The 57,148-nt window shown below is 72.8% G+C and carries 48 protein-coding genes and 1 pseudogene (1 of these 49 running past the window's edge); 25 read left to right on the top strand and 24 right to left on the bottom strand.

What is annotated here, in order from left to right; translation table 11 throughout:
* The 4 genes from BJ971_RS03965 to BJ971_RS03950 form a co-directional block, all read right to left on the bottom strand.
* Positions 1-1,466, bottom strand: partial view of an acetolactate synthase gene (locus tag BJ971_RS03965; RefSeq protein ID WP_184989912.1) — the 5' portion only. It extends 157 nt beyond the left edge of the window; only the first 1,466 of its 1,623 coding nucleotides appear in the window; the start codon lies at positions 1,464-1,466; its stop codon lies beyond the left edge, outside the window.
* Positions 1,467-1,532: 66 nt separating this feature from the next.
* Entirely contained in the window at positions 1,533-3,293 is a 1,761-nt protein-coding gene (locus BJ971_RS03960) for an Hsp70 family protein (protein ID WP_184989909.1), read from the bottom strand.
* 40 nt (positions 3,294-3,333) lie between these two features.
* A complete protein-coding gene (locus tag BJ971_RS03955; protein WP_184989907.1) occupies positions 3,334-3,894 on the bottom strand; it encodes a hypothetical protein in 561 nt (186 codons plus the stop codon).
* A gap of 72 nt (positions 3,895-3,966) precedes the next feature.
* A complete protein-coding gene (locus tag BJ971_RS03950; RefSeq protein WP_184989905.1) occupies positions 3,967-4,740 on the bottom strand; it encodes an enoyl-CoA hydratase/isomerase family protein in 774 nt (257 codons plus the stop codon).
* A gap of 73 nt (positions 4,741-4,813) precedes the next feature.
* Between BJ971_RS03950 and BJ971_RS03945 the strand changes: the two genes are divergently transcribed.
* Genes BJ971_RS03945 through BJ971_RS03930 form a run of 4 tightly spaced genes read left to right on the top strand, consistent with a single transcriptional unit; the run spans position 4,814 to position 7,139 of the window.
* The gene (locus BJ971_RS03945; RefSeq protein WP_184989902.1) at positions 4,814-5,296 is read left to right on the top strand and encodes a DUF6232 family protein; all 483 of its coding nucleotides are present in this window, start codon (positions 4,814-4,816) and stop codon (positions 5,294-5,296) included.
* Positions 5,293-5,658, top strand: a complete 366-nt coding sequence (locus BJ971_RS03940) for a DoxX family protein (RefSeq protein WP_184989900.1) — start codon at positions 5,293-5,295, stop codon at positions 5,656-5,658. Before BJ971_RS03945 ends, BJ971_RS03940 begins: the two co-directional genes overlap by 4 nt.
* A 54-nt stretch (positions 5,659-5,712) precedes the next feature.
* The gene (locus BJ971_RS03935; protein ID WP_184989898.1) at positions 5,713-6,255 is read left to right on the top strand and encodes a PAS domain-containing protein; all 543 of its coding nucleotides are present in this window, start codon (positions 5,713-5,715) and stop codon (positions 6,253-6,255) included.
* Complete coding sequence (locus tag BJ971_RS03930) at positions 6,252-7,139, top strand: methyl-accepting chemotaxis protein (RefSeq protein WP_184989896.1); 888 nt, start codon at positions 6,252-6,254, stop codon at positions 7,137-7,139. The genes BJ971_RS03935 and BJ971_RS03930 overlap by 4 nt, the downstream gene beginning before the upstream one ends.
* A 1-nt stretch (position 7,140) precedes the next feature.
* Here BJ971_RS03930 and BJ971_RS03925 read toward each other — a convergent pair whose 3' ends face one another.
* The 3 genes from BJ971_RS03925 to BJ971_RS03915 are packed head-to-tail and all read right to left on the bottom strand — an operon-like array spanning position 7,141 to position 10,081.
* Positions 7,141-8,046, bottom strand: a complete 906-nt coding sequence (locus BJ971_RS03925) for a ribokinase (protein WP_184989894.1) — start codon at positions 8,044-8,046, stop codon at positions 7,141-7,143.
* Positions 8,047-8,055: 9 nt separating this feature from the next.
* Positions 8,056-8,871, bottom strand: a complete 816-nt coding sequence (locus BJ971_RS03920; RefSeq protein WP_184989892.1) for an ABC transporter ATP-binding protein — start codon at positions 8,869-8,871, stop codon at positions 8,056-8,058.
* Positions 8,872-8,902: 31 nt separating this feature from the next.
* Entirely contained in the window at positions 8,903-10,081 is a 1,179-nt protein-coding gene (locus BJ971_RS03915; RefSeq protein WP_184989890.1) for an ROK family transcriptional regulator, read from the bottom strand.
* Positions 10,082-10,254: 173 nt separating this feature from the next.
* Here BJ971_RS03915 and BJ971_RS03910 point away from each other — a divergent pair, with 173 nt between their 5' ends.
* The 4 genes from BJ971_RS03910 to BJ971_RS03895 all read left to right on the top strand — a co-directional run bounded on the left by BJ971_RS03910 (position 10,255) and on the right by BJ971_RS03895 (position 13,465).
* Positions 10,255-11,712, top strand: a complete 1,458-nt coding sequence (locus BJ971_RS03910) for a glycoside hydrolase family 3 protein (protein WP_184989888.1) — start codon at positions 10,255-10,257, stop codon at positions 11,710-11,712.
* 97 nt (positions 11,713-11,809) lie between these two features.
* Positions 11,810-12,322, top strand: a complete 513-nt coding sequence (locus tag BJ971_RS03905; protein WP_184989886.1) for a hypothetical protein — start codon at positions 11,810-11,812, stop codon at positions 12,320-12,322.
* Positions 12,319-12,744, top strand: a complete 426-nt coding sequence (locus BJ971_RS03900; RefSeq protein WP_184989884.1) for a thiol-disulfide oxidoreductase DCC family protein — start codon at positions 12,319-12,321, stop codon at positions 12,742-12,744. Before BJ971_RS03905 ends, BJ971_RS03900 begins: the two co-directional genes overlap by 4 nt.
* Positions 12,725-13,465, top strand: a complete 741-nt coding sequence (locus BJ971_RS03895; RefSeq protein ID WP_184989882.1) for a TetR/AcrR family transcriptional regulator — start codon at positions 12,725-12,727, stop codon at positions 13,463-13,465. Before BJ971_RS03900 ends, BJ971_RS03895 begins: the two co-directional genes overlap by 20 nt.
* A 316-nt stretch (positions 13,466-13,781) precedes the next feature.
* Here BJ971_RS03895 and BJ971_RS03890 read toward each other — a convergent pair whose 3' ends face one another.
* Positions 13,782-15,932 carry a heavy metal translocating P-type ATPase gene (locus BJ971_RS03890; protein ID WP_184989880.1) on the bottom strand — a complete coding sequence of 717 codons (2,151 nt, stop codon included), beginning with the start codon at positions 15,930-15,932 and terminating at the stop codon, positions 13,782-13,784.
* Positions 15,933-16,020: 88 nt separating this feature from the next.
* Entirely contained in the window at positions 16,021-20,985 is a 4,965-nt protein-coding gene (locus BJ971_RS03885; RefSeq protein WP_184989878.1) for an NAD-glutamate dehydrogenase, read from the bottom strand.
* 213 nt (positions 20,986-21,198) lie between these two features.
* On the opposite strand from BJ971_RS03885, the gene BJ971_RS03880 reads away from it, so the two are divergent.
* Positions 21,199-23,127 carry a penicillin-binding transpeptidase domain-containing protein gene (locus tag BJ971_RS03880; RefSeq protein ID WP_184989876.1) on the top strand — a complete coding sequence of 643 codons (1,929 nt, stop codon included), beginning with the start codon at positions 21,199-21,201 and terminating at the stop codon, positions 23,125-23,127.
* Between the two features lie 610 nt (positions 23,128-23,737).
* On the opposite strand, the pseudogene BJ971_RS41950 reads toward BJ971_RS03880, so the two are convergent.
* From BJ971_RS41950 to icmA, 3 genes and pseudogenes are all read right to left on the bottom strand, one after another.
* Positions 23,738-24,635 (bottom strand): annotated as a pseudogene (locus tag BJ971_RS41950) (arginase family protein); the annotation flags it as partial.
* 17 nt (positions 24,636-24,652) lie between these two features.
* Positions 24,653-25,567, bottom strand: a complete 915-nt coding sequence (locus tag BJ971_RS03870; protein WP_184989872.1) for a tetratricopeptide repeat protein — start codon at positions 25,565-25,567, stop codon at positions 24,653-24,655.
* A 126-nt stretch (positions 25,568-25,693) separates the two neighbouring features.
* On the bottom strand, positions 25,694-27,367 hold the full coding sequence (gene icmA / locus BJ971_RS03865; RefSeq protein WP_184989870.1) for a coenzyme B12-dependent isobutyryl-CoA mutase large subunit: 1,674 nt from the start codon (positions 27,365-27,367) through the stop codon (positions 25,694-25,696).
* A gap of 157 nt (positions 27,368-27,524) precedes the next feature.
* On the opposite strand from icmA, the gene BJ971_RS03860 reads away from it, so the two are divergent.
* Together BJ971_RS03860 and BJ971_RS03855 are read left to right on the top strand one after the other, a co-directional pair.
* A complete protein-coding gene (locus BJ971_RS03860) occupies positions 27,525-29,069 on the top strand; it encodes a M4 family metallopeptidase (protein ID WP_184989868.1) in 1,545 nt (514 codons plus the stop codon).
* A 163-nt stretch (positions 29,070-29,232) separates the two neighbouring features.
* Positions 29,233-29,823 (top strand): hypothetical protein, encoded by a 591-nt coding sequence (locus tag BJ971_RS03855; protein ID WP_184989866.1) that lies wholly within the window; start codon positions 29,233-29,235, stop codon positions 29,821-29,823.
* A gap of 27 nt (positions 29,824-29,850) precedes the next feature.
* Here the strand turns inward: BJ971_RS03855 and BJ971_RS03850 are convergent, their stop codons facing one another.
* Together BJ971_RS03850 and BJ971_RS03845 are read right to left on the bottom strand one after the other, a co-directional pair.
* Complete coding sequence (locus BJ971_RS03850; protein WP_184989864.1) at positions 29,851-30,966, bottom strand: sugar ABC transporter substrate-binding protein; 1,116 nt, start codon at positions 30,964-30,966, stop codon at positions 29,851-29,853.
* Between the two features lie 198 nt (positions 30,967-31,164).
* Positions 31,165-32,346: an FAD-dependent oxidoreductase gene (locus BJ971_RS03845; protein WP_184989862.1), complete on the bottom strand. Its 1,182-nt coding sequence runs from the start codon at positions 32,344-32,346 to the stop codon at positions 31,165-31,167.
* A gap of 64 nt (positions 32,347-32,410) precedes the next feature.
* Between BJ971_RS03845 and BJ971_RS03840 the strand changes: the two genes are divergently transcribed.
* The gene (locus BJ971_RS03840; protein ID WP_203709364.1) at positions 32,411-33,007 is read left to right on the top strand and encodes a PadR family transcriptional regulator; all 597 of its coding nucleotides are present in this window, start codon (positions 32,411-32,413) and stop codon (positions 33,005-33,007) included.
* Here BJ971_RS03840 and BJ971_RS03835 read toward each other — a convergent pair.
* The 3 genes from BJ971_RS03835 to BJ971_RS03825 form a co-directional block, all read right to left on the bottom strand.
* Positions 33,004-34,596, bottom strand: coding sequence for a GGDEF domain-containing protein (locus BJ971_RS03835; protein WP_239087504.1), 1,593 nt, complete (start codon positions 34,594-34,596; stop codon positions 33,004-33,006). The two genes, BJ971_RS03840 and BJ971_RS03835, sit on opposite strands and share 4 nt — an antisense overlap.
* An 86-nt stretch (positions 34,597-34,682) precedes the next feature.
* Positions 34,683-35,666, bottom strand: a complete 984-nt coding sequence (meaB, locus tag BJ971_RS03830; protein WP_184989860.1) for a methylmalonyl Co-A mutase-associated GTPase MeaB — start codon at positions 35,664-35,666, stop codon at positions 34,683-34,685.
* A 2-nt stretch (positions 35,667-35,668) separates the two neighbouring features.
* On the bottom strand, positions 35,669-36,853 hold the full coding sequence (locus BJ971_RS03825; protein WP_184989858.1) for an acetyl-CoA C-acetyltransferase: 1,185 nt from the start codon (positions 36,851-36,853) through the stop codon (positions 35,669-35,671).
* Between the two features lie 140 nt (positions 36,854-36,993).
* Here BJ971_RS03825 and mce point away from each other — a divergent pair, with 140 nt between their 5' ends.
* The 4 genes from mce (at position 36,994) to BJ971_RS03805 (ending at position 41,965) form a co-directional block, all read left to right on the top strand.
* The gene (gene mce / locus BJ971_RS03820) at positions 36,994-37,446 is read left to right on the top strand and encodes a methylmalonyl-CoA epimerase (protein ID WP_184989856.1); all 453 of its coding nucleotides are present in this window, start codon (positions 36,994-36,996) and stop codon (positions 37,444-37,446) included.
* Positions 37,447-37,726: 280 nt separating this feature from the next.
* On the top strand, positions 37,727-39,016 hold the full coding sequence (locus BJ971_RS03815; protein ID WP_184989854.1) for a DivIVA domain-containing protein: 1,290 nt from the start codon (positions 37,727-37,729) through the stop codon (positions 39,014-39,016).
* A 239-nt stretch (positions 39,017-39,255) separates the two neighbouring features.
* Positions 39,256-40,695: a Laminin subunit beta-1 gene (locus tag BJ971_RS03810; RefSeq protein ID WP_184989852.1), complete on the top strand. Its 1,440-nt coding sequence runs from the start codon at positions 39,256-39,258 to the stop codon at positions 40,693-40,695.
* Between the two features lie 103 nt (positions 40,696-40,798).
* A complete protein-coding gene (locus BJ971_RS03805; RefSeq protein WP_184989850.1) occupies positions 40,799-41,965 on the top strand; it encodes an AI-2E family transporter in 1,167 nt (388 codons plus the stop codon).
* 3 nt (positions 41,966-41,968) lie between these two features.
* Here BJ971_RS03805 and BJ971_RS03800 read toward each other — a convergent pair whose 3' ends face one another.
* The gene (locus BJ971_RS03800; protein WP_239087506.1) at positions 41,969-42,766 is read right to left on the bottom strand and encodes an alpha/beta hydrolase; all 798 of its coding nucleotides are present in this window, start codon (positions 42,764-42,766) and stop codon (positions 41,969-41,971) included.
* A gap of 10 nt (positions 42,767-42,776) precedes the next feature.
* Positions 42,777-43,106 carry an Rv1322 family protein gene (locus BJ971_RS03795; RefSeq protein ID WP_184989846.1) on the bottom strand — a complete coding sequence of 110 codons (330 nt, stop codon included), beginning with the start codon at positions 43,104-43,106 and terminating at the stop codon, positions 42,777-42,779.
* 56 nt (positions 43,107-43,162) lie between these two features.
* Between BJ971_RS03795 and BJ971_RS03790 the strand changes: the two genes are divergently transcribed.
* The 3 genes from BJ971_RS03790 to BJ971_RS03780 are packed head-to-tail and all read left to right on the top strand — an operon-like array spanning position 43,163 to position 46,822.
* Positions 43,163-44,656: an aldehyde dehydrogenase family protein gene (locus BJ971_RS03790; protein ID WP_184989844.1), complete on the top strand. Its 1,494-nt coding sequence runs from the start codon at positions 43,163-43,165 to the stop codon at positions 44,654-44,656.
* Positions 44,657-44,678: 22 nt separating this feature from the next.
* Positions 44,679-45,326: an ABC transporter ATP-binding protein gene (locus tag BJ971_RS03785; RefSeq protein ID WP_184989842.1), complete on the top strand. Its 648-nt coding sequence runs from the start codon at positions 44,679-44,681 to the stop codon at positions 45,324-45,326.
* The gene (locus BJ971_RS03780) at positions 45,323-46,822 is read left to right on the top strand and encodes a DUF6297 family protein (protein WP_184989840.1); all 1,500 of its coding nucleotides are present in this window, start codon (positions 45,323-45,325) and stop codon (positions 46,820-46,822) included. Before BJ971_RS03785 ends, BJ971_RS03780 begins: the two co-directional genes overlap by 4 nt.
* 3 nt (positions 46,823-46,825) lie before the next feature.
* On the opposite strand, the gene nucS is transcribed toward BJ971_RS03780, so the two are convergent.
* A complete protein-coding gene (gene nucS / locus BJ971_RS03775; RefSeq protein ID WP_184989838.1) occupies positions 46,826-47,485 on the bottom strand; it encodes an endonuclease NucS in 660 nt (219 codons plus the stop codon).
* Between the two features lie 57 nt (positions 47,486-47,542).
* Between nucS and BJ971_RS03770 the strand changes: the two genes are divergently transcribed.
* The 4 genes from BJ971_RS03770 to BJ971_RS03755 all read left to right on the top strand — a co-directional run bounded on the left by BJ971_RS03770 (position 47,543) and on the right by BJ971_RS03755 (position 52,972).
* Entirely contained in the window at positions 47,543-48,169 is a 627-nt protein-coding gene (locus BJ971_RS03770; RefSeq protein WP_184989836.1) for a DUF4126 domain-containing protein, read from the top strand.
* Positions 48,166-49,530, top strand: coding sequence for a hypothetical protein (locus BJ971_RS03765; RefSeq protein WP_221478726.1), 1,365 nt, complete (start codon positions 48,166-48,168; stop codon positions 49,528-49,530). Before BJ971_RS03770 ends, BJ971_RS03765 begins: the two co-directional genes overlap by 4 nt.
* Before the next feature lie 84 nt (positions 49,531-49,614).
* Entirely contained in the window at positions 49,615-52,248 is a 2,634-nt protein-coding gene (locus tag BJ971_RS03760) for an FtsK/SpoIIIE domain-containing protein (protein WP_184989833.1), read from the top strand.
* Positions 52,235-52,972: an OmpH family outer membrane protein gene (locus BJ971_RS03755; protein WP_184989831.1), complete on the top strand. Its 738-nt coding sequence runs from the start codon at positions 52,235-52,237 to the stop codon at positions 52,970-52,972. Before BJ971_RS03760 ends, BJ971_RS03755 begins: the two co-directional genes overlap by 14 nt.
* A gap of 23 nt (positions 52,973-52,995) precedes the next feature.
* Here the strand turns inward: BJ971_RS03755 and BJ971_RS03750 are convergent, their stop codons facing one another.
* Positions 52,996-53,844, bottom strand: a complete 849-nt coding sequence (locus BJ971_RS03750) for a 3-hydroxyacyl-CoA dehydrogenase family protein (protein ID WP_184989829.1) — start codon at positions 53,842-53,844, stop codon at positions 52,996-52,998.
* A gap of 124 nt (positions 53,845-53,968) precedes the next feature.
* Between BJ971_RS03750 and BJ971_RS03745 the strand changes: the two genes are divergently transcribed.
* Positions 53,969-54,343, top strand: a complete 375-nt coding sequence (locus BJ971_RS03745) for a Clp protease/crotonase-like domain-containing protein (RefSeq protein WP_184989827.1) — start codon at positions 53,969-53,971, stop codon at positions 54,341-54,343.
* Between the two features lie 17 nt (positions 54,344-54,360).
* On the opposite strand, the gene murA is transcribed toward BJ971_RS03745, so the two are convergent.
* Complete coding sequence (gene murA / locus BJ971_RS03740; RefSeq protein ID WP_184998629.1) at positions 54,361-55,647, bottom strand: UDP-N-acetylglucosamine 1-carboxyvinyltransferase; 1,287 nt, start codon at positions 55,645-55,647, stop codon at positions 54,361-54,363.
* Between the two features lie 41 nt (positions 55,648-55,688).
* Here murA and BJ971_RS03735 point away from each other — a divergent pair, with 41 nt between their 5' ends.
* On the top strand, positions 55,689-56,261 hold the full coding sequence (locus tag BJ971_RS03735; RefSeq protein ID WP_184989825.1) for a cob(I)yrinic acid a,c-diamide adenosyltransferase: 573 nt from the start codon (positions 55,689-55,691) through the stop codon (positions 56,259-56,261).
* A 78-nt stretch (positions 56,262-56,339) separates the two neighbouring features.
* Here the strand turns inward: BJ971_RS03735 and BJ971_RS03730 are convergent, their stop codons facing one another.
* Both BJ971_RS03730 and BJ971_RS03725 read right to left on the bottom strand, forming a co-directional pair.
* Entirely contained in the window at positions 56,340-56,807 is a 468-nt protein-coding gene (locus tag BJ971_RS03730; RefSeq protein ID WP_184989823.1) for a DUF2550 domain-containing protein, read from the bottom strand.
* An 8-nt stretch (positions 56,808-56,815) separates the two neighbouring features.
* Complete coding sequence (locus BJ971_RS03725) at positions 56,816-57,097, bottom strand: F0F1 ATP synthase subunit epsilon (protein WP_184989821.1); 282 nt, start codon at positions 57,095-57,097, stop codon at positions 56,816-56,818.
* Positions 57,098-57,148 lie beyond the last annotated feature (51 nt).

The following is a 57,148-nucleotide window of genomic DNA, read 5'->3' as shown; positions in this document are numbered from 1 at the left end:
TGGTCGTAGCGCAGCCCGGGCTGTAGGTCGGCGGCGACGTCGTAGCCGTACATGGCCTGCATCGGGTGCTTCTCGAGACCCCAGATGCCGTTGTTGCCGACCACGATCACCACGGGCAGCTTCTGCCGGGCCAGTGACTCCGCGTCCATCAGCGAGAAGCCGGCCGCGCCGTCGCCCATGAGGACGCAGATCTGCCGGTCGGGGTAGGTGACCCGGGCTCCCATCGCGTAGCCCATGCCGGTGCCGAGGCAGCCGTACGGGCCGGGGTCGAGCCAGGTGCCGGGCTGGGCGGGCTCGAGGAAGCGCCCGGCGTACGAGACGAAGTCGCCGCCGTCGCCGATGGTGACCGCGTCCGGTGCCAGCACCTTGCGCAGCTCGCCGTAGACGCGGGCCGGCTTGATCGGGTCGCTCTCCGCGGCCATCGCCTCGGCGTCGCGGGCCTTGCCGGCGTCCTCGGCCACGCGCAGGCCGTCGATCCATCCGCTGTGGTCGGCGCGCGGGCCGGCGTGGTCGGCCAGCGCCGCGAGGATCAGCCGCAGGTCGCCGGCCGGCGAGACGGCGGTCTCGACGTGGCCCGCGCGCTGGGTGGGCGCGTCGACGATGTGCACGACCCGCGCGGCGCCGAACTCGCCGAAGCCGAGCCGGAAGTCGAGCGGGGTGCCGATGACGGCGACGACGTCGGCCTGGTCGAGCGCGGGGCGCCGGGCCCGGGCGAAGGCGAGCGGGTGGCCGGGCGGCAGCGCGCCGCGGCCCATGCCGTTGGCGAAGACCGGGACCTGCAACGCCTCGGCGGCGGCACGCAGTTCGGCGATCGCGTTGCCGCCCCACACGTCGGAGCCGGCGATGATGACCGGGCGCTCGGCCGTGGCCAGCAGCTCGGCGGCCCGGGCGACGTCCTCGGGGTCGGGCTCGATGACCGGGATCTCGGGAGCGCCGGGCGCGGCGACGTCCTCGCTGGAGAAGAGGACCTCGAGCGGCAGGTCGAGGAAGGCCGGGCCGCGGTGCGCGGTCAGGGCCGCGGTCAGCGCCCGCGCCACCTCGGCGGGGATCTGGTCGGTGCCGGCGACCGTGGCGGCGTACTTGGTGACGGGCGCGACGAGCGGGACGTGGTCGATCTCCTGGAGGCTGCCGGAGCCCCAGCGGAAGGCCGGCGCCCGGCCACCCATCACCAGCACCGGCGAGGCGTTGAAGAAGGCGCTGGTCAGGCCCGATACGCCGTTGGTCACGCCGGGACCGGCGGTGAGGACGGCCAGGCCCGGGCGGCGCTGTAGCTTGGCGACGGCCTCAGCGGCGAAGACGGCCGACTGCTCGTGCCGCACGTCGTAGATCGGGAATCCGGCCTTGTGCGCGGCGTCGTAGAGCGGGAAGACGTGCCCGCCGGACAGGGTGAACATCTCGGTCACCCCGTACGCCCGCAGGGCCGCCAGCGCCAGTTCCCCGCCGTGGCCCTCGATCATCTCCGACATGCCAGCTCCCGCCGCTTGATCCTCGTCAGCACGCTACCGGGGACGCCGGGAAAAGATGAGCCGGACTCACCCTCTAAGTCGGGCGAACTCCTCCAGCAGGCGGTCCACCGCCGCGTCGATGGGCACCCCGGCGCTGACGCTGTACGCCGCCACCAGCGCGACCAGCGGCACCGTGACCAGGAATACGACGCTCAGGAAGACCTGGAAGAAGCGCAGCGCCCCGCCGGATCGCCGGCGGCGCGGCGCCGCCTTGCGGGCGGCGGGCGCGGGACGAACGGCCGCGCCGGGCCGGGCCGGCGGCGAGACCGGCCGCGAGGAGACCGCGGAGGGCGAGACGGGCCGCGCGGCGGCGGTGGGTGGCGCCGGCCGGGCGGCGGCCCGCTTGGCGCGCTTCGTCGTACCCGGTGCCGGGGCCGCCGGCAGGGGCCGGGTCGCCGCGGGCGCGGGCAGGGGCCGGGTGGCGGCGGGCGCCGAGACCGCGGCGGCGCCGGTCGGGGTGTTCTGGAGGGCGTGCACGTCCCAGGACGGCTCGGAGGCGACCGTCTGGTCCGGGTCCGGCACCCAGTGCTGCTGCGCGTCCGGCCACGGGTCGACGGCCGGCGGCGGCAGGCCCGGCGAGGGCTTCGCCGAGGGCACCGTGTCCATGTCGTCGACCGCGGCCCGCGGCGACGGCACGACCGGGTTGTCGCGGGAGACCAGGCGCATCTCGGCCGTCGGGCCGGGCGCGGCCGGCTCCGTGGCCAGCAGCGCGGCGTCCGCCAGGATGCTGCCCTCCGCGACCACCAGCTCGGGCTGCTCGATGGCGACCGGCGCCTCGCCCAGCTCCCGGTGCAGCAGCGTCGCCACCAGCGGGATCCGGCTCGCGCCGCCGACCAGGAAGACCCCGGCCAGGCGCCCGTCCGGCAGGTCGGCCCAGTTCAGCACGTCCTTGGTCACCCGAACGGTCTGTTCGAGCAGCGGCCGGGCCAGCTCCTCGAGCTCCTCGCGGGTGACGTGCAGCTCGAGATCGATCAGCGGCACCACCACGTCGGCGGACTGGATGCGCGACAGCCGCTCCTTGGCGATCCGCACGTCCTCCCAGAGCTGCTGCTTGGCGCGCCGGTCCTCCAGCGTCTCCGGCTCGGACAGGCGCTGCCAGACGGCCGCGTCCCGCTCGGCGACCAGCTTGCCGATGTGCTCGACGATCGCCGCGTCCACGTCAAGGCCGCCGATGTCGTCGCGGCCGTCGACGGCGAGCACCTCGAAGCCCTCCGCGGTGCGCGCCACCACGCTCGCGTCGAAGGTGCCGGCGCCGAAGTCGTGCACCACGACGACGGACCCGATCGGCACGTCGCGGCCGAGCACCTCGGCGAAGTAGGTGGCCGCGGCGACCGGCTCGGCCACCAGCCGGACCCGCTCGAGGCCCGCGATGGCGGCGGCCTCGGCGAGCAGGCCCCGGCGGGTCGCTCCCCAGGTCGCCGGGCAGGTCAGGGTCGTCTCGGGGCGCACCGGGCCGACCGCGCGGTGCCACTCGTCGGCCACCCGGACCAGCACGGCCGCGATCAGGTCGACGACCGGCAGCTCCTGGTCGCCGAGCAGCACGAGGCCGTCGTCTATGCGGCGCTTCGGGTTCGGCTCGAAACGGGCCGGGTCGCGCCGGGCGCTGTGCACCGCGTCGCGGCCCACGGCGAGGCTGCCGCTCGGCTCGGCGTACACGGCCGACGGCAGCAGCGGTGAGCCGTCGACGAGGATCGGCCGCGCCCGCCCGTCGGGCCAGCGGGCCACCGCGACGGTGTTCGAGGTGCCGAAGTCGATGCCGAGGGAGTGCCGACCCGCTTCGATGGACATGCGCGCCAGTGTAGGCCCCGCCGAGAAGTAGATGATCTGCCTACACGAGCCGCCAGCGCAGGTCACCGTGGCGGCCGCGCAGGCAGCGCACGGCCCGGCCGTCGGCGGTCAGGCCGGCCGCGCCCTCCTCGTCGCACCGGTCCCAGACCCGGACCGGCGCCTGCGTCTCCTCGCCGTCGGCCGGCGGCGCGGGCGGCGGCGCGGGTGGCGGCACGAGCGCCGACGAGGGCGTGCCGGTGTCCGGCGGCGCCGGCGGGAGCGCGATGGCCGTCTGCGGCAGGGCCGGCCGCGCGGGCGGCCCCGGCGTCTCCGCGGGCGGTGGCGGGCGCGAGGCGGTCCGCGTCGGCGCGGCCTCGGGTCTACGCGTCGAGTGCTTCGCCGAGGGTCCTGCGACCGCGGGCGGGACGCTCGCGGTCGGCGCCACGGCTGGCGGCCCGCGGAACTCCGGCCCGGCGGCGCGGGCACCGGTCTTCGTGTCGCCCGGTTCGCCGAACGTGACGACGCCGATGACCCCGCACAGCAGCGCCTGACCGGTCACCAGCGCCACGGCGATCGCGACGGTGCGCCGGACCGGGGTCACGCGCAAGCCGGACGTCGTCACAGAGAGGCACTTTATGGCAACAGATCGATATCCGCGAGATCCCCGCGCCCGTTTCTCGGTTGAGCCGCCCGCTCAGCGCCCGGTGAACTTCGGCTTGCGCTTCTCGACGAAAGCCGTGGTGCCCTCGACCCGGTCGTCGGTGGCGAAGAGGCCGGCGAACAGCTGGCTCTCCCACGCGAGCCCGGAGGCGAGGTCGGTGTTCAGGCCGCCGTCGATCGCCAGCTTCGCGGCGCGCAGGGCCAGGGCCGGACCGTTCAGGTACGGCTTGACCAGCTCGGCCGCGCTCGCGTACACGTCGGCGGCCGGCACGACGCGGTCGGCGAGCCCGATCCGCAGTGCCTCCTCGGCGTCGACCATGCGGCCGGAGAAGATCAGGTCCTTGGCCTTCGCCGGTCCGATCAGCCGGGCCAGCCGCTGGGTGCCGCCGGCGCCCGGGATGATGCCCAGCCGGATCTCCGGCTGGCCGAGCTTGGCGTCGTCCGCGACGACCCGCCAGTCGCAGGCCAGGGCGAGCTCGCAGCCGCCGCCGAGCGCGTAGCCGGTGATCGCGGCGACGACCGGCTTCGGGATCCTGGCGACCTCGTCGAACGCGCCGGAGAGCGCCGTCGCGCGGACGGTCATCTCCTGGAACGTGGTCGTGGTGAACTCGGTGATGTCGGCGCCCGCGGCGAAGACCTTCTCCCCGCCGTACACGATCACGGCCCGGACCTCGGCGTCGGCGGTCGCGGCCCGCGCGGCCTCCCGGAGCTCCTCCTGTACCTGGGTGTTCAGCGCGTTCATCGGTGGCCGCTCGAGCCGGATCGTGCCGATGCCGCCGCTCGTCTCCAGTCGCACGAACTCACCCACGCGTTTGCCTCCCTAGCGATCGTTCAGACAGCTGACAGCGTAAGGGTAAGTACGATTGCCCCGAGGAGGGGTGATGACCACCTACTACCGTGGCCCGGACGTTCTGGTCACCTCGACCGGAGTCCGGATGGGCGGGCGCGACTACCGGCTGGGTGACCTGGCGCAGGTCTGGCACCGGCGCGGCCGCCGGGCGTGGGGCAATGTCGCGGGTCGTGGCGCCCTTGTCCTCGCGATCATCACACCGGTCGTCATCGGCGCCATCGGCGTCCTCATCGCCCTGGTCATCGACGCGTCGACCACGACGACGATCGTGCTGGCCGGGGGCGGCGTGCTCATCGGCCTGGCCGCCCTGCCCCTGGCCGACGTGCTCCTCGAGTTCGTCGACCGCTCCTACGACCGGGGCAGCCACCGCCTGGAGATCTGGGCCCGGGTCGACGGCGCGGACGTCCTGCTGCTCGCGACGACCGACAAGCGGCGTTTCGGCCAGATCTACCGGGCCCTGCAACGGGCCGTCGACGACGACCCCACGCCGAGCCGGGCACCGGAGGCGCGATGAACGACGGACGCTCCGGCGCGCCGGCGCTGGCCTGGCTGCTCGCCACCACCGGCGTGCTGCATTTCGCCGCGCCCCGGCCCTTCGACGCCATCGTGCCCCGCTCGCTGCCCGGCGGCCCGCGGACCTGGACCTACCTCAGCGGCGCCGCCGAGCTGGCCGTCGCCGCCGCGATCGCCAACCCCGGCACCCGGCGCCTCGGCGGCCTCGCCGCCGCCGGCCTCTTCGCCGCGGTGTTCCCCGCCAACATCAAGATGGCGGTCGACTGGCGGCACGCGTCACCCGCGCGCCGGGCCATCGCGTACGCCCGGCTGCCGCTACAGGTGCCGCTGGTCCTCTGGGGACTGCGCGTCGCCCGTCGGTGAATTCCGGCCAATCCGCCCCGCTGCCGGTCCGTGACCGGCGACGATACGGGAACCATGAAGGCCACCCATGTGCCGCCGACCGGCGTAGAACGCAAACTCGGCGAGGACGAGCTGATCGTCACCAAGACCGATCCCCGGGGCCTGCTTACCTACACCAACGACGTCTTCCTGCGGATCTCGGCGCTGCGCGAGGACGAGGCGATCGGGCAGCCGCACAACATCATCCGCCACCCCGAGATGCCCCGCGCGGTCTTCAAGCTGCTCTGGGAGACCATCGGCGATCGGCGCGAGGTCTTCGCGTACGTGCAGAACCTCGCCCTCGACGGCGCGCACTACTGGGTGCTTGCGCACGTCACGCCCTCGGTGGACGAGCACGGCCGGCTGGTCGGCTACCACTCCAGCCGGCGCCGCCCCGACGACGCCGCGGTCGCCGAGATCAGCCGGATCTACGCCGACCTGCGGGCCGAGGAGCTGCGCCACGCCGCCTCGCCCGCCGGCCTCGACGCGTCCTGGGCGATGCTGCAACGGCTGCTCGACGACCGGGGGCAGACCTACGACGCGTTCGTCTGGTCGCTGACGAACGGGGCCCTGCGGTGAACGCCGACACCCTGCGCCTGATCACCGAGGTCTGCGAGCGGGCCGCGGCGGGCGACTTCGAGGCCCGGGTGCCGCCGCTCGAGGAGTCCGCCGAGGCGCAGGCCGCCCGGACGGCGCTCAACCGCCTGCTCGACAACACGGACACCTTCGTCCGCGAGGCCGGTGCGTCGCTGACCGCGGCGGCCGAGGGCCGTTTCCACCGGCGCTTCCTCACCCGCGGCATGCGGGGCGCGTTCCGCGAGGCGGCCGCGCGGATCTCCGAGTCCATCGAGCAGATGAGCCGGTCCTCGGACCGGCTCGACGAGGCCGGCCGTTCCCGGGCGGCGCTCGCCGATGAGCTCGAGAACGCCGTGCTCACCGTCTCCGAGCAGGTGGCGACCGCCGCGACGGAGATGGGCGCCTCGGCGAACGGCCTTGCGGACTTCGCCCGCGACGCGGTCACCGAGGCCGAGCGGGGCGTCGAGACCGTCAGCTCGCTGCGCAGCGCCTCCGACCAGATTCGGACGGCCGTCGATCTGATCAACTCGGTCGCGTCGCAGACCCGGCTGCTGGCCCTGAACGCGACGATCGAGGCGGCCCGCGCGGGCGAGGCGGGCCGCGGCTTCAGCGTGGTGGCCGACGAGGTCAAGAACCTGGCCAACGAGACAAGCAGCTCCAGCGAGGAGATCCTCGGCCAGGTCAACACCGTCCAGCAGGCGGCGGCGGACTCGATCGGCGTGCTGGAGACGGTGACCGCCAGCCTGCGGGAGATGAGCGGCCTGGTGAACGGCATCGCGACCGCCGTCGACGGCGGGCAGGATTCCGGCACGGCCGGGCTGAGCCAGCTGGCCGAGGTGCTCCGCAGCGAGGTGCACCGCTTCGTGACGATGGCCCGGCAGAGCTGAGCTAATTGCTCCGGGCGTAGAGCTCGTCGATCTCGGCACGGGTCGGCAGTGCGTTGCTGGCGCCGACCTTGCGGACGCAGGCGGCGCCCGCCGCGTTCGCCCAGCGGACCGCGTCCACCAGGTCACGGCCCTCGCCCCAGGCCACCGCGAGCGCTCCGGTGAACGCGTCGCCGGCCGCGGTCGTGTCCGCCACCTCGACCGCGCAGGCCGGTATCCGCTCGTCGGCGCCGTCGCGGTCGGCGTACCAGGAGCCGGCGCCGCCGAGGGTCAGCACCACCCGCGGCACGAGCGCCAGCAGCCCCGCGACGTCCGGCTCGGGCGAACCGGTGATCGCCCGCGCCTCGCCCTCGTTGACGACCAGCAGGTCCACCGCCGCGAGCAGCTCCGGCGGCAACTCGCGGGCGGGCGCGGCGTTCAGGATCACCCGGGTGCCGCCCGCCCGCGCCGCCTGCGCGGCGGCCAGCACCGTCTCCACGGGAATCTCCAGCTGGCAGACCAGCACGTCGCTCTCCGCGATGGCGGAGGTCTCGGCCGCGCTCAGGCCCGCGAACGAGCTGTTCGCACCCGGGCTCACGATGATCGAGTTCTCACCCGCGCGGTCCACCATGATCACCGCGACGCCGGACGCGCCGTAGCTGGTGCGCAGGTTCGCGGTGTCCACGCCGGACGCGTTCAGCCGGGCCTTGATCGTCACGCCGAACGCGTCCGAGCCGATCGCGCCCAGCATCACGCAGACCGCGCCGGCACGGACCGCGGCGATGGCCTGGTTGGCGCCCTTGCCGCCGGGCGTCATCACGAATTCGTCGCCCAGCACGGTCTCGCCGGGCAGCGGCAGGCGGGCGGCGAGTCCGACAAGGTCCATGTTGGCGCTGCCGGCGACCACGACCCGGGGCGGTGAGACGGCCATCGTGGCGCCTCAGGCCGCCCGCGCCATGTAACGGTCGCCGTTGCGCTGGACCACCAGCGGCAGCCCGAACGTCTTGGACAGATTATCGGCCGTCAGCGTCTCGCCCAGCAGGCCCGCCGCGACGACCGTGCCCTCGCGCAGCAGCATCGCGTGGGTGAAGCCCGGCGGGATCTCCTCGACGTGGTGGGTGACCAGCACCAGGGCCGGGGCGTCCGGGTCCTCGGCCAGCTCGGTGAGGCGCCCGATCAGGTCCTCGCGGCCGCCCAGGTCCAGCCCAGCGGCGGGCTCGTCCAGCAGCATCAGCTCGGGGTCGGTCATCAGCGCGCGGGCGATCTGGGTGCGCTTGCGCTCCCCCTCGGAGAGGATGCCGAACTCGCGGTCGATCAGCGTGCCCATCCCCATCTGGTGCAGCAGCGCCCGGGCCCGCGCCTCGTCCTGCGGGTCATAGCTCTCCCGCCAGCGGCCGACGACCGACCAGGCCGCCGTGACCACGACGTCGAGGACCCGCTCGGTCGGCGGCACCCGGTCGGCGAACTGCCCGGTGCTGAGCCCGATCCGGGTACGCAGCTCGTTGATGTCGGTGCGCCCCAGCCGCTCGCCCAGCACCCAGGCGTTGCCGCGGGACGGGTGCAGCCGGCCCGACGCGAGGTTCAGCAGCGTCGTCTTGCCGGCGCCGTTCGGCCCCAGCACCACCCATCGCTCGTCCAGCTCGACCTGCCAGCTGAGCCCGCGCAGCAGGAAGCTGCCGCCGCGGATCACGCTCACCCGGTCGAAGGAGATGACGGTGTCGTCGTCGGGTGGTGTGGGAGTCGCCGCATCGAGCACGCGTCCATCCAACCATGCACCAGGACAGGGGCTATCCCGTGGTGGATCCGAAGACCTCTTCCCGGACGGACTCCAGGGCGGTCAGCAGGGCTCCGTTGAGGATCGGCTCGACCGCGACCTCGCTGATGACGACCTTCGGCGCGACCAGGGTGATGGCGGCGACCTCCTGCTCCACCCGCTCGGCCAGGGCGATCCCGCCGGCCTGGCTCACCTCGCCGGCCAGCACGACGAGCGGCGGGTCGAGGACGACGCAGATGGCGGCGACGCCGAGGGCGAGCCGGCCGGCCAGCTCGTCCAGCACCGGCTCGCCCGCCGCGCCCGCCTCGACGGCCGCGCGCACCACGTCGGCGGACTCGGCGCCGCGGAAGCCGTACTTGCGGCCGATGGCCTTGGCGGCGTCCGACGCGACAAGGGTCTGGAAGGCGCCCTTGGCGCCGCGCTTGCTGGCGTTGCGCGGGATCTCGGCGCCGGCCACCGGCAGGTAACCGATCTCGCCCGCCGCGCCCGTGCTGCCCTGGTGCAGGCGGCCGCCGATGACGGTCGCGAGGCCGACGCCGCGGCCGACCCAGATCAGCACGAAGTCGTCGTGACCCTTGGCGGCGCCGGTGTGCTGCTCGGCGACGGCGGCCAGGTTCACGTCGTTGCCGAAGACCACCGGGGTGCTCAGGTCCTTGCGCAGCTCCGCGAGCAGGCCGCGGTGCCAGCGGGGCAGGTCGAAGGCGAACGAGACCTCGCTGGTCTGCGGGTCGACGAGGCCCGGGGTGCCCAGCACGACCCGGCGCACGGACGCCATGTCGGTGCCGCCCTGTTCGGCCGCCTCGACGACCGCGCCGTGCACCGCGCGCACCGGGTCGTCGTCGCCCTGCGTCGACCGCTCGCTGCGGCCGACGACGTCGCCGGTGATGTCCGCGCACGCCGCGATGACCCGGTCCGGCAGGACCTCGACACCGATAACATGGGCACTACCGGGAGTGACGGCGTACAGCTGCGCGTTCGGGCCGCGACCGCCCGCCTGCTCGCCGACACGGCGTACCAGACCGCGCTCCTCGAGGCGCTCGACCAACTGCGAGGCGGTGACCTTGCTCAGACCGGTCATCTCACCGAGCTGCGCCCGGGTCAGCGGGCCCTTCGTGAGCAGCAGTTCCAGCGCGGCGCGGTCGTTGAGCGCACGCAGCAACCGGGGTGTCCCCGGAAGGCGGGTGGCAGCCATAACTACGTCCCCTAGTATTTAGGATTATTTCCTATTACGTTATCGGCGCACATCAGGTAGCGGCAGCGTAACGGTCAGCAGCCCCACCGCCCGTGTGCCATGTCCGATAGACATTCGACGATCATGGCAGCTCGGTCGGCAGGATAACCAGAGCTGAACCGGGGAAGGAAACCATGCCGATCGACCCGGGCCTACGACGGCTCGCGCTCGGGACGCAGCTCGCCGCTTTTGCGGGGAAATCTGCCCCGGAATGGGCGTTGCGACTGCTCACCGAGGGCCTGGCCGGCCACACCCTCTTCGGCACCAACATCGCTGAACCGGTACAGCTCACCCGGCTCACGGACGAGCTGCGGTCCGCGCGACCGGACGTCCTCATCGCGATCGACGAGGAGGGCGGCGACGTCACGCGCCTGGCGCACCGGACCGGCAGTCCCTACCCCGGCAACGCGGCGCTCGGCGCCGTCGACGACCCGGACCTCACCCGCACGGTGTACGCGGCGATCGGCGCCGACCTCGCCGGCGCGGGCGTCAACCTCGACCTGGCACCGACGGTCGACGTGAACACCGCCGACGACAACCCGATCATCGGCACCCGCTCGTTCGGCGCCGACCCGCTACTGGTGGCCCGGCACGCCGCCGCCGCGGTCACCGGGCTACAGGCCGCCGGCGTCGCCGCCTGCGCGAAGCACTTCCCGGGCCACGGCGCCACGACGACCGACTCGCACCTCGAGCTTCCGACCGTCGACGTCCCGCTCTCCGTCCTGCGCGAGCGCGACCTGCCGCCGTTCGCGGCCGCGGTCGCCGCCGGGTCCCTGGGGATCATGACCGCGCACATCCGGGTACCCGCGCTGACCGGCGCCGGACCGGCCACCTTCAGCCGGGCGGCGCTGACCGACCTGCTCCGAGTCGACTACGGCTTCCGCGGCGCGGTCATCACCGACGCACTGGAGATGAAGGGCGCCGCGGTGGCGGCCGGCGGCATCGGCCGGGCGGCCGTGCTCGCGCTCGCGGCCGGCGCCGACCTGCTCTGCATCGGGGCACGCGTCGACGCGGCGCTCGTCGAGGCCGTCACCGCGGAGATCATCGCCGGGGTGCGCGACGGGCGGCTGACCCCGGACCGGCTCGAGGAGGCCGTCGAGCGCAACGCGGCGATGGCCGCGTGGACGCGGCGCCCGGTTCCGCCCGCGGCGCACGACCCGGCGCTCGGCTACGCGGCCGCCCGCCGCGCGATCCGGGTCGAGGGCACCCTCGCGGATCTCACCGAGCCGCTGGTCGTGCAGCTCGAGTCCGGCCACTCGATCGCCGAGGGCCGGGTGCCGTGGGGCCTGCGGCCGCATCTGAACGGCACCGAGCAGGTGACGGTCGTGGCCGCGGACACCTCGCCCGAGTCGCTCGCCGAGCGGGCCGGGCCGCGGCCGATCGTCCTCGTCGGACGGCACACCCACCGGGCCGAGGCGACCCGGGCGCTGATCGAGCGGCTCGCGGCCGGGCACGCCGTCGCCGTGGTGGAGATGGGCTGGCCGTCCGCCTGGCGACCGGCCGCTGCGCGGGCCTTCGTCACCACCTACGGCGCGAGCCACGCCAACGGCCGCGCGGCGGCGGAAGCCCTCGGCCTAACCCGCGACATCTAGCCCGTCACTTTGTGCTCCACGTCTCCTTGAACGCGTTCAAATAAGGACCTACGCTGAGCCGACACCAATTGAACGTGTTCAAAGAAGGGCTGGAACCGTGGACCACAAGGTCTGGATGTACCTCGCCTACGTGATCGTCAGCGTCGGGCTGACGGTCTGGGTGGCGACGACGCTGTCTCGCAACGGACTGGTGTTCCTGGAGGACGTCTTCGCGGACAGCCGCCTGGCGCGGGCCGTGAACCAATTGCTGGTGATGGGGTTCTACCTGCTGAACCTCGGCTACGTCGCGGTGGCGATGCGCTCCAGCGCCGACGTGCCGGACGCGGCGAAGGCCCTGGAGACGCTCTCCTACAAGATAGGTTTCGTCCTGCTGGTGCTCGGCGTGCTGCACGTCTGCAACGTGTTCCTGCTGAACCGCTACCGCCGCGGCCGGCTGCGCCAGCAGCAGACCCTGCCGCCGCTTCCGCCGGCGGGACGACTCCCGATGCAGCCGCCGCCCGGCGGCCCGGCCGCGGGAGCGCCCGGCCAGGGCGCGACCCGGCCCGGACCGACCGCGAACTGGCCCGGCCAGGGAATCGCGGGACCCGTGCCGCCGCCCGGGCCGGCGTGACCGTCTCCGTCGATCCGGCCGGACACGGGGCCGGCCGGATCGGTTACTTCACCGTCCTGTACGACGAGGGCTGCCCCATCTGCAGGACCGCGCATCACTGGCTCGAGGGGCGCGCTCAGCTCGTACCCCTGGAGTTCGTCGCGGCCGGGTCGCCGGAGGCCCGGCGGCGCTTCCCCGGGCTGGACCATGCCGCGACGCTGCGGGACCTGACGGTGATCACCGACGGCGGCCTGGTGTACGTATCGGACGGTGCGTGGCTGGCCTGCCTGTGGGCGCTGGCGGACTACCGCGCGATGGCCGAGCGGCTCGCCTCGCCGCGGCTGCTGCCCGCCGCGCGCCGCTTCATCGCCGCGGCCGCCGCCGCGCGGCAGGCGACGCGGACGGAAGACTACGGTGACGTGTGTGACGACCGCTGCCGCTGATCCCGCCGACGAGCCGGCCGCGCCGCCGCACCCCGAGCAGGACGGCACGGGCGAGAAGCCGCGGCGGGCCCGGGGCGAGCAGACCCGGCAGCTGATCCTGGAGACCGCGCTGCGGCTGTTCCGGGAGCGTGGCTTCACCGAGACCACGATGCGGGCGATCGCCAAGGAGGCGGGCGTCGCGGTCGGGAACGCCTACTACTACTTCGACTCCAAGGAACACCTGATCCAGGGGTTCTACGACCGCAACCAGCTCGCGCACCGGGTCGCCGCCGAGCCGGTGCTGGCGAACGAGAAGGACTTCGCCGCCCGGTTACGCGGCGTGCTGCACGCCGGCATCGACGTCAACGAGCCGTACCACTCGTTCGCCGCCACGTTCTTCAAGTCGGCGGCCGAGCCGTCGTCGCCGCTCAGCCCGTTCTCGCGGGAGTCGTCGCCCGCCCGCGAGGCGGCCATCGCGATCTTCCGGGACGTGGTGGACGGCTCGTCCGCCAAGCTCGACCCCGAGCTGCGCAAGGAGCTGCCGGAGCTGCTCTGGCTGAGCTGGATGGGCGTGGTGCTCTTCTGGGTCTACGACCGCTCGCCCGACCAGCGCCGGACCCGCCGGCTCATCGATGGCATCGTCCCGCTCGTCGACCGGCTCGTCGGCCTCTCCCGGCTGCGGGTGCTGCGGCCGGCACTGCGGCAGGTCCTCGCGCTCATCGACTCGATCCGCCGGGACTGATAACTCTCCGCACTGATGACCGTCATCACTGATAGTGATCAAGTCGTCAACTGACCGAATCAGAACGTAACACTTTTCGCCCTGTTGTGTGGCAATAGCCGGATCTGTCGCCCGAGAGCGGCCAACCGTTCGGCCAATTCGCGTACCGAACGCTTCCGAGGTGCGGCAGTCGCCACGTAGCGTTACCGATGCAGGTGGATCTGGGGATGTCGCAGGGCTTCGGACCTCGGGACCGGTCCGAATTCCCCCGCGGCACAGATGGTGAGCCGGGCGCCCCGATGGTTTCGGGAGCAGTCATCGGGCTGAGGCGCCCGGCTCACTCTGCCGCAGTCGCGTCGAACACGGCCGGCTTGAAGCGGCGCAGCCGCAGGCTGTTGGCCACCACGAAGATCGAGCTGAGCGCCATCGCCGCGCCCGCGATCATCGGATTGAGCAGGCCCGCCGCCGCGAGCGGCAGCGCCGCCACGTTGTAGGCGAAGGCCCAGAACAGATTCCCCCGGATGATCGTCACGGTACGGCGGGACAGCCGCACCGCGTCGACGGCCGCGGTGAGGTCGCCGCGCAGGATGGTCAGGTCGGACGCCTCGATCGCCACGTCGCTGCCCGCGCCCATCGCCACGCCCAGGTCGGCCTGGGCCAGGGCGGCCGCGTCGTTCACCCCGTCGCCGACCATCGCCACCGAGCGGCCGCGCGCCTGCAACCGCTTGACCGCGTCCACCTTGCCCGCCGGCAGCACGCCGGCGATCACCTCGGTCACGCCGACCTGCGCGGCGACCGCCTCGGCCACCGCGGGCGCGTCGCCGGTGACCAGCACCGGTTCAAGGCCCAGCGCGCGCAGGCCGCGGACGGCGGCGGCGCTCGTCGGGCGTACCGCGTCGGCCAGCGCGATGCGACCGCGGACCGTGCCGTCGACGCGCAGCTCGACCCACGTCTCGGCGGTGTCGCCCGCGCCGCGGGCCACCTCCACCGCGGCGCCCTCCACGACGCCACGCACGCCGACGCCCGCGGTCGCCCGGAAATCGCTCACCGCGGGCAGCTCCGCCCCCGCCGCGGCGGCCCGGGCGATGGCCCGGCCGAGCGGGTGCTCGGACGGCGCCTCGACGGCGCCGGCCAGCCGCAGCACCCCGGCGGAGTCCCAGCCCGGCTCGGGCACGACCCGCGACACCGTCATCGCGCCGGTCGTCACCGTCCCGGTCTTGTCGAGCAGGATCGTGTCCACCCGCCGGGTCGACTCGAGCGCCTCCACGCCGCGGATGAGGATGCCGAGCTGGGCGCCGCGGCCCGTGCCGACAAGCAGGGCGGTCGGCGTCGCCAGGCCGAGCGCGCAGGGGCACGCGATGATCAGCACGGCGACGGCGGCGGTGAACGCGGCGGTGGTGCCCGCGCCGGAACCGAGCCAGTAACCCAGCGTCGCGACCGCCAGGGCGATCACCACCGGCACAAAGACGCCGGAGATGCGGTCGGCCAGCCGCTGCACCGCGGCCTTGCCGTCCTGCGCCTCCTCGACGAGGCGGGCCATCTGGGCGAGCTGGGTGTCGGCGCCGACGCGGGTGGCGCGCACGACGAGGCGGCCGCCCGCGTTGACCGTGCCGCCGGTGACCGGGTCGTCGACGCCGACCTCGACGGGCACCGACTCGCCGGTGAGCAGGCTCTGGTCGACCGCGGAGGCGCCGTCGACCACGACGCCGTCCGCGGCGACCTTCTCACCCGGCCGCACGCCGAAGACGTCGCCGACCTGGAGCCGGTCGGCCGGGATCTCCCGGCCGTCCACCAGGGTGACCGTCTTGGCGCCCAGGGCCAGCAGCGAGCGCAGGGCGTCGCCGGCCCGGCGCTTGGCGCGGGCCTCGGCGTAGCGGCCGGCCAGCAGGAACGTGGTCACGCCGGCCGCGGCCTCGAGGTAGATGGCGTCGCCGGCGGTGCCGGCCCGCAGCTCGAAGGGGTGCGTCATGCCGGGAACGCCGGCGTCGCCGAGGAAGAGCGCCCACAGCGACCAACCGAACGCGGCGAGCGTGCCGAGCGAGACCAGGGTGTCCATGGTGGCGGCGCCGTGCCGCAGGTTGACGAACGCCGAGCGGTGGAAGGGCCAGCCGCCGTAGACGACCACGGGCGCGGCGAGCGTCAGCGAGAGCCACTGCCAGTAGGTGAACTGCCAGGCCGGGACCATGGCCAGGACGATGACGGGCACGCTCAGCGCGGCCGAGACGAGTAGCCGGACGCGCAGCGGGTCGGACACCCGCTCCGCCGCGGCCGTGGCGGCCTTGGGCTCGGTTGCCGTGTAGCCGGTCTTCTCCACCACTGCGATGAGATCGGCGGCGCCGACACCGGCCGGGACCGTGGCCCGGGCCTTCTCGGTGGCGTAGTTGACGGTGGCGGTGACGCCCTCGAGACGGTTGAGCTTCTTCTCGATGCGGTTGGCACAGGCGGCACAGGTCATGCCGCCGATGTCCAGCTCGATCTGCTGCGTCATGATGCCAGCATATACCCCTCGGGGGTACCCGACGGCGTTGACGCGACCGCGCCCGGTCCCGCGTGGCGACCGGGCGCGGCCGTTCGGATCAGCCGGCCGAGGAGGTCTTGACCAGCGTGCGGATCTGCCGGAGCAGGACCGAGAGCGCCGCCAGGTCGGCCGGCGACTCCTCCACGCTGCCCATCGCGTTGCCCGCCCGGGCCATCGAGGCCGCGTTCACCTGCTCCCACTCGGCCACCCGCTCCTCGGGCGCCGCCTCCGAAGAGGTCGACTGGAGCACCTCGGCAGTCAGGCCCGCCAGCGCCGCGTACAGGTCGTAGCGCAGCGCCATGCGGGCCAGGGTCTGCCAGCGGTCGCCGCGCGGCAGCCGGGAGATGTGCGAGAGCAGCACGTCGATCTGGAAGCGTTCCGAGATCACGAAGTAGACCTTCGCCACCTCGGTCGCGTCGTGGCCGGTCGCGGCCGCCGTCTCCAGGATGTCGAGCAGGCCGAAGCCGTACACGACCCGGCCGACGGAACCGGCCAGCTCCTGCGGGATGCCGCGTTCCGCGAGCGTGGCCACGTGCTCCTCGAGCGACCTGCGCTCCGCGCCGATGACGACGGTCGGAAGCTGCACCAGCAGCGCGCTCACGCCGGGGCGCAGCCGGGCGATCTCGCCGGCCACGTCTATCGGCGAGCGGCGGTTGCTGACCAGCCAGCGCACCGCCCGGTCCAGCAGCCGCCGGGTCTCCAGGAAGACGAGCGTCTGCGCCGACGTCGGCGCCTCGTTGTCCAGATTCTCGGCGGCCTCCCACACCTCGGGCAGGCCGTAGACGTCACGGACGACCACGTAGGCGCGGATCACGTCGGCCGCGGACGCGCCGCTCTCCTCCATCGCGCGGAAGACGAACGACGTGCCGCCGCGGTTGACCACCTCGTTGACCAGCGACGTCGAGATGATCTCGCGGCGCAGCCGGTGACCGGCCATCCGTGCCCCGAACCGCTCCCGCAGCGGGGTCGGGAAGTACCGGGCGAGGACGACGTTCGTCCACTCCTCGTCGACAAGCACGTCGGCGAGGGCCTGGCGTTCCAGCGAGATCTTCACGTACGCCAGCAGCACCGCGAATTCCGGCGCCGTCAGCCCCTCGCCGACCTCGTAGCGGGCGGCCAGCTCCTTGTCGGACGGCAGCGCCTCGAGCTCCCGGATGAGCTGCCCCGACTGCTCGAGGGTGGTCAGCATCCGGCGGTGCACCGGCAGCAGCGAATGCGCCTGCGACCGGGCGTTGCCGAGCGCCGTCGCCTGCTCGTAGTTGTCGCGCAGCACCAGCGCCGCGACCTCGTCGGTCATCGCCGCCAGCAGCTCGTCGCGGGCCGGCACCGTCAGCTCGCCGTCGGTCACCGCCCCGCCGAGCAGGATCTTGATGTTGACCTCGTGGTCGGAGCAGTCCACGCCGGCGGTGTTGTCGATGAAGTCGGTGAAGATGCGGCCGCCGTGTCCGGCACCGCTCTCGTCCTGCGGGCCGCCGGTGCGGGCGTACTCGATCCGGCCGCGCTGGGTCAGGCCCAGGTTGCCGCCCTCGCCGACCACCTTGGCCCGGACCTGTGCCCCGTTGACCCGGATCGCGTCGTTGGCCTTGTCGCCCACGTCGGCGTGCGTCTCCGCGGTCGCCTTCACGTAGGTGCCGATGCCGCCGTTCCAGAGCAGGTCGACGCGTGCGGCCAGGATGGCCCGCATCAGGTCCACCGGGCTGACGGCCTTGGCGTCGCCGAGGTCGAGCGCGGCGCGGACCTGGGGCGTCACCGGAATCGACTTCGCGGAGCGCGGGAAGACCCCGCCGCCCTCGCTGATCAGCGAGGCGTCGTAGTCCGCCCACGACGAACGCGGCAGCTCGAAGAGCCGGCGGCGCTCCGCGAACGACGCCGCGGCGTCCGGGTCCGGGTCCAGGAAGATGTGCCGGTGGTCGAACGCGGCCACCAGCCGGATGTGCTCGCTGAGCAGCATCCCGTTGCCGAAGACGTCGCCGGACATGTCGCCGACGCCGACCACGGTGAAGTCCTGCGACTGGGTGTCGGTGCCCAGGTCCCGGAAGTGCTTCTTGACCGACTCCCACGCACCGCGGGCCGTGATGCCCATCTTCTTGTGGTCGTAGCCGGCCGAGCCGCCGGAGGCGAAGGCGTCGCCCAGCCAGAAGTCCTTGCTCACCGAGATCTCGTTGGCGATGTCCGAGAACGTCGCCGTGCCCTTGTCCGCCGCCACCACCAGGTAGGGGTCGTCGCCGTCGTGCCGGACCACGTCGACCGGCGGCACGATCTTGCCACTGTGGATGTTGTCGGTGACGTCGAGCAGGGCGCCGATGAAGAGCCGGTAGCACGCGACGGCCTCGTCGCGATCGCCCGGCTTCTGCTTGAGCACGAAGCCGCCCTTGGCGCCGACCGGCACGATCACCGCGTTCTTCACCATCTGCGCCTTGACCAGACCGAGCACCTCGGTGCGGAAGTCCTCGCGCCGGTCGGACCAGCGGAGGCCGCCCCGGGCCACGGCGCCGAAGCGCAGGTGCACGCCCTCGAACCGTGGCGAGTAGACGAAGATCTCGTACTTCGGCCGGGGTGCCGGCAGGTCCGGGATGGCCTGCGGGTCCAGCTTGAACGCCACGTACGACTTGGGACGCGAGTCGGCGCCGCGCTGGAAGAAGCTGGTGCGCAGGGTTGCCTGGATCATCGTCAGGAAGGACCGCAGGATCCGGTCCTGGTCCAGGCTCTCGACGCCGTCGAGCAGCGTGGTGATCTCCGCGGCCAGGTCGGCGCCGCGGCGCGCCCGCTCCTCCTCGACCATCTCCAGCCCGGGCGAGAAGCGGACCTCGAAGAGCCGCACCAGCAGGCGGGCGATCTCCGGATAGGCGATGAACGTCGACTCGACGTAGCGCTGGGAGAAGACGTTGCCGGTCTGGCGCTGGTACTTCGCGTACGCCCGGAGCACGACGACCTGACGCCAGGTCAGCCCGGCGCGCAGCACCAGCTCGTTGAAGCCGTCGACCTCCTCCTCGCCACGCCAGGCGGCCGCGAAGGCGTTCTCCACCTGCGGGCGCACCTCGGACAGCTCGTGGTGCGAGGAGGGCGGCAGCAGGCCGAAGTCGTAGAGGTAGACGGTGCCGTCGGGGCGGCGGACCTCGTAGGGCCGCTCGTCGACCACCTCGACGCCGAGCGAGTGCAGCACCGGCAGCACCGCCGAGAGCAGCATCGGCTCGCCGTAGCGGAAGACCTTGAACCGCACGTCGGCGTCGTCGGGCTCGGCACAGCCCTCCCGGTTGACGTGCCGCTTGCGGTACAGGTGCATCTCGAGCTGGCCGGGCTCCTCCAGCAGCTCCAGCTTGGCGATGTCCTGCACCGCCTCGTAAGGCGTGTGTCCGTCCTTGTAGCTGTCGGGGAACGCCGGCGCGTAGCGCACGAACAGGTCCTTGGCCGGCTCCTCGCCCAGCTTGCGCTCCAGCACCAGGGAGAAGTCGTCGTCCCACATCCGGGTCGCGTCGGCGAGCAGCTCGGCCAGCGAGTTGGGGTCGACGACGCCCGGCGGATCGGCCGGGTCCGTGCGCACGATGAAGTGCACGCGGGCGAGCATCCGCTCGGTCACCCGGGTCGTGTAGTCGACGCCGACGCCGTTCAGCTCCCGGAGCAGGATCTCCTGCATGCTCTGCCGGTTGGCGGTGGTGAACCGGTCGCGGGGCAGGTAGATCAGGCACGAGATGAAGCGGCCGTAGCCGTCGCGGCGCAGGAACAGCCGCAGCTGGCGGCGGCCGGCCATGCGCAGCACGCCGACGACCGCCTCGTACAGATCGTCGGTCTTGATCTGGAAGAGCTCGTCGCGCGGATAGGTCTCGAGGATCTGGAGCAGGTCCTTGCCCGAGTGCCCGCGCGGCGACAACCCCGAGCGGTCCAGCACCTCCGCGACTTTGCGGCGCACCACCGGCAGCTCACGGACGCTGGTGCGGTAGGCCGAGCTCGAGAACAGGCCGAGGAAGCGGCGCTCGCCGATGACCTCGCCGGACTCGTGGAAGACCTTGACACCGATGTAGTCCAGGTACGCCGACCGGTGCACGGTGGCCCGCGAGTTGGCCTTGGTGATCACCAGCAGGCGCTTCTCCAGCGCGCGCTGGTGCGCCTCGGGCGCCATCGAGGAGAGCTTGCGCGGGGGGCTGCCCTCGCCGCGCAGGATGCCGAGGCCGCTGCCCGGCACGGCCGTCAGCACGTCGCCGACCAGCTGGTACTCCCGATAGCCGAGGAAGGTGAAGTGGTCGTGCGCGAGCCACTTGAGCAGCTCGATCGAGTCCGTGACGTCCTTGTCCGGCACCGGGAGCTTGCGATCGGAGCCGCGCGCGGCGGCCAGCTCGTCGGCGATGACGACCGCACGCTGCCGCATCCGCGGCCAGTCGTCGACGGCGTCGCGGACGTCGGTCAGCACCCGGCGCAGCTCCTGGTGCAGCTGCTCGCGGGCCTCGGCCTTGCGCACCGGGTCGATCTCGACCCGGATCCAGCTCTCCACGAGGTCGCCGTCGATCGCGTCGTCGGGCTCGACGTCGGCCTCGACCTGGGTCAGCTCTCCGGCCTTGGTGCGGCGGACCACGATCAGCGGGTGCACGAGCAGGTGCACCCCGAGCTGGTGCGCGGTGAGCAGGGCGGTGACCGAGTCGACAAGGAACGGCATGTCGTCGGTGACGATCGACAGCACGGTGTGCGGCTGCGCCTCGTCCGGTGCGCTGATGTCGAGCCGCAGCTCGCCGGGGAGGCGGGTGGCGGCCAGCTCCCGGTGCGCGAGCGCGGCGGCGAACATCCCCTCGGGGGTGTCGCCGACCAGCTCCTCGTCCGGCGCGAAGCGCCAGTACCTGCCGACCAGCGACGCGGTGCCGTGGTCCTCACCCGCCAGCGCGACCGCCTGCGCCACCAGGCGCTCGGCATTGGGTAGCGGCTCGTCGAGCTCGTTGTCGGATGTGCCCAGCCGGCCCGTCAGGGCGGGCCCGGGACTGGGCCCGAAGTCGAGTTCCGGATCGGATTCGATCGCTGCCTCGTCGGCGACAGCCATGGCCCAGCGCTCCCCTCACCCACGACACTGTGGGTTCGACGTCTCGGCCATCAGCCTAGAGCGTGCCTCCGACGGCGCGGGCACACCCGGGGTGCGGGATAAAGATCCGACACCGAATTTGCGTCATCTCGCCCACCTTGGGGCAACATCGCGGCCCTGGTCCGGTTACCGTTCCGTAGGTTTTTCGTATTCGCGCCCGAGGAAGGTGACATAATGCGCCGCACCGGATTTTCCGGACGGGGTTCGGCCGCGCTGGCCGCCCTGTTGCTGCTGGTCGGCGGCGTCACCGCCTGCTCGAGCTCGGACGGACCCGCACAGACGCTCGACGACTTCCTCCGGGGCTGGCGCGACGACGATCTGAGCAAGGTGGGATTCGTCACTGCGGACGGCTCCAAGATCTCCGCGAACGACGTCTTCACCCAGTTGGAGGGGCTCTCCGGCGACCTGAAGAAGTCGTCACTGCTGCTCACCGCCCTGGGCAAGCCCAAGGAGACCGGCGAGATCGCCTCCAGCCCGGTGAAGGTGGACTGGACGCTGCCCGGCGGCACGTCCTGGTCGTACCAGAGCACCGTCCGGCTCACCAAGCGCGACAGCGACGGCTGGCGCGTGGTGTGGGAGCCGTCGATCGTGCACAGCGAGCTGACCGCCGGTGACGCGCTCGAGCTGCGCCACAAGAGCGCCGACCGGGCCGACATCCTCGGCGCCGACGGCACGCCGATCGTCACCGAGCGCGACGTCGTCATCGTCGGCGTGACCCCGCTGCGGATCACCGACCAGGCCGCCCTCCTGAAGGACCTCGGCAAGATCCTCAAGTCCGTCGACGTCGACGTCGACGCCAAGGCGGTGCGGGAGCGGATCAAGAATGCCACCGACGAGGGCGCCTTCATCGACATCGTCACCCTCCGGCGCACCGACTACAACAAGATCCGGGATCGGGTACGCGCGCTGGAGGGCACCGTCTTCCAGGAGGCGAAGCGCGAGCTCGCGCCCACCCGGCAGTTCGCGCGGGCACTGCTCGGCACTGTCGACACCGCGACCCGCGAGGACCTGGACAACAACCCGGACGTGCTGCGCGAGGGCGACCAGGTCGGCCACGGCGGGATGCAGCAGCGCTACGACGCCCGGCTGCGCGGCATCGCCGGCCAGTCCGTGGTGATCGCCCGGCGGACGCCCGACGACCAGATCGAGGACTCGCAGCTGTTCAGCACCGAGCCGGTCGCCGGCGAGCCGGTGAAGACGACGCTTGACGTCGCGACGCAGAACGCGGCCGACCGGGCGGTCGCGGGCGAGAAGCAGCCCAGCGCGCTGGTGGCGGTCCGGATCAGCGACTCCAGCGTGCTCGCGGTCGCGAACGGCCCGGACGGCGGCGGCGTGGACACCGCGATGAGCGGCCGGGTCCCGCCCGGCTCGACGTTCAAGATGGTCTCGACGCTGGGCCTGCTCGACAAGAAGGCGGTCACCCCCGACACCACCGTGGCCTGCCCGAAGACCAAGACCGTCGACGGCCGCGAGTTCAAGAACTCGCACGGCATGGTCCTCGGTTCGGTCCCGTTCCACACCGACTTCGCGAAGTCCTGCAACACCGCCTTCGTCAACCTCGCGCCCAAGCTGGGCGCGGACGGCCTGCGGGACGCGGCGGCCAAGCTCGGCCTCGGCGCGAAGTGGGACCTCGGCACGGAGGCGTTCAGCGGCGAAATCTCCCCGGCCGGCAGCCCGACGGAGCTGGCGGCGGCAACGTTCGGCCAGGGCGCGACGGCGGTCAGCCCGCTGGCGATGGCCGGCGCGACCGCGGCGGTCGCCCGCGGCCAGTTCAAGCAGCCGGCGCTGGTCCTCGAGCCGGCGCCGCCCGGCCGCGTGGCGGACGGCCCGCAGCTCGCCGAGACGTCGATCCGGCCGTTGCAGGCGATGATGCGCGAGGTGGTCACCAAGGGCACCGGCACGGGCCTGTCCCGCGTGCCGGGCAAGCCGGTGTCGGGCAAGACCGGCACCGCCGAGTTCAAGGACGGCGAGGAGGAGACCCACGCCTGGTTCGTGGGCTGGCAGGGCGACATCGCGTTCGCGGTGATGGTGCAGAAGGGCGGGGCGGGCGCTGAGGCGGCGGTCCCGATCGCCGAGCGCTTCCTGACCGCGCTGAACCCCTAGAGGTCGGCGGGCTGCTCGGGGACTACCTCGAAGGCCGGGCGCTGGGCCGGGAGGGTGAAGTCCTCGGCCGCGCGCGGGCGCAGCATGCCGGGCATGGTCGCCGGCAGCGGCTTGGAGTCCAGCCGGGGCGCGAGCCCCAGCGGCCGGGTCTCCGCGTGCGTCACGGAGTCGTCATACCCGGGGTCCGGGTCCACGGCGAGGTCTTCGGTCACGACCGGCCCGAGATCGTCGACCGGATCACCGTCGTCCACGGCGGGCGCGACGAACGGATCGACATCGACCACGTCGGCGTCGGCGGCCGCCTCGATGTGCGGATCGTCCGCACTGTCGAGATCGGCGGGCGGGTCCCCGGCGTCCGGGGCGTCGGGCTCCACGTCCGCGACGGGCTCCACGTCCGCGACGGGCTCCACGTCCGCGACGGGCTCCGCGGCCTCCTCGAGGGGCTCCGCGGCCTCCTCGACGGCCTCCGGGACGTCCTCAACCACCACGGCGGCCGCGGCGGGCGCGAGCCTGCCGGGCCGGTTGGCCGCGGCGGGTGCGAGCCGGCCGGGGCCGGCCAGGTCCCGGCGCGCCTCCACCAGGTCCGGCCGGGCGTCGACCGCGTGCGCCGCCTTCAGCCCGGCCACGAGCGTCGTCGTGATCTCCTCCGCGTACTTGCCGTCGGGGTCGTAGTCCGGGTCGAAGACCGTGATCTCCACGCCCAGGCAGTGCGGCGACTCGACCAGGCCGGACAGCAGCAGCTCCAGCTCCGGGAACGCGATCCCGCCCGGCTCCGGCGCGTCCACCGCCGGCATCACCGCCGGGTCCAGCACGTCGACGTCCACGTGCACCCAGTAGCCCGCGCAGTCCACCAGCTGGTCCCGGGCCCACTGCGCGCTGCGCGCCGCGCCCTCCGCCCGCAGCGCCGGCACCGGACGGGTCACGATGCCCGCCGCCTGTAGGTCCAGCCGGTACTCGTCCTGGGCGCGGATGCCCATCACCACCACGTCGATGTCGCGGTAGTAGGGCCGCCGGCCCTCGATCGCCGCGAGGTCCGTCTGGCCGCGGCCGGTCACCAGGGCCAGGTCCTCGCCGGCCGCGGCGCCCACGTAGGACGCGTTGCCCGGGTGCCGGAAGTCCGAGTGACCGTCCACGAAGACCAGGCCGATCCGGCCGCCGACCGCCTCGCCGAGCCGGTGCATCGCCAGCGCCGAGCCGAGCACGATCGAGCAGTCGCCGCCCAGGATCACCGGGAACTCGCCCTGGTCGAGGATCGCGCCGATGCGGTCGGCGAGCCGGCGCGAATAGGTGGAGATCTCCTGCGCGTGGCAGACCCCGTCGCCGGGCCGCCAGTCCCCCGCGTCGTATCGCGGCGGGGTCAGGCAGCCGGCGTCCCGGGCGTTCAGGCGGCGCAGCAGGCCGTGGTCGCGCAGGGCTCCGGGCGCCTTGGCACAGCCCGGGACCGCCGTCGCCGTCGGCGGGCGCAGGCCGAGGTTGGACGGTGCGTCGAGCACGGCGATGCGGCGCATGGAGCCCCCGTACTTGCCTAGAAGAGCGCTCTGGCCAGCGCGCGCCGCGCGCCGGCCACGGCCGGGTCGTCGGGTCCGGCCACGTTGAAGAGTGACAGAAGATGCTTGCGGACGGCATCCCGATCTTCGCCGCTCGAACGCTTCACCGCCGCGACCAGCCGCTCGTAGGCCTCCGCGGCCTGTCCGCTGAGGACCTCGATGTCCGCGGCGAGCCGCTGGGCCGCCAGGTCGTCGGGGTCGGCCGCCGCCTTGGCCAGCGCCTTCTCCGCGTCGACGCCGGCGACCCGGCGGTAGAGCTCGACCTGCGCCAGGCCGGACTCGGCCGCGTGGTCCTGCGGCGACTCGGCCAGGATCTTCCGGTACGCCGCCTCGGCCGCGTCCAGGTCGCCGGTCATGAGCGCGTCGTCGGCGGCGTCGAGCCGGGGGTCCTCGGGCGCGGCCACCTCGACCCCGCCGGCCTTGAGCACCGCGTCGACGTACTGCCGGATCTGCGCCTCGGGCAGCACGCCGGTGAAGCCCTCGACGAGCTGACCGCCGACGACCGCGATCACCATCGGGATGCCCTGCACCCGCAGCGCCTGCGCCAGCCGCGGGTTCGCGTCCACATCGACCTTGCCGAGCACCCAGCTGCCGGCGCCCTCGGCCGCGAGCTTCTCCAGCAACGGGGAGAGCTGCTTGCACGGCTCGCACCACTCGGCCCAGAAGTCCAGGATCACCGGGGTGGTCATGGACAGCTCGAGCACCGTCGCCTGGAAGTTCGCTTCGGTCACATCGATCACCGAGGGCGGCGCGCCACCCGGTGACGGCGCGGGATTCGCCGGCCCCGCCGGTCCGGCGGGGCCCGCCGGCGCGGGCTTGTTCGCGGGACGCAGTGCACCGAGGTCGACCGCGCCGCGGGTGAAGATCGACGGAGTGGTCCGTGGGTCGCTCATGGTTACCTAGTCTCGCACGCTGGCCGGGCTGTCCGCGTCGGCGCCGGGCAGGCGATATCGGACGTCACACCGGGTACCCCGGAGCCCTGTTGAGCCCCGGGGTATCGGCGTGTGTCGCCCTGTGCGCTAGAAGCGGGCCGGCTCCCGGTAGATCCCCCACTCGCCCTTGAGCGCCTCGCAGATCTCGCCGAGGGTCGCCTCCGCGCGGGCGGCGTCGAGCATCGCGGGGATCATGTTCTCCTCGGTACGCGAGACCTCGACGAGCCGCGCCAGCGCTTCACGTACGCGTACGGGATCGCGGCCCTCCTTGCGCGCGACAAGCGCGCGCTTCTGCTCGATCTCGACCTCGTGGGAGACCCGGAGGATCTCCAGGTCCTTGGCGACCGTGCCGGTGTGCACGTTGACGCCGACGATGCGCTTCTCGCCCTTCTCCAGGGCCTGCTGGTAGACGAAGGCCGCCTCGGCGATGTTCCCGGTGAACCAGCCGTCCTCGATGCCGCGCAGGATGCCCGAGGTCAGGCTGCCGTCGTGGCCCAGCTCGCGGATGCGGGCGAAGATCTCCTCGGCCTCCGCCTCGATCCGGTCGGTGAGCGCCTCGAGGTACCAGGAGCCGCCGAGCGGGTCGGCGACGTTCGTCACCCCGGTCTCCTCCATCAGCACCTGCTGGGTGCGCAGCGCGATCTCGGCGGACTCGTCGGTCGGCAGTGCGAGGGTCTCGTCGAGTGCGTTGGTGTGCAGCGAGTTGGTGCCGCCGAGGATCGCGGCGAGCGCCTCGACCGCCGTGCGGACCACGTTGTTGACCGGCTGCTGCGCCGTCAGCGAGACGCCGGCGGTCTGCGTGTGGAACTTGAGCCACAGCGCCTTCTCGCTTGTCGCGCCGTACTCGTCGCGCAGGTGCCGTGCCCAGATCCGGCGCGCGGCGCGGAACTTGGCGATCTCCTCGAAGAAGTCGACGTGCGCGTCGAAGAAGAAGCTCAGGCCGGGCGCGAACGTGTTGACGTCCAGGCCGCGGGACAGGCCCAGCTCGACGTAGCCGAAGCCGTCTGCCAGCGTGTACGCGAGCTCCTGCGCGGCGGTCGCGCCGGCCTCGCGGATGTGGTAGCCCGAGACGCTGAGCGGCTTGTACTTCGGGATCTCGGCGGCGCAGTACTCCATCAGGTCGCCGATCAGGCGCAGGTGCGGCTCGGGCTCGAAGAGCCACTCCTTCTGCGCGATGTACTCCTTGAAGATGTCGGTCTGCAGGGTGCCGTCGAGCTTGCCGATGTCGGCGCCCTGGCGCTCGGCGGCGACCAGGTACATCACGAAGATCGGCACGGCCGGGCCGGAGATCGTCATGCTGGTCGTCGTCCGCTGGAGGTCGATGCCGTCGAACAGCACCTCCATGTCGGCGGCCGAGTCGATCGCCACGCCGCAGTGGCCGACCTCGCCCAGCGACTGCGGCTCGTCGGAGTCGCGGCCCATCAGCGTCGGCATGTCGAACGCGACGCTCAGGCCGCCGCCGCCGGCGGCGAGGATCATCTTGTAGCGCTCGTTCGTCTGCCGCGCGTTGCCGAAGCCCGCGAACTGGCGGATGGTCCAGGTCCGTCCGCGGTACCCGGTGGGATAGAGACCCCGGGTGTACGGGAACTCGCCCGGCCAGCCAATCCGCTCGAAGTCCGCGTAGCTGTCGCCGGCCGCGGGCCCGTACACGGGCTCGACGGGCATACCGGACAACGTGGTGAAGTCTGCGTCCCGCTTGTGCGCGGCGTCGTAGCGCTGCTGCCAGCGCTCCCGGCCGGCGGCGATGTCGGCTGCGTCCATGGCGCCATCGTATGCGCAAAGCTGAACGATCGCTAAGGCCTCTTCGGGCCCCCCTCGTCGAGGTTATGACTTTTTCGGCATGTTCACAGAACGATCTCCAATCGGTAGATCTACATGGGTGGCTACCGCCACGGTCCCCCACCGTTCAGGAGTTCACGTGAAACGACCCCTCGCCGCCGTCGGCTCCGCCCTGCTCATGGGCGGTCTGCTGGCGGGCACCGGTGCGACGTCCGCCGCCGCCGCGCCCGATCCCCTCTCGCCGTCCGCGCACCTCGCCACCATCAAGGCGAGCGACGCGGACGCCTTCGCCGTCAAGGCCACGACGAAGGACAGCGACGGTACGACGCACGTGCGCTATACCCGCACCCACGAGGGGCTCCGAGTCCTCGGCGGCGACTTCGTCATGCACGCCACCGCGGGCGGCGCGTTCCGCCAGGCCTCGGTCGGCCTCGCCGCGCCGCTGACGCTGAGCACCACCCCGAAGCGCGCCGCCTCCACCGCGAGCGCGACGGCCAAGGCGCACTTCACCGGCACGGTCAGCCGGATCGGCACCCCCGAACTGGTCGTCGACGCCACCAGCGGCTCCGGCACGCTGGCGTACGAGACGGTCGTCGAGGGCTTCGGCGAGGACGGGCAGACCCCGTCCCGGCTGCACGTCGTGAGCGACGCGAACACCGGCGCCGTGCTCAGCTCCTGGGACACCGTCGAGACGGCCACCGGCAGCGGCAAGAGCGTCTACTCGGGCACGGTCTCGATCGACACCACCCAGGTGTCGACCACCAGCTTCAGCCTGAAGGACGCGGCGCACGGCAACGGCACCACGTGCGACATGAACAACAAGACCTCGGGCACCTGCACGCTGTTCACCGACGCGGATAACGTCTGGGGCACCGGCGCCACCTCCAGCCGCCAGTCGGCCGCGGTGGACGCGCACTACGGCGCCGCGAAGACGTACGACTACTACAACAGCACGTTCGGCCGCCGGGGCATCTTCAACAACGGCACGGGCGTGCCGTCGCGGGTGCACTACGGCAGCGCCTACGTCAACGCGTTCTGGGACGGCGCGCAGATGACCTACGGCGACGGCAGCGGCAACGCCCGCCCGCTGGTCTCCCTCGACGTGGCCGGCCACGAGATGTCGCACGGCGTCACGGAGCGCACCGCCAACCTGACCTACTCCGGTGAGTCCGGCGGCCTGAACGAGGCCACCTCCGACATCTTCGGCACGATGGTCGAGTTCTACGCCGGCAACAGCAGCGACGCCGGCGACTACCTGATCGGCGAGAAGATCAACATCAGCGGCAACGGCAAGCCGCTGCGCTACATGTACAACCCGACGCTGGACGGCAGCGGCCACGGCTGCTGGTCGACCACCACGAAGAGCGTCGACGTGCACTACTCCTCCGGCGTCGGCAACCACTTCTTCTTCAACCTCGCCGAGGGCACCGGCGCCACCGCGTACGGCACCTCGCCGGTGTGTGGCTCGGCCGCCGCGGTGACCGGCATCGGGCGCACCAAGGCCGCGGCGATCTGGTACCGCGCGCTGAGCACCTACTTCACCTCGAGCACCAACTACAAGTCGGCCCGCGGCTACACCCTCTCGGCCGCGACCGACCTCTACGGCAAGTGCGGCACGGAGTACAAGGCCGTGCAGAAGGCCTGGACCGCGGTCAACGTGGCCGGAACCGACGCGGCCTGCTGAACCTGGCCCGTCTGATCGACCCGATGCCCGGTGGTGCCACGAGCACCGCCGGGCATCCGCATATCAAGAACTCCAGACATTCGATCCGTAGAGGGTGGCAACGGTGTGGTTCGAGGCTGAATGCCCTGTTGCCGCTCGGGAACGGCAGTGGATCGACGACAGGATGTCCTGGTTCGTCGACCAGTTCGGAGCGGCCTGGCTGGAGTCGCCCGTGGTGTCACTCACGGACGAGTTCTTCCCCGGCGCCTATGACGGCACCGAACAGGACATCCGCCGTGTCGTGGTCAACGTCTGCGGCTACATGGACGTCGCGCCGGAGCACATCCGCGTGGGGTTCGCCGCCGGCGGAGCCGGCGCGCGGCCGGTGATCACGCTCGGCGGGTCGATCTACCGGAATCCGCTGCTGCTGGTCGCCACTATCGCACGCGCGCTGGCGTACGAGCGGCTCGTCGGTGAGAAGCGGATGACCGCCGACCAGGTCGACGAGGAGCCCGCGGACGACCTGTTGACGGTCTTCCTGGGGCTGGGTGTCATCACCGCGAACGCGGCGCCGGCGTTCTCGCACGCCACCGCCGACGAGGCCGGCCTCCGCGCGACTCGCCTGGGCCGCCTCACCCCGCCGATGTACGGCTATGCGCTGGCCCGCTACGCGATCATGCGCGGCGAGCGCCGTCCGCGCTGGGTGCGATCCGTCGACGCCGGCCCGCGCGCGTACCTCAAGACGAGCCTGCGCTACTTGCGACGGTCCTCTTGAGGTGCGCGGTGCGCCGGGTCGTGCGAACTACTTGATGCCGTTTTCCCTGCACATCGGCGCGAAGCGGCCCGAGCAGACGGCCTTCTTCTCGACGAAGCCGTCCTTGATGACCACGTTGATGTTGTCCTTGAAGATGGCCTGCGGGTCCTCGAGGAACGACTGCACGTAGGCGCCGGACTCGGGGTCCTTCACCCGGTCGTCGCCGCCGACCTGCTCGCCCTTGTAGAGCTTGATGGCCAGGTCCGCGGCGGCGTCGGCTTCCTTCTTGATGGCCTTGTAGACCGTCATGCACTGGTCGCCGGCGAGGATGTTCTGCAGGCCCTGAACGGTCGCGTCCTGGCCGGTGACCGGGACCTGACCGTTCATCTTGCTCTTCTTCAGGACCTCGATCGTGGCGTTGGCCAGGCCGTCGTTGGCCGCCAGGACGCCGTTGATCTTTTTGTTGGTCTGGTCCCACATCTCCTGGAAGACGACGCCGGCCTCGTCGTTGTCCCAGTCGGCGACCGACTGGTCCGGTCCCTTGAGGAACGTGCCGCTGTCGTACTTCGGCTGGAGGACCTCGTCGTAGCCGACCTTGAACAGGGTCGCGTTGTTGTCGGTCGGCGACCCGTTCAGGTCGGCGATCATCGGGTTCCTGAGACCCTTCTCGCCCAGGCAGCGCACCAGGCCGTTGCCCTGAAGCCGGCCGACGGCCTCGTTGTCGAAGCTGACGTAGAAGTCCGCGCCGCCGTTGAGTGTGAGCCGGTCGTAGTCGATCGTCTTGACGCCGGCGGCCTTCGCCTTGTCCAGCACGGCCTTGCCGGTGCCCGAGTCCAGGTTGACGATCATCAGGACCTTGACCCCGTCGGCGATCATGCCGTCGGCGATCTGCGCGAACTTCTGCTTGTCGCCCTGCGCGTTCTGGATGTCGACGGGGACGTCCGCCTTGTCGAAGGCAGCCTTCAGCAGCTTCGGGTCGTCGGTGCCCCAGCGCTGGGAGGTGGTGGTGTCGGGGAGGATCACGCCGACCTTGCCGCCGCCGCCACCGCCGCGGGTGCCGCCACTGTCGTTGGAGGCGCCGGAGTTGCCATCGTTGGTGCAGGCGGCTGTGCCACCGAGCGCGATCAGGCCGACCGCAACCAGAGCGAACATCTTGGAACGCATCGCGACTTTCCTCCCGGGCAGAGGGCGGCAAGGTTACCAGTCATCCGCGCTGCGTAACCCATTGATCGTCAATGAAACTGAATGGATACGCATCGCTACCCAAGGTCACTGCCGGCGATCCGCTTTAGTCACACACATCGCTATATCAACACTGTGGGGCGTTTGTCCGGATGATCGAAAGCGGCGGCGCAGGGACCCTCAGCCGACCCGGTACTCGTGAATCCAGGCCTGCGGGTCGCCCTTGCGGTAGAGCAGCCGCATGACCATCGGGGTCAGCGCGTCGCGGAACAGCGCACCGACCGGTCCGACGGTCTTGGTGCTGCCGCTGCGCCGCCCGTACGCGACGACCTTCTCCACCCGCTCCCGCCGCAGCCCCTCGTACTCGGCCAGCGCGCCCGCGATGTCGTCGCGCGCCGCCAGGCAGCGGCCGAGCGTGACCGCGTCCTCGATGGCCATCGAGGCGCCCTGCCCGGAGGAGGGCGAGACCGCGTGCGCGGCGTCGCCGATCAGCACGGTCCGCCCGTCGCGCCAGACCGGCACCCGCGGCAGGTCCCAGGTGTTCCACGGGCCGACGATCTCGTCGCTGGCCCGGATCAGCGCGGCGGCCGGCACCCCGTCGCCGGCGACCAGCTCGAGCAGATGGTCCCGCCAGGACGCCGGGCTCCACTCGCCCGGCTCGGCCGGGTGCTTGCGCGCCGGGTTGGCGAACCACCACACCGAGCCGTCGGGCGCGGTCGCCCAGCCGAAGAACGCCCGCCGCCCGAACGCCATCTGCATGACGCCGCGCTCCGGCGCGATCGCCGGATCCACCGGCCCGGACGTGAAGCCGCCGGCGTTGAGCAGGCCCAGGTAGCGCGGCGCGGGCGCGCCCGGGTCCAGCGCCGCGCGGGTACGCGAGTGCAGGCCGTCCGCGCCGACCAGCAGGTCGGCGTCGACCTCCGTGCCGTCCTCGAAGTGCGCGGTGACACCGCCGGGCCGCACGGTGCGGCCGGCGAGGCGCTTGCCGTACGCGATCGGGATGCCCCGGCGCTCGGCCTCCGCCCGCAGCGCCAGGTAGAGGTCGGCGCGCCGGATGGTGGTGGTCGTGGTGCCGTCCGGCAGCGGGCCGCCCAGCGGCAGCTCGGCCAGGTGCCGCCCGGCGGCGTTGCGCAACGCCATGGCCGGCGTCGCGAATCCGGCGGCGAACAGGCGCTCCGGGTCGAGGCCGAGCGCGCGCAGGGCGTTCAGGCCGTTGACGGCGACGGTGAGGAACGCGCCGCGCTCGTCGGCGCCGCGCTCGTGTGCCTCGTGGATGAGCGGGGCGAACCCGGCGCGGTGCAGTGCGATGGCGGCGACGGTGCCGGCGATGCCACCGCCGGCGACGACAACGTTTTTAGTCATACAATGACTATGCATGCCATGACTATGGTCCGGCAACCCTGAGAACACCCCTAGGCTGTGGACCATGACGTCTGCGGAGCCGCGCCGGTCCACGCTGGCGATGATGCTGCTGGCCCTGCTGGCCGAGGCGCCGATGCACCCGTACCGGATGCAGCAGATGATCAAGGAGCGCGGCCAGGACCAGCTCGTCAACGTCGCCCAGCGCAACAGCGTCTACCAGGCGCTGGACCGGCTGGTCCGGGACGGCCTGGCCCGGCCCGGCGGCACCACGCGCGAGCCCGGTCGCCCCGAGCGAACGGTCTACGAGATCACTCCCGCGGGCAGCGCGACGCTGCGCCGGTGGCTAACCGACATGCTGCCGACGCCGGCCCGGGAGTTCCCGGAGTTCCCGGCCGCGCTGGCGTTCCTGCCGATCCTGGACCCGGCCGAGGTACGCGCGCTGCTGGAGCGGCGCATCGCCGCGCTACGGGAGAAGGTCGCGCAGATACAGGGGCAGGCGCCGCCCGGGCTGCCCCGGCTCTTCCTCATCGAGGACGAGTACCGCGCCGCGATGCTCGGCGCCGAGCTCACCTGGCTGGGCGCGCTGGTGGACGACCTGGCCTCGGGCCGGCTGACCTGGGACGAGAACCTGATCAACCAGACGCTCGCCGAGTTCAGCTAGCGATCGCGGTAGGCGCGGCGGCGGTGCTCGGGGGGTGTGCCGGAGACGACGCGGTCGCGGCCGGCGCCCTTGGCGGCGTAGAGGTTGCGGTCGGCGGTGGCCAGCGTCGCGGACAGGCTGCGCGGCGATGTCTCGCCGACGGCGGCGACGCCGATGCTGATCGTGACGGGCAGCTCGCCGGTCACGTCCCGCCAGCCGTACCCGCTGATGGTCCGCCGGATCTCGTCGAGATGCCCGGCGGCCGCGGCGAGCCGGGTGGCCGGCAGCACGAGCAGGAACTCCTCGCCGCCGAGACGGGCCGCGAAACCCTCCGGTGCGGCGCGGGCCAGGCCGGTCCTCAGCAGCTCGGCGATCCGGATCAGCACCTGGTCGCCGGTGTCGTGCGACAACGTGTCGTTGATCCGCTTGAAGTGATCGAGGTCGGCGATCGCCAGGGCGAGGTCCGGATCCCCGGCGATCAGGGCGGGTAGTTCCTCGTCGACGTAGCGGCGGTTGCGCAGCCCGGTCAGCGGGTCGAGGCGGGCCTGCTCCCGGAACCGTTCGGCGTCCTGGCGTGCCTCGGCGGTCTCGAACATGGCCTGCCGGGTCTGCGCCTGCGACTGCCGTTCCCTGACCCGCAGGCTCTCGGCGGCGGCGAAGGCCACCTTCTGCTCGGCGAACGCCGCCGCGTACTCGCCGCGGGCGGCGTACAGCTCGGCCTGCTCCTGGTGCAGCCGGGCCAGCACCGTGTGCAGCTCCCGCTCGGCGCAGAGCGACCGGGAGCGGTCCAGGCCGGCCTGCGCCTGTTCCAGCTCGCCCAGCCCGCGCAGGGCCCGGGCCAGGGTCAGCTGGTACTCGGCCATGTCGTCGGCGTTGTCGCTCTCCCCGGCGGCGCAGCGCTGGATGCACAGCCGCATGGTCCGCTCGGCCTCGGCGTACAGCCCGTTCTCGATCTGGATCGCGCCGATGGTGTCCAGGTAGGCGGGGCCGAGGTCGACGCCGTGCGCGGCCGCGTGCTCGAGGAGCCGGTTGGCCACCTGCTCGGAGCGGGCGAACTCCCCGGCGAGGAACTCGCCGTACGCCCAGTTGTTGAGGGCCACCGGGAGCATCTCCCAGTAACCCAGCTCCCGGGCCAGCTGCTCGGCCTGGCGGAAGCGGGGCCGGGCGGCGTCGATGGTGCTGCTGCGGGAGAGCGCCTCGGCCAGCCGAAGGCGGTAGGACACCTGCATGTACGGGGTGTCGGTCTCGTCCAGCAGCTCGACCGCGCTCAGCGCCTGCTCCAGCCGCTTGTCCGCGTCACCGGCCAGCAGGGAGGCGTTCGCGCAGGCGTGGTAGACGCGGGCCAGCAGCCGGCGGTCGCCGTAGCGGGTGGCCCACTCGAGCAGGGCGTAGATCTGCCGGGTGGCCGTGGCGACGTCGCCGGAGCGCAGCCGCAGGCTCGCCGCGCAGAGCCGGGCCCGGGCGAGCAGGAGCTCGTCGCCCAGCGGCCCGGCCAGCCGCTCGATCTCGACCGCGGCGGCGAGGTTGCCATCGACGTCGGTCACGACCTGGTCCTCGATCGCCAGGAGCGCGTTCGACAGCTCCCCGGCGCCCATGACGCTGTAGTCCACCTCTACCGCCTCCCGGTCGTCACCGTTCCGATCGACTTCCCGGGGGTGGGAATGAAGTCATTCGGCGGCGACGCGGGTGTGACCTCCTACAGGCCCCGGATCAGGTCGTCGGCGGCGGCGTACGGGTCCAGCTCACCGGCGGCCACCCGGGCGGCGAGGTCGCTCAGCGCCGTACCCTCGCGCAGGGAGCCCAGCCGGGCACGCAGCGTGCCGAGCGCGATGGCCTCGACCTCCGCGGCGGCCCGCGCCTCGCGCCGGTCCCGGAGCCGGTCGGACGACTCCAGCCAGGCGCGGTGCTTGCCGATCGCGTCGACGACGTCGTCGACGCCCTCGCCCTTGACCGCGACGGCCCGCACGACCTGCGGCCGCCAGTCGCCCGGGCCGCGCTCGCCGAGCGAGAGCATCCCCTGGATGTCGCGGTAGGTGGCGTCGGCGCCGGGCCGGTCGGCCTTGTTGACCACGAAGACGTCGGCGATCTCCAGGATGCCGGCCTTGACCGCCTGGATCGCGTCGCCCATCCCGGGCGCGAGCAGCACCAGCGTGGTGTCGGCCAGGGACGCGATCTCGACCTCGGCCTGGCCGACGCCGACGGTCTCGACGAGCACCACGTCGCAGCCCGCGCCCTCCAGCACCCGCACGGCCTGCGGGGTCGCGGCGGCCAGGCCGCCGAGGTGGCCCCGGCTGGACATCGAGCGGATGTAGACGCCCGGGTCGGTGGTGTGGTCCTGCATCCGGATCCGGTCGCCGAGGATCGCGCCGCCGGTGAACGGGCTTGACGGGTCGACGGCCAGCACGCCGACCCGCACGCCCGCCTTGCGCAGCGCGCGGACCAGCTCGTTCGTGGTCGTGGACTTGCCGACGCCGGGCGAGCCGGTCAGGCCGACGACCTGTGCCCGGCCCGAGTACGGCGCCAGCGCCGCGGCGACCTCCGGCAGCTTGGGGTCGCCGTTCTCGACGAGGCTGATCAGGCGCGCGACGGAACGGGGGTCGCCCTCACGCGCCCGGCTCACCAGCGTCGGTACGTCCCGGCCGGGACGCGGGGAGGTGTTCACCCCCGCATCCTGCCCCATGATCAAGCGGTGGGCACCTTGATGAGAAGAGCGTCGCCCTGGCCCCCGCCGCCGCAGAGCGCGGCCGCGCCGAGCCCGCCGCCGCGCCGCTTGAGCTCCAGCGCGAGCGTCAGCACCAGCCGGGCGCCGGACATGCCGATCGGGTGGCCGAGCGCGATCGCGCCGCCGTTGACGTTGACGATCTCCTCGCTCACCTTCAGCTCGCGCATCGAGTGCAGCACGACCTGGGCGAAGGCCTCGTTCATCTCGATCAGGTCGAGGTCGCCGACCGAGAGGCCGGCCTTGCCGAGCGCGTGCTTGATCGCGTTGGCCGGCTGCGCCTGGAGCGAGCTGTCCGGGCCGGCGACGTTGCCGTGCGCGCCGATCTCGGCCAGCCAGGTGAGCCCGAGCTCCTCGGCCTTGGCCCGGCTCATCACCACGACCGCGGCGGCGCCGTCGGAGATCGGCGAGGAGCTGGCGGCCGTGATGGTGCCGTCCTTGGCGAACGCGGGACGCAGCGCGCCGAGCGACTCGGCGGTCGCGTCGGGCCGCACGCCCTCGTCGGTGTCGATGGTGACGTCCGCGCCGCGCTGGCCGGTCGGTACCGCGACGATCTCCTCGGCGAAGTGGCCGTTGACCTGCGCGGCGGCCGCCCGCCGGTGGCTCAGCGCGGCGAAGGCGTCCTGCTCCTCGCGGGTGATGCCGAGGTCGGCGCCGCTGCGCTCGGTGGACTCGCCCATCGAGACGCCGTCCCACGGGTCCGTCAGGCCGTCGTACGCGGTGTGGTCGCGGACCAGGATGTCGCCGTACTTCTTGCCCTGGCGCTGGCCCATCATCAGGTGCGGCGCGTTGGTCATCGACTCCATGCCGCCGGCCACGATGATGTCGAACTCGCCCGCGCGGATCAGCTGGTCGGCCAGCGCGATGGCGTCAAGGCCGGAGAGGCAGACCTTGTTGACGGTCAGCGCCGGCGTCGTCATCGGGATGCCCGCCGCCACCGCGGCCTGCCGGGCGGTGATCTGGCCGGTGCCGGCCTGGAGCACCTGCCCCATGATCACGTACTGCACCAGGCCGGGTGCGACCCCGCCGCGCTCCAGCGCGGCGGCGATCGCGTGACCGCCGAGGGCGGTGGCCGGCACGTTCTTGAGGTTGCCGAGGAGGCGGCCCATGGGCGTACGGGCGCCGCTGACGATCACCGAGCTGGTCACGGGTGGCTTCGCTTTCCGGTTGCGGCGGCCGCGGCCGGGACACCCGGGGCGCGGCACCTGAACGATGGTTAGGGTCAGCCTAGCCCGGCGCCGTACCGTTACCCATCGGGGATCGCCGCGAGAATGTCACACTCTCCGACATGGAATCACTTCGCGACCTTGACTCCCTGCCGGAGGTCGGGCTGCTCCGCGTCGACCACGTCGGCATCGCGGTCCCGGACCTGGACGAGGCCATCGCGTTCTACGCGCAGATCTTCGGCATGCGCTGCGTGCACGAGGAGACGAACCAGGAGCAGGGCGTGCGCGAGGCGATGCTCGCCGCCGGCGACGACGGCACCGGCGCGCGGATCCAGCTTCTCGCGCCGCTGCGGCCCGACTCGGCGATCGCGAAGTTCCTCGACCGCAGCGGGCCCGGGCTTCAACAATTGGCATACACCGTTGCCGACGTCGAGGCGGCCGGCGCCGCGCTGCGCGCCCGGGGGCTCCGGCTCCTCTACGACGAGCCGAAGCGCGGCACGGCCGGCTCGCGGATCAACTTCGTGCACCCGAAGGACGCCGGCGGCGTACTCGTGGAGCTGGTCCAGCCCGCCTGATTCGTCAGCCTTGCGGGTGAAACGTCCTGACGCCAGCCCCGGGGCCTGGCAGGATCGTCACCATCGAGGAGCGCCGACCGGCGGCCCCGTGCGACGAACCTCCGATTTCGGGCAGCACAGCAGGTAGCGGCGCGACAACGCTCTGCGGGCAAGCCCGGCGCGGTGCCCACCGAACGGCCGACACCGGCCCTCGGTGGCCATGCCGAAGGTGATCTTAGGCCGGAATACCAGGCCCGTACGCTCTTGCGTGGCCCCCTGGGGGGTCTGCCAGTATGTCCCAATGCCCCAGCAGCAGGATGCCAATCTCGCGTTTTTCGAGACCGCAAATTCGCAGCACGACTTCACCGTCGTCCTGCGTGGATACGACCGCCACCAGGTGGATGGTCACCTCGGCCGGCTCGTCGCCGCCCTGAACCAGTCCGAGCAGGCCCGCGGTGAGGCCGAGCAGCGGATGAACGACGCGCAGCGCCGGCTGCGCCAGGCGGAGCAGCGCCTCAACGCCCTCGAGCAGAAGCTGGCCGACAGCACCAAGCTCCTCGAGGAGAACAACCGGCCGACCCTCTCCGGGCTGGGCACCCGGGTCGAGCAGATCCTCCGGCTGGCCGAGGAACAGGCAAACGACCACCGCAACGAGGCCAAGCGGGAGTCCGAGGGCATCCTCTCCGCGGCCCGGCTCGAGGCGCGCGAGATCACCGACAAGGCCCGCGCCGAGGCCGCCGCCATGAAGGCGACCGCCGAGCGTGAGGCGGGGCAGGTCCGCACGCAGGCCGAGCGCGAGTCCGCGGAGAACCGGGTGCAGGCCCGCCGCGAGGCCGACACGCTGCGCTCCGACGCCGACCGCGAGACCAAGCAGCTGCGCACGGTCACCGCGCACGAGGTCGCCGAGCTCAAGTCGACCGTGGAGCGTGAGGTCGCCTCGCTGCGCGCCACCGCCGAGCGGGAGATCACCCAGCTGCGCGCGAAGGCGGCCCGCGAGGCCGAGGAGAAGCGCGCCGAGGCCACCAAGATGCTGACCGACGCCCGCGACAAGCGCGACAAGGACCTCCAGGCCCTCGCGCTGGAGACCGCGGAGCGCCGGGAGAAGAGCGAGCGCGAGGAGTCACAGCGGCACGCCGCCCAGGTCAACGCCACCCAGAAGATGGTGGCCGAGGCCGAGCAGCGCGCCCGCGCCGCCGAGGAGCGCGCCAAGGAGATCGGCCAGCGCGCCGAGACCCGCCGCGTCGAGGCCGAGCGCAACGCCGTCGAGACGGTCGAGAAGGCCCGCGCCCTCGCGGAGAAGACGGTCACCGAGGCCCGCGCCGAGGCCGGCCGCATGCTCAGCTCGGCCCGCACGGAGGCCGAGCTCACCACGCAGGCCGCCAAGCGCGAGGTCGAGGACCTGACCCGCCAGAAGGACGCCGTCACCAACCAGCTGGGCCAGATGCTCTCCGGCCTCTCCGGCCTGGTGCCGACGCCCGGAGCCGCGGCGCAGGCGGCCGAGGTCATCAAGCAGGCGGAGGCCAAGACCGAGACCCCGCCGCAGCGGGCACCCGAGGCCGCCAAGACCGAGGCAGCCGCCAAGACGAGCTGAGTCGTTTGCCACTCGGTCCCCGGTTGCGCCACCCTTTGGCGTGCGCAACGGTTGATATGACCGGGCCGGTTGTGCGAAGGCGTTTGCGGGCCGCACCGGAGCTCCCTCCGGTGCGGTCCGTTCGTTTTTCATACGTAGCCTGAGCACCTGAACACGACAAATCACAACGAGACGCTTACTCCCGCCAGGCGGTGTGTATCGACACGTCACGGGACGATGCGTATGTGAGGATGGAAAGTATGTCGCATGGCGGGGAAATCTTCGGCCTCGGTGGAGACGCAGCCTCCGAGCCCAGCTTCGAGACCGCCCTGCGGGGTTATGAGAAGAAGCAGGTCGAGCGCTACGTGGCGCGTGCCGAGAGCGAGATAGCCACCCTGGCGACCGAGCGCGAGCAGGCCTATTCGCAGATACAGGCGATGGCCGGGCAGATCGACCGGCTTCAGCAGGAGGCCGCCCAGTCGCGGCGCCAGCCCGGCATCGGCGCCGAGGTCTCGTTCCGCCACCTCGGCCCGAAGGTCGAGGAGATCCTCGCCAAGGCCGAGGAGGTCGCCGCGGACATCAAGCGCGCCGCCGCCGACGACATCGCCGCCCGCCTCGCCGAGGCCGAGCGGATCCGCGGCGAGGCCGAGGCGCACGCCCACGACGGCGTCCGCGACTTCGAGATCGCCCTGGCCGCCCGCCGCGCCGAGGAGGAGAAGGCCGACGTCGCCCGGCGGGCCGCCGCGGAGAAGGCCGTCGCCACCAGCCGCCAGGCCGCCGAGCAGATGCGCGCGGAGGCCGAGTCGACGCTCGCCCGCGCCCGCGCCGAGTCCAAGCAGCTCGGCGAGCGGGCCACGCAGGAGGCGCAGCGGGCCCGCGCCGAGGCCGACGGCTACGCCAAGTCGACCCGGATGCAGGCCGACCAGGAGATGAAGGCGCTGCGCGCCAAGACCCAGCAGGACGTCGCGAAGCTGCGCACGGATGCCGAGCGCGAGCGCACCGAGCTGAAGTCCTCCGTCGCCCAGGAGCTCACCCAGATGCGCTCGAGCGTCGAGAAGCAGTGCGCCGACCTGCGCAGCGAGGCCGACAAGTACGCGGAGGAGGTGCTGCGCCGCTCCGACGAGCAGGCCACCTCGACCCGCAAGGAGATCTCCGCCCAACAGGAGAAGATCAACCGGGCCGGCAAGGACCTGGAGACCGCCCACGCGGAGGTCGCCGAGGCCGAGCGGAAGGTCGCCGCGGCCAAGGAGCGGGCTGAGGCCGCCGAAAAGGACGAGGCGCTGGTGCAGCAGCGCCTGGCCGAGGTGACCAAGGAGCTCGAGGCCGAGCTCGAGCACGTCGCCGAGGCGAAGCGCGCCGGGGAGGCCGCGGAGCGCCGCGCCACCGACGTGCGCCGCCAGGTGCAGAAGGAGGCCAAGCGGGTCGCCGAGCTGGCCGCCGCCGCGGTCCTCGCGGCCGCCGCGTCCCCGGACGATGACGAGGACGAGGAGCCGGCCGCACCGGCCGCCGGCCAGGCACACGTCGGCGCGCAGTCGCCCTCACCCATGACGTCGGTCGGCCAGCACGCGGCGCCCGAGACGGCCACGGCGGCGGTCCCCGGGCCCACGGCGTCCGGCTCGGCCGCCCCCGCGAAGATCAGCGCCTCGGCCAAGGTGACGCCCCGTCCGGCGGACAGCCGGGTCGGCGTCGACGCGGACTGAGCAGCGCGACTTCGGACAAGCGAGTGGCGGGCACCGGCCAGTACCGATAAATTGCGCCGGGGCGCACCGGTCGCCGACCTCTGCCCGGGCCCCCGTCGTGCAGATGGGGAGGTTCCGGGTGACGGCCGACGATGCCCGCGCGGTTGACGAGGACACCGATGCGGTGGAGCCGCCGGCCGACGATGCCGTGCCGGCCGACGATGTCGTCGCCGATCACTCCGGCGAGTTCGGCCGGCCCGGCCCGCCGCTCAACTGGCGCAACCCGTTCCTGTTCGGACTGTTGGGCGGGCTGGGGCTGATCACCGCGTACGGGATCTTCCTGGGCCTGAGCAACGCGGCCTCGATCCTGGTGCTGATCTTCATCGCGATGTTCCTGGCGATCGGCCTCAACCCGGCGGTCACCCGGATACGCAGCTGGGGCGTGCCCCGGTGGCTGGCCGTGACCGTGCTGACGCTCTCCATCGTGCTGCTGCTCTGCGGCGGCGTGTTCGCGCTGATCCCGCCGCTTGTCACGCAGACCGGCGAGCTGGTCGAGAACGCGCCGGGCTACATCGAGAGCCTCCAGCGCAACGAGACGGTGAACGACCTGGTCCAGCGCTACGACATCCTGCACAAGGTGCAGAGTGCCGTGGACGCCGGCACGGTGACCGACGCGCTGGGCGGCGTGGTCGGCGGCGCGAAGCTGCTCTTCGGCACGATCTTCAACGTGCTGACCGTGCTGGTGCTGGTCATCTACTTCATGGCCGCCTTCGACCGGATCAAGGAGGGCGCCTACTCCCTGGTCCCCCGCTCCCGGCGGGACCGGGTCCGGCTGCTGACCGACGAGATCCTCGGCAAGGTCGGCGCGTACATGGTGGGCGCCATCGCGATCGCGGTGCTGGCCGGCGTCTGCACGTTCGTGTTCGCGACGATCGTCGACCTGCCGTACCCGTTCGCGCTGGCGGTGGTCGTCGCGGTCTGCGACCTGATCCCGCAGATCGGCGCGACGCTGGGCGCGATCATCGTCAGCCTGGTCGGGCTGGCGGACTCGCTGACCACGGGCATCGTCTGCATCGTCTTCTTCGTCGTCTACCAGCAGGTGGAGAACTACCTGATCTACCCGAGGGTGATGCGCAGGTCGGTGAAGGTGAGCGACGTGGCGGCGGTGACCGCGGCGCTGCTTGGCGTCGGGCTGTTCGGCGTCATCGGCGCGCTGATCGCCATCCCGGTGGTGGCGGCGGTCCAGCTCATCATCCGCGAGGTCGTGAACCCCAGCATGGAGCAGAAGTAGCGCTCACGACCCGGGCTTGGGCATCGGCACGTCCGAGAAGGCCGCCACCGTGCGGTCCGCGTACGCGTTCATGTCGCCGGACTCCATCTCGCCCGGCCAGGTGCGCGGCAGCGGCACCTCGACGCCCGGCGCCACCCGGCGCACGACCTCGTCGAGCACGGTCTCCGCGTCGCCGACCCAGAGGTGCTTGGCGCCCGGCACGCCCACCACCTCCGCCTGCGGTATCGCCGCGAAGCGGGCCTCGGCCTCCGCCGGGCGCAGGTAGTCGTCGAACTCCGGCACCAGCGCGGTCACCGGCTTGCCGTCCGCCGCCCAGGCGGCGAGGTGCTCCTCGGACGAGAAGCGCAGCGGCGGCGACAGCAGGATCGCGCCCGCGACCGCCGGGTCGAGGCCGTGCATCAGCGTCAGGTCGGTGCCGAACGACCAGCCGAGCAGCCAGATGTTCGGCAGGTCGAGGAACTCGGCGTACTCGATCGCGGCCGCGACGTCGTACTTCTCCGCCTCGCCCGCCGAGAACTCGCCCTCGCTGGTGCCACGCACGCTCGACGTGCCCCGGGTGTTGAAGCGCAGCACCGCGACGCCGGCCAGCGCCGGCAGCCGCCAGGCCGCCTTGCGGAAGATGTGGCTGTCCATCATCCCGCCGTGCGTCGGCAGGGGGTGCAGGCACACGAGCGTCGCCACCGGCTCGCCCGCCTCGGGCCGGGCCAGCTCACCCACGAGCGTCAGGCCGTCGGCAGTGTGCAGCTCGATGTCCTGCCGCCGGGCAGGAAGCACGGAGTTCGCACGGATCTGGTTACTCACGTTCCCATCCTCACCCATAGCGTGGCGCGTTGCGCGAGCGTTCCACCGTCGGGCCGCGCCGGTCACGGGCCCGCCAGCAGCCGGTGTGCCAGTGCCGCCGGTCGCTCTCGTCGCCGCGGTCGTCGACCGGCCAGGCCACGATGTGTGCGACGCCGGGGCGGATCTCCTGCGTGCAGCCGGGGCACCGGTACGCCTTGACCGCCGCCCCGCCGAAGATCGACCGGACCATCCACTCGCCGTCCTGATACTGCTGGATGCCCTCGACGCCCTTGCGGGCGCCCTCGCCGCCGAAGGGCGCGGACGGCTCGGAGCGCCGTGGGCGGTTGCGGCGAGGACTCACGAAATCAAGCGTACGTGTGAGGCGCGGGCCGCCGAATGCGACCTAGACTCACGTTCATGACGGCTACCCGCACTCCCGGCCTGCCCGTGGTCGAGGACGGCTTCCTCATCTCGACAAGCCCCGCCACCGGCGTCGAGGCGGGACGCGTGCCCGTCAGCGACGACAAGGCGGTCGACGCCGCGGTCGAGCGGGCCCGCGTGGCCGCCGCCTGGTGGGCCGGCCTCGGCTTCGACGGCCGCAAGACGCGGCTGCTGCGCTGGCGTGCCCTGCTCGTCCAGCGGATCGAGGAGCTGGGGGAGCTGACCCACGCGGAGACGGGCAAGCCGGCCACCGACGCGATCATCGAGGCCATCGCCGCGATCGAGCACGTGGACTGGGCGGCCCGCAACGCCAAGCGGGTGCTCGGGCCGCGGCGGGTCAAGACCCGCCTGCTGGTCGCCGAGCACGCCGGCCACCTCGAGTACCAGCCGTACGGCGTGATCGGCGTGATCGGCCCCTGGAACTACCCGATCCTCACGCCGCTGGGGCCGATCAGCGGCGCGCTGGCGGCCGGCAACGCCGTGGTGCTCAAGCCGAGCGAGTACACCCCGGCGGTCGGCCAGTGGCTGGTCGACACGTTCGCCGAGGTCGTGCCCGAGCAGCCGGTGCTGCAAGCGGTGCACGGGCTGGGCGACGTCGGCGCCGCGCTGTGCCGTTCCGGCGTCGGCAAGATCGCGTTCACCGGTTCGACGGCCACCGCCAAGCGGGTCATGGCCACCTGCGCGGAGACCCTGACACCGGTCATCCTCGAGGCCGGCGGCAAGGACGCGCTCATCGTCGACGCCGACGCGGACGTCGCCGCGGCCGCCGAGGCCGCGGTCTGGGGCGCGATGACCAACGCCGGGCAGACCTGCATCGGCATCGAGCGGGCGTACGCCGTCACGCAGGTCTACGACGCCTTCGTGGCCGCCGTCGTGGAGAAGGCCGGCCGGCTCCGGCTGGGCGAGGAGATCGGCCCGATCACGATGCCGGGCCAGGTCGACATCATCCGCCGGCACATCGACGACGCGCTCGCCGCCGGCGCGACGGCGGTGCTCGGCGGCGCCGACGCGGTGCAGCCGCCGAACGTCGCGCCGACCGTGCTCGTCGACGTGCCCGACGACTCGGCCGCGATCCGCGAGGAGACGTTCGGGCCGACGCTGACCATCACCCGGGTCGCCGACGCCGACGAGGCGATCGCCAAGGCCAACTCGCTGCCGTACGGCCTTGGCGGCGCCGTGTTCGGCAAGGCCAACGGTGTCCGGATCGCCCGGCGGATGCGCGCCGGCATGGTCGCCGTCAACTCCACCCTGAGCTTCGTCGGCAACGCCAACCTGCCCTTCGGCGGCATGGGCGACTCCGGCTTCGGGCGCATCCACGGCGACGACGGGCTGCGCGAGTTCGGCCGGGCCAAGTCGATAAGCGTGCGCCGGGCGCCCTCGCTGCTGCCCTCGATGACCTTCGAGCGCACCCCGGCGCAGGTGCAGCGCATCGTCAAGGCGGTGAAGCTGCTGTACGGCCGCCGCCCGTGACCCCGTTTGCTAGCGTCGGCCGGTGGATCATTCCGCGATCGAGGTCCGCGACCTGTCGGTGAGCTACGGCTCCGCGCCGGTGCTGGTGGACGTCCAGCTGACCGTGCCGGTCGGCGCCGGTGTCTGCGTGACCGGCGAGAACGGCATCGGCAAGTCCACGCTGCTGCGCTGCGTCGCCAGCCTCCAGCGCCCGGACGCGGGCGAGATCGAGATCTTCGGCGGCCCGCCCGGTTCCACACCGGAGTTCTGGCGTGCCGTCGTCACCACTGTGGAGCCCCCGACCTGGTATCCGGGCCTCACCGCCCGCGAGCACGGCGAACTCGTCTGCCGCGCGCACGGCCTGACCCCGGAGACCGCCGGCCTCGACGAGATGCTGGAACGCTTCGGCATCGCGTCACACGCCGACGTCATCCCGCCCTCGCTCTCCTCGGGCCAGAAGCAGCGGCTCACCCTGGCCCTGGCGCTGCTGCGGCCGAGCCGACTGCTGATCCTGGACGAGCCCGAGCAGCGCCTCGACCCGCAGGCCCGGACGATGGTGGCCGGCCTGCTGCGCGACTATCTCGCCGGCGGCGGCACGGCGCTGATCGCCAGCCACGACGACGCGTTCGCGGCCGCGGCCGGCACCACCACGATCAACATGGCCGACCTGCACGCCGCCGGGGCGCGGTGACCACGACCGTCGCCGTCGGGAGCGTCCGGCGCTGGGTGCGCCGGACCCGGTCGGCGCACCGCGAGCGCGGCGAGACGCTCGGCAACTTCTACTTCGCCGTGCTGTTCGTCGCCATCGTCGGCGGCATGCTGCACCGGCAACTCGCGGCGATCTTCTGGCCGGCCGCACCGAACGCCTCCGCGCTGGCCGGCGGCGCGCTGTGCCTGGTCATCGTCGGCGGGCTCTACCTCGCGCTGCGCCGCCTCGGCCCGCTCGGCCTCAGCCGCCCGGCGGCATCCTGGCTGCTCACCGCCCCGGTCAGCCGCCGCCGGCTGCTGCTGCCCTCGCTCTGGTCGGCGGCGATCGGTGCGGCGCTCGCGGGCACGCTCGGCGGGCTCGCCGTGCTCGGGCACGTCGCCGCGCGGCCCGTGCCCGGCCCGGACGCGCTGCTGCCGCTGGCCGGCGCGCTGCTCGGCGGCGCCCTGCTGCTCGTCGCGCTGGACGCGCAGGCGAACCGCCGATGGTCGGCCTGGTCGGACGACGCGGCCTATCTGCTGGCCGCGGCTGGGCTGGCCGGGCTGGTCGTCGACTCGGCCGTTTCCGCGCCCCGCGCGAGCGCGGGATGGCCCGCCGGCGGCGTCGTGCCCGCCGTGACCGCGGCCCTCGCGGTGGTCGTGACCGCCTTCTTCCTGCTCGCGGTACGCCGCCTCGCGCGTACCCCCAACGAACGGATCCTCGAGGCGTCCAAGACCGCCGGCACGCTGCTCGACTCGGCGTTCGGGGTGGAGCCGTCGTTCGTGACGGAGATGATCGAGCGGCGGTACTGGGCGCGGCGCAGGCTGAGGTCGCGGCGCCTGTCGACGCGGGTGCCCGTACTGGTGGCTCAGGATCTGATCCTGCTGCGCCGCCGGCCGCGCCGGCTGCTGTGGCTGGCCGGCGCCACCACCCTGCCGGCGCTGCTGGCGCACGCGCCGGGGTGGATCCTCGCCGTCGCCGTGCTGGCCGGTGGCCTGGCCGCCGGCGGCGCGGCCGCGGCGACGGTCCGCACGGACGCCGGCAACCCGGTCCTGCTGCGCCTGCTCGGCCTGAGCTCGCGGGATTCGGTCATCCAGCGGCTCTGGGTGCCCGGCGTGCTGGCCGCACTCTGGTACTGCGCCGCCCTGTCCCTGCTGCGCGGCCTCGGCGACCTGCCGGCCGGACCGTGGTGGGCGCTGGGGCTGGTGCTGGGCCCGGCCGGCGCGGCCGCGACGATCCGCCGGGCGCGCGTCGGCTTCGTCGACAACGGACTGTTGCCGCTGGACACCCCGATGGGGTCGTTCTCGACCGGACCGGCGATCAGCGCGTTCGCCGGGCTCGACGTGCTGCTGCTCGGCCTGCCAACGGTGGTGCAGATCGCCCAGGGCACCCCGCTGACCTGGACCGGCGTCGCGGTGCAGGGCGCGGTCGCCGCGCTCGGCGCGCGGGCGTACGTGAGCGGGACCACCGAGAAGGACCGGGTCGAGCTCAGTGCCCGCTAGCGGCTAGAAGAGGGTGAGCTCGTCGCGCTCCATGCCGCGCAGCCGGTCGTAGTCGACGACCACGCAGCGGATGCCGCGGTCGGTCGCCAGCACCCGGGCCTGCGGCTTGATCTCCTGCGCGGCGAAGACGCCCTGCACCGGTGCGAGCAGCGGGTCGCGGTTCATCAGCTCGAGGTAGCGGGTGAGCTGCTCGACGCCGTCGATCTCGCCGCGCCGCTTGATCTCGACCGCCACCGCGCCGCCGGCGGCGTCGCGGCAGAGCAGGTCCACCGGGCCGATCGCGGTCATGTACTCGCGGCGGACCAGGCTCCAGCCCTCGCCGAAGGTCTCCGGGTGCGCGGCGAGCAGCTCCTGGAGGTGGGCCTCGACGCCGTCCTTCACCAGGCCCGGGTCGACGCCCAGGTCGTACGAGGTGTCCTGGAAGATCTCCTCGAGGGTGATCCGCAGCTCCTCGCCGGCCTTGTTCACCACCCGCCACACGCCGTCCGCCTCGCGCAGCTTGCAGGGCGGGCTCATCCAGTTCAGCGGCTTGTATGCACGGTCGTCGGCGTGGATCGAGACCGAGCCGTCCGCCTTGACCATCAGCAGTCGCACCGCGGGCGGTAGATGGGCGGAGAGGCGGCCGACGTAGTCCACGGAGCATTTCGCAATGACCAGGCGCACCCGACGAGGGTAGCCGCCGCGCCGGGCGGGCTCGCGTGGCGGTGCCATCCTGGGGACGTGCTCGAAGCGCTCACCGGTACCGGCCTCGCGGCATCCGCGGGACTCAATGCCTACATCCCCCTGCTCACCATGGGTCTGCTGGCCCGATACACGGATCTGATCGAGCTGCCCGACGGCTGGCAGTGGCTCTCCGGCGGGTGGGCCATCGGCATCCTCGTGGTTCTGCTCGCCGTCGAGGTGGTCGCCGACAAGGTGCCGGTGCTGGACCACGCCAACGACGTCGTGCAGACCGTGATCCGGCCTACCGCCGGCGGGCTCGCGTTCGGGGCCGGCTCGGCGTCCCAGACGGTGACCGTGTCCGATCCCGGCTCGTTCTTCGGCTCGCACCAGTGGGTGCCCGTCGCCGCGGGTGTGGTCATCGCGCTCTGCGTGCACGGCGTGAAGGCCGTGTCGAGACCCGTGGTGAACGCCTCGACGGCCGGCCTCGGCGCGCCGGTGGCCAGCACGGCCGAGGACCTCGGCAGCGTGCTGCTGTCGGTGCTGGCGATCCTGCTCCCGGTGCTTGTCCTGCTCGGACTCCTGCTGATGATGTTCGCCACCTGGTGGGTGATCAGGCGGCGAAAGCGGCGAAAGCGGGAAGGGAGGCCTTTAGAGGGTGTCGGTACCGAGCGTCTGTTTGGTTGACTGCTGCGGTGCCCGCGATCGCCGTACCCGCCTTCGCCCTGACCTGGTGGCTGGGTTGCTACCTGGTGGGGCGTGACCCCACCCGTCCGCTGCTGTGGCGCTCGGCCGCCGCCCTGATCGCGTACGCGGTCGCGGTGGTCGCCTGGACGCTGAGCCCGGCCTCCGCCCTGGCCCAGTTGCTGCTCTGCGTGCCGGCCCTGTTCTGGGCCGGCGTGGCCGCCGGCCTGCTGCCCCGCGCCGCGCCGGAGTACCGGCCGGCGAACCGCGGCTGGCCGATCCTGGCGGCGGTGTTCCTGGTGCTGGCCGCGGTGCTGCCCGGCGTCGGCAAGCTGGTCGCGCTCGCGCCGCTGGCGGGCGCGATGGTCCTGCTGATGCGCTACCGCGAGCGGGTGCGCCCCACCGCGCTGCCGTCGGCCCTCGCCGCCGCGGCCGCGCTGTACGCGCTCGGCCTTGTCGTCGTGCTGGCCCCGATCGACCTGGGCGCGCCGGTCCTGGTGGTCGCCGCGATCGGCCTCGATCTGCTGCTGATGGGCTTCCTCGTCGCGGTGGCCGACGCGGTCGACGCGGGCGAGCGGCTACAGCCCGGCCTGGGCCGTGCGCTGATCGCCGGTGCGGCGGCCCTGCTGCTCTGCGGCGGCCCGGCGGTGCTGACGATGCTCGCCGCGCCCGGCCTCGGCGCGGTGACCCTGCTGCAGTTCGCGCTGGTGGCGATGGTGGTCGGCGCGGTCGGGTGTGCGGGGCAGCTGCGTGCCGGGCTGGACCGGCTGGCGTTCCTTGGTGACGAGCGGCTGCGGCAGGACCGCGCCGCGCTGCTGCTGGCGGCCGACGCGCTGCCCCGGCGGCGCGAGCGGCACCGGATGATCGCCCTGGACGCGGAGGAGTTCCAGCGGCTGACCCGGCGGGCCCTGGAGGACTTCGGCGACGTGGGCCGGCTGCTGCGCAACCCGCTCGTCGACCTGCCGGCCGTCGACCGGCGGCTGGCCGCGCGCGGGCCCGGTGTCGCCGAGCAGCCGCTGGTGCGGGCCGCGGAGTTGCGGGCCGTGCTGAGCGAGCACGTGCTGCGGCTCAAGCCGGCCGGCGCGTTCGGGACCACCGAGGAGTGGCGCTACTTCAACACCCTCTACTACTGCTGCGTGCTGGGGCTGCGGCCGTACCGGCGGCGGTCGCTGCCCGATGGGCTGGACCGGGACGCGCGGCGGGCGGTCGACTGGTTCCGCCGCTACGTGCCCCGGCGCTCGCTGCACCGCTGGCAGGCCGAGGCGGCGAACATGGTGGCCGCGCACCTCTGGCGGGACCTGGTGAGCACCGATCCGCGCTGGCTTGCCGGGGCCGGCGGCGCCCGCCGGGAACCCGTGCGGTGACGCTTCGATAGCGACACGCGCCACATAAGTTGGCAACCACGGCAAAATGGTTAAAATCTCCCATCGTGACTTCCGGGGGGTGCTGTGGGTAGCCACCGCAACACGCTGGTCGCCGTCGTCCGGCAGGAGCTGGCCGAGGCGCGCGGCACCGCCCGGGCGGTGCTGGCCGCCGCGGAGTCGGCCCGCAGCGAGGCCCTGCGCCGCAAACAGCTGATCCGGGACGCCTATTCGACCTGCCTGGCCCAGCTCGCCGAGGCGCGCGAGGCCGCGCGGCAGGACATCCTGCGGCGGACCTCGACCGAGGCCGCCACGCTGACCCGCAACGTCGAGTCGCTGGCCGCGCTCTGCGCGTCCGGCTCCGCCGGCACGCCCTGGCGCTACTGGACGCCCACCGAACCCGACCGGGTCGGCCGCCCCCGGCTGCTGCGGATCGGCACGGTCAGCTACGACGCCGGCGACGGCGACCGGCGCCTGCCCGCCCTGGTGCCGCTGCTCGACCACGCGCACGTGAACCTCGTCGGCGACCCGGAGACCGCGGACGGCGTCATCTCCGGGCTGCTGCTGCGGGCCCTGGGCACCACCCGCCCCGGCGACGTCCGGCTCACCGTCTACGACCCCGAGCAGCTCGGCGGCACGCTCGCGGCGTTCGCGCCGCTCGGCAACGCCGGCCTGCTCTCCTTCGTCGGCCCGGGCGGCCTGAGCGCCGTGCTCGATGACCTGGTCGAGCAGATCTGCCGGGTCAACGAGACCGTGCTGGCGGGCGAGTACGCGTCCCTCGCCGAGCTCACCGCCGCGACCGCCGGCCCGCGCCGCGAGCCGTGGCGGGTGGTCGTGCTGCTCGCCGACGCCGAGCTCACCGGTAGTCAGCGTGCCCAGCTCGACCGCATCGTCCGCACCGGCGTTGCCTGCGGCGTACACCTGGTGGTCCGGGGTCTCGAGCTCGCGCCGCATCCCACGGTGGAGCACATCGCCGTGCGCGACGGCACGGCCACCTGCGACACCACCGGCGAGCTGACGGTGACCCTCGACGCGCCGCCGCCGCCGGACCGGATCGCCGGCTTCGCCCGGAGCACGGCCGAACGCCTGCGCGAGGGGCCGCCGCCGGCCAGCTTCGCCGACCTCGAGCCCGACAAGCTCTGGACCGAGTCGTCCGCGCACGGCCTGGCCGCGCCGATCGGCGACAGCACCGACGGCCCGCTGATCTGCGTGCCGCTCGGCGACGACCCGCCGCACGCGCTCATCGGCGGCCCGTCCGGCTCCGGCAAGACGAACCTGATCTACGCCTGGATCGGCTCGCTCGCGGCCCGGTACAGCCCGGCGGAGCTGGCGTTCTACCTGCTGGACTTCAAGGAGGGCGTGTCGTTCGCGCGGTTCGCGCCCGGCCCGCGCGACCCCAGCTGGCTGCCGCAGGTCCGGCTGGCCGGCATCAACGTCAACGGCGACCGCGAGTTCGGTCTCGCGATGCTGCGCCACCTCGGCGAGGAGCTACGCGCCCGGGCGCAGGCCGCCAAGCGGTACGAGGCGTCGAAGCTGGCCGAGCTGCGCGCCGAGGACCCGGGCGGGCACTGGCCCCGGATCGTCGCCGTCATCGACGAGTTCCAGGTGCTTCTCGCCGGGCGCGACGCGCTCGCCGACGAGGCCGTGACCCTCCTGGAGGACCTGGCCCGGCGCGGCCGTTCGCAGGGCATCCATCTCGTGCTGGCCAGCCAGGACGTCTCCGGCATCGAGGCGCTCTGGGGCCGGTCCGGCCTGATCGGACAGTTCACCCTGCGCATCGCGCTCCCGAAGGCGCGGCGCGTGCTCGCGGACACCAACCTGGCGGCCGCGGTCATCCCCCGCTTCCACGCGGTCGTCAACGCCGACTCGGGCGCGGCCGGCGCCAACCACATCGTGCGGCTGCCCGATGCCGGCGACCGGGCCGCGTGGCGCACCCTCCAGCACAAGCTGTGGCACAGCCGGCCGGACGACTGCGTGCCGCCCCGGCTCTTCGACGGCGACGCGGTGCCGCGGCTGCCCGAGGCGTACCGGCCCGCGGGGCGGGTGCCGCGGGTGACCTCGGACATCGGCTCCTCGCCCGGCGCGGTGCTCGGCGAGCGGATCGACGTCGCCGCGCGCCCCGCCCGGCTGCGGCTCGGGCGGATGCCGGGGCGCAACCTGGCGGTGCTGGGCACGCGTACCGGCGAGGCCTGCGACGTGCTCGCCGCGGCCGCGCTGTCGCTGGCCGCGCAGGGGCCGGCGCGGTTCAGCGTGGCCTGCCTCGACCCGGGCGCGGAGCGGGCGGCGGCCCGGCTGATCGCCGAGCTTCCGCAGGCCGACTGGTACGGCCCGGCCGACCTGGATCAGCTCTTCGCCGCCCTCGAGCCGGACGGCATCCCGCACTACCTGCTCGGCTACGCGCTCGACGCCGCCGGACCGTCCTACCGGGAACGGCTGCGCGCCGTGCTCACCGACGGGCCCGAGGACCGCACGCACGTGCTGGGCTGGTGGCGCTCGGTGCAGCGGCTGCGCGACGACCTGGGCGGGATCGGCGCGCGCCTGGACACCATCGGCGCGTGGGTCGCCCTCGACGTGCAGGGCCCCGAGCTCAGCCCGCTCTCACCGCAACCCGGCGGGCCGGTCTGGTATCCGCGCCGCCGCCGGGCACTCTTCTTCGACCGATCGGTGCACCGTCATCCGGAAGTGATCATCCCGTACGAGGTGAACAGTGACCACACGTGACCGCGACTACCAGCTGATGATGAGCGCGCTCGCCGACGTCGCCCGGCGCCGCGACGAGGAGCTGGAGAACGCCGAGCAGGCCTACCAGACCAGCTCGGCACAGGCGGCCGGTGAGCTGGCCCGGGCGGAGAACGACGCCATCGCGGCCGACCGCTGGGCGGGTGCCGCGGCGGCACAGGTGCTCGACGTCGACCGGGAGGCGGCCCGGCTCTGGGACGGGCTGCGCCGGGCCCGGGGGATGCGGGTGCGCACGCTCGGCGAGATGCCGGAGCCCGCGGCGATCGAGACGCTGCCGCGGGTCGCGCTCGAGAGCTCGCCGGATGCCGGCGGTCCGGCACCGGCGCCGCGGCAGTCGGCCCGCACGCTGCTCGCCCGGACGGCGGAGCGGATCGACGTCACCGTGCGCCCGGCCGCGCGCCGCCCGGTGCCGCGCTGGGTGCTGCCGCTGCTGCCGGTGCTCGGCGCGCTGATCGCCGGCGCGTGCGGGCTGGTCGCGGCCGGGCTGGTGACCTTCGGCGGCAGCGGAATCCCGGGCGGGGCCGTGCTGCGCGGGCTGGGCTGGCTGGCGTTCCTGATGGCGCCGTCGGCGGGCGTTCCGGTGGCCGCCGCGATCGCGCACCGCCGGCTGAACGCCCGGCTCGACGTCGGCGGCATCGGCCTGACCCTGCTCGGCGGCATGCTCGCGGCCACGCTGCTGTCCGTGACGTTCGCGGGAACGCGCTAGCCGGCGCGCTCCCGCGAGGCACGTCAGTACGTGTAGAAGCCCTTGCCGGTCTTGCGGCCCAGGTCACCCGCGGTGACCATGCGCTGAAGCAGCTCCGGCGGGAAGAACTTCTCGTCCGCGGTGTCGTGGTAGATGTTGCTCGCCGCGTTCAGCATCACGTCGAGGCCGGTCAGGTCGACGGTGGCCAGCGGGCCCATCGCGTGCCCGAAGCCCAGCTTCATGACGGTGTCCAGGTCGGCGGCCGAGACCACGCCGCTCTCGACCAGGCTGATCGCCTCGACCAGCAGGGCCGAGAAGAGCCGGTTGGAGACGAAGCCGGCCACGTCCCGCTTGACCTCGACGCAGGTCTTCCCGACCTCCTCGGCGAAGTTGCGGGCGTCGGCCAGGGTCTCGTCGGAGGTCTGGTAACCCCGGACCAGCTCGACCAGCTTCATCATCGGCACCGGCGAGAAGAAGTGGATGCCGACGACCGACTCGGGCCGCGAGGTGACTGCGGCGATCTGGGTGATCGGGATCGCGGACGTGTTGGTGCCGAGCACCGCGCCGGGCTTGCAGATCTTGTCGAGCGCGCGGAAGACCTCGTGCTTCGCCTCGAGCTTCTCGTAGATCGCCTCGACCACCACGTCGGCGTCGGCCATCGCCTCGAGATCGGTGGTCGTGGTGATGCGCCCCGCCGCCGCCTCCGCGTCCTCGGCCGAGATCTTCCCCTTGGCGGCGAAGCGCCCGAGGGAGTCCCGGATCGCCGCGACGCCGCGGCTCAGCGATGCCTCATCCAGGTCCCGCATGGTGACCTGCCAGCCCGCCTGGGCCGCCACCTGTGCGATGCCGGAACCCATCAGGCCGGAGCCGATGACAGCGAGTCGACCCGCCATGTGTGCTCTCCTTCTCCACGTAGAGGTTGCGGTGACAGCCTAACCGCCCCGCTTAACGCTGACTCAGTGCCTCGATCGGGGCAAAATCGGGGAAAACGGCGGCCACCGGTGCCAGACTGTGCGCATGCCACCAAGCGACGGCTGGTACCTGGTAGGGCCGTTCATAGCCGTCGCGCTGGTCGGGTTCCTCGCCGCCGTCTTCTGGCGGATGGGCCTGCAATGGAACCAGGTCGGCGAGAACCCGCCGCGCGAGCTCTGCGAAGGACGCGAAACCTACGAGGGCCTGGCCATCTTCGGCGAGACCGAAGACTACGGCCTGCTCTGCCCCGCCGCGGCGACCTTCGACCCGGGCATCGCCGTGGAAATCCGCGGCCTGCTGGCCGCGGCCGGCATCCGCTCGACGTCGGCCGCCCGCCCGGACGGCCGACTGATGGTCCTGGTCTTCCCGGAGGAGGTAGACGAGGCCCGCAGGCTGGTCGGCGGCTCACCCGCCCTCTGAGCGGGCGCCAGGCCCGCTCAGAAGTCGAACGTCGGCTCGGCGACGACCGCGCGCTCCACCTCGACGCCGAGCCCGGAAAGGTCCGACACGAAGTTCGGGTAGCCGCGGTCGATGTGGTGGACCTCACCGACCTCCGTGCTGCCCTCGGCGCACAGGCCCGCGATGACCAGGCCGGCGCCCGCGCGGATGTCGGTGGCCCGCACCGGGGCGCCGGAGAGACGCTCGCGCCCGTTCACCACCGCGTGGTGGCCGTCGGTGCGGATGTCCGCGCCCAGCCGGACCATCTCGTTCACGAACATGAACCGGCCGTCGAAGATGTTCTCGGTGATCAGCGACGAGCCCGTGCTCACCGCGGCCAGGCCGATTGCCATCGGCAGCAGGTCGGTCGCGAAGCCCGGGTACGGCAGGGTCACGATGTCGACGGCCTTGGGGCGGTCGTCCATGCGTACCCGGAACAGGTTGTCGCCCGGCTCCACCACGGCGCCGGCCGAGACCAGCTTGTCCAGGGCGATCTCCAGGTAGGCGGGCTGCACCCCGTGCACCGTGACGTCGCCGCGGGTCATCGCCGCGCCGAACGCCCAGGTGCCGCCGACGATGCGGTCGCCGACCGTGGCGTGGCGCACCGGCTTGAGCCCGTCGACACCCTCGACGGTCAGCGTCGAGGAGCCCGCGCCCGAGATCTGCGCGCCCATCGCGGTGAGCATGTCGCAGATGTCGACGATCTCGGGCTCCCGGGCCGCGTTGTCGATCTCGGTGACGCCCTTGGCCAGGACGGCCGCCATCAGCAGGTTCTCCGTCGCGCCGACGCTCGGGAAGTCCAGCCAGATCTTGGCGCCGTGCAGGCCGCCGGGCGCCGAGGCGATGACGAAGCCGTGTTCGCCGGAGATGTCGGCGCCCATCCGGGCCAGGCCGGCCACGTGCATGTCGAGGCCGCGCGAGCCGATCGCGTCGCCGCCGGGGTGTGCCACCCGGACGTAGCCGCGGCGGGCCAGCAGCGGGCCCAGCACGCAGATGGAGGCCCGCAGGCGGCGCACCAGGTCGTAGTCCGTCTCGCTGCCCGGCTCGGCGGGCACGTCGATCGTCGCGTCGCCGGCGCCGAGCGACACGTCGCAACCGAGCCGGCGTAGCACTTCGGCCATTATGGCGACGTCGGTGATGTGCGGGACGTTGGTGACCACGCTGCGCCCCTCCGCCAGCAGCGCGACCGCCATCAGCTTGAGTGCCGAGTTCTTCGCGCCGCCGACCGTGACATCGCCGGAGAGACGCACGCCGCCCTTGACCCTGATCACATCCACGCGGGCAATCGTATGGGGCAGCGCCCAGCCACCTCCGTAGGGTGGGGGGCATGGCTGTGCATCTCACCCGCATCTACACCCGCGCCGGCGACGCCGGCGCGACCCGGCTCGGCAACAACGAGGTCACCGCGAAGACCGATCCCCGGGTCGCGGCGTACGCCGACGCCGACGAGTGCAACGCCGCGATCGGCGTCGCGCTGTCCATGGGCGCACTCGCCCCGGACGTCAAGAGCGTCCTGACGGCCGTGCAGAACGACCTGTTCGACGTGGGCGCCGACCTGTGCAACCCGCTGGCCGAGGACCCGCCCTACCCGCCGCTGCGGATCAACGAGGCGTACGTGACCCGCCTCGAGGGCTGGTGCGACGAGTACAACGACCAGTTGCCGGCGCTCGACTCCTTTGTGCTGCCGGGCGGCACGCCGGGCGCGGCGCTGCTGCACGTGGCCCGCACTGTCGCGCGCCGGGCGGAGCGGTCCGCCTGGGCCCTCCACGAACTGGACGAGGCACGCACGTCACCGCTGCCGGCCAAGTACCTGAACCGGCTCTCGGACCTGTTGTTCATCCTGGCCCGCACGGCGAATCCGGCCGGCGACGTCAAGTGGGTGCCCGGCGGGGTCTCCTGAGCCGTCCCGCCCGCCAGCGCGGCGAGACGCGGCGAGACGCGGCGCGGCCGGCCCGACCGGGTCGGGCCGCGCCCTGGATCAGCGCTCGACGACCCGGGGCGTGATGGCCGGGCGGGGCGCGACCGAGCCCGGCTGGCCCGGGGGGCCCGCCTCGAGCCACGAGAGGAAACCGGTCACCGTCGACTCCGCCATGGCGATCTCGAGCTGCGCGCGGCCCGTCGTGCAGAGCAGCACCACGCAGTGGCCCGGCATGGTCAGGCGTTCCGGCCCCTCCGGCAGCCGCCGGTGGCCGACCTCGAGCGTGCGGCGGTTCAGCACGCGCTTGGGACGGAAGCCGAAGCTGAACATGCGGTGGAAGCGCAACTCGTCACCGACGAACTGGCCGATCCCGGAGGACCAGCCGCGCCCGGGGACCATCGTGCTCACCCGGACCTGTAGCCGGATGGTGCCGCCGCCGGCCATGAGCAGGCGGCGGCGCAGAAAGACCGCCAAGAGGGCGACGAGCAGCGTGGCGACGCAGATTCCGAGGATCACCAGAACCCGCATCGCCGGCGTCAGTGCGCGTCGGGAGTGGCGGGGGTGGCGCTCTCGGCCAGGACCGTCACACCGTCGGCGTCGACGGAGAGGAAGCCACCGGCCACGTCGTAGGTCAGCTGCTCGCCACCGGCGAGCTTGACCCGCACCTGTGACGGCTCCTTGAGCAGGCCGAGCAGTGGGGCGTGGCCGGGCAGCACGCCGAGCTCACCCTCGACGGTGCGGGCGACGACCATCTCGGCTTCGCCGGACCAGACCTTCTCCTCGACGGCGACGACCTGGACGTGCAGCTGATTGGCCACGCTGTCTCCTTGTAAAGCCTGCGGACGCTCTTGGGATGAAGTCTAAACGGC

Origin of the sequence: Amorphoplanes digitatis (genome assembly GCF_014205335.1) — a bacterium.
In the GTDB taxonomy this organism is placed as follows: Bacteria; Actinomycetota; Actinomycetes; order Mycobacteriales; family Micromonosporaceae; genus Actinoplanes; species Actinoplanes digitatus.
The sequence above is the reverse complement of the archived record's forward strand: the minus strand, read 5'-3'. Positions and strand labels throughout refer to the sequence as shown.

What these genes read in the sequence shown, in the direction of transcription:
- BJ971_RS03805 (WP_184989850.1), top strand. Translation starts at nt 40,799, where the DNA reads ATGGGGAGGTTCCGGGTGACGGCCGACGATGCCCGCGCGGTTGACGAG.
- meaB (WP_184989860.1), bottom strand. Translation starts at nt 35,666, where the DNA reads ATGGGGCAGGATGCGGGGGTGAACACCTCCCCGCGTCCCGGCCGGGAC.
- BJ971_RS03815 (WP_184989854.1), top strand. Translation starts at nt 37,727, where the DNA reads ATGCCCCAGCAGCAGGATGCCAATCTCGCGTTTTTCGAGACCGCAAAT.
- BJ971_RS03845 (WP_184989862.1), bottom strand. Translation starts at nt 32,346, where the DNA reads ATGACTAAAAACGTTGTCGTCGCCGGCGGTGGCATCGCCGGCACCGTC.
- BJ971_RS03810 (WP_184989852.1), top strand. Translation starts at nt 39,256, where the DNA reads ATGTCGCATGGCGGGGAAATCTTCGGCCTCGGTGGAGACGCAGCCTCC.
- BJ971_RS03745 (WP_184989827.1), top strand. Translation starts at nt 53,969, where the DNA reads ATGCCACCAAGCGACGGCTGGTACCTGGTAGGGCCGTTCATAGCCGTC.
- BJ971_RS03870 (WP_184989872.1), bottom strand. Translation starts at nt 25,567, where the DNA reads ATGAGCGACCCACGGACCACTCCGTCGATCTTCACCCGCGGCGCGGTC.
- BJ971_RS03730 (WP_184989823.1), bottom strand. Translation starts at nt 56,807, where the DNA reads ATGCGGGTTCTGGTGATCCTCGGAATCTGCGTCGCCACGCTGCTCGTC.
- BJ971_RS03940 (WP_184989900.1), top strand. Translation starts at nt 5,293, where the DNA reads ATGAACGACGGACGCTCCGGCGCGCCGGCGCTGGCCTGGCTGCTCGCC.
- icmA (WP_184989870.1), bottom strand. Translation starts at nt 27,367, where the DNA reads ATGGACGCAGCCGACATCGCCGCCGGCCGGGAGCGCTGGCAGCAGCGC.
- BJ971_RS03840 (WP_203709364.1), top strand. Translation starts at nt 32,411, where the DNA reads ATGACGTCTGCGGAGCCGCGCCGGTCCACGCTGGCGATGATGCTGCTG.
- BJ971_RS03855 (WP_184989866.1), top strand. Translation starts at nt 29,233, where the DNA reads ATGTCCTGGTTCGTCGACCAGTTCGGAGCGGCCTGGCTGGAGTCGCCC.
- BJ971_RS03910 (WP_184989888.1), top strand. Translation starts at nt 10,255, where the DNA reads ATGCCGATCGACCCGGGCCTACGACGGCTCGCGCTCGGGACGCAGCTC.
- BJ971_RS03960 (WP_184989909.1), bottom strand. Translation starts at nt 3,293, where the DNA reads ATGTCCATCGAAGCGGGTCGGCACTCCCTCGGCATCGACTTCGGCACC.
- mce (WP_184989856.1), top strand. Translation starts at nt 36,994, where the DNA reads ATGGAATCACTTCGCGACCTTGACTCCCTGCCGGAGGTCGGGCTGCTC.
- BJ971_RS03915 (WP_184989890.1), bottom strand. Translation starts at nt 10,081, where the DNA reads ATGGCTGCCACCCGCCTTCCGGGGACACCCCGGTTGCTGCGTGCGCTC.
- BJ971_RS03750 (WP_184989829.1), bottom strand. Translation starts at nt 53,844, where the DNA reads ATGGCGGGTCGACTCGCTGTCATCGGCTCCGGCCTGATGGGTTCCGGC.
- BJ971_RS03790 (WP_184989844.1), top strand. Translation starts at nt 43,163, where the DNA reads ATGACGGCTACCCGCACTCCCGGCCTGCCCGTGGTCGAGGACGGCTTC.
- BJ971_RS03880 (WP_184989876.1), top strand. Translation starts at nt 21,199, where the DNA reads ATGCGCCGCACCGGATTTTCCGGACGGGGTTCGGCCGCGCTGGCCGCC.
- BJ971_RS03735 (WP_184989825.1), top strand. Translation starts at nt 55,689, where the DNA reads ATGGCTGTGCATCTCACCCGCATCTACACCCGCGCCGGCGACGCCGGC.
- BJ971_RS03850 (WP_184989864.1), bottom strand. Translation starts at nt 30,966, where the DNA reads ATGCGTTCCAAGATGTTCGCTCTGGTTGCGGTCGGCCTGATCGCGCTC.
- BJ971_RS03935 (WP_184989898.1), top strand. Translation starts at nt 5,713, where the DNA reads ATGAAGGCCACCCATGTGCCGCCGACCGGCGTAGAACGCAAACTCGGC.
- BJ971_RS03925 (WP_184989894.1), bottom strand. Translation starts at nt 8,046, where the DNA reads ATGGCCGTCTCACCGCCCCGGGTCGTGGTCGCCGGCAGCGCCAACATG.
- BJ971_RS03890 (WP_184989880.1), bottom strand. Translation starts at nt 15,932, where the DNA reads ATGACGCAGCAGATCGAGCTGGACATCGGCGGCATGACCTGTGCCGCC.
- BJ971_RS03885 (WP_184989878.1), bottom strand. Translation starts at nt 20,985, where the DNA reads ATGGCTGTCGCCGACGAGGCAGCGATCGAATCCGATCCGGAACTCGAC.
- BJ971_RS03945 (WP_184989902.1), top strand. Translation starts at nt 4,814, where the DNA reads ATGACCACCTACTACCGTGGCCCGGACGTTCTGGTCACCTCGACCGGA.